This is a genomic window from Ferrimonas kyonanensis DSM 18153, assembly GCF_000425405.1.
GTDB classification, from domain to species: domain Bacteria; phylum Pseudomonadota; class Gammaproteobacteria; order Enterobacterales; family Shewanellaceae; genus Ferrimonas; species Ferrimonas kyonanensis.
Genome location: NZ_KE384371.1, coordinates 8,224 through 55,000 on the forward strand (window position 1 = coordinate 8,224; position 46,777 = coordinate 55,000).

Here is a 46,777-nt window from a genome sequence, read left to right on the forward strand (position 1 = left end):
CTGGTTTCAATCCACGCCCCCGCGAAGGGAGCGACCGCTATCTGTAGAAAGCAGTTACAGCTTACAAAATTCGACTTATATCCACTAACTATCCGCATAGCCTGTGGACAAAAACCTTCATCAGAAGGAAAGAGCGTATAACCGCCTGATTAAAAATGACAATACTGTTACGCTAATCCCTTAGGTTTCAAATGTGAACAACAGGTTAGCGGCCAGTTCGACAAGTTTCAATAACCGGCAGTCCACGCCTATTGTGGCGCGACAGGAGGTCAGAAAATAATCAAACTATATTGTCCGCGGACACGAAAGGGATAAGACGTTCTTGTTCTCTTTCAAGCAAGGGAATCCCAGCTGGGATCTCTTTGATTACCCCGCAGCAGCTGATCTTCCAGCCACGCGTTGGAAATTGCGAAATATCCAGCACCTTAGCAGAGATTCTAAAACCATCGTGCTGAGATTAACGCTCTGGAAACGGTGTTAAACCAATGGCTGGCTAAGGAGAGCCTTGGCCCAGATTAGCAGCAATTACTGACTTTACTAGCCAATTTAACATGACGTTTCAATCCACGCTCCCACGAAGGGAGCGACATGGCCGGATTTAATGATGCGAAGAGAGGTGGTGACTTTACCACCTTAAGCGGTGTCCGGGAGCATTTGGCCATATATAGACGCTCCGGCAGCATCACAGTACTGGAGGCCCCGCCCTCGGCCACCATGGTGCTCTGTGCAATGCCAACTCTTCACCGCCTAGTCATCCACCCTGAAGGGGATGGAGCCGCGTTGAACCGATGCTCTGTGATGTTTCGGCCAATTGATGATTTTGCCTTTGCACTTGCCCATGAGCTGCCTCCAACAGTAGTAACGGGGGATCAGATCGCGGCTTTTCAAAAAGGTTCCATTTATTTAGGAAACAACGCCGTAAACCTGAACACTATAGCTATGTCAGTTTTCAGATAGGTCAAGTGAAGCGGTGACAGAAACTGAGCGGTCTTTACCGGTATGAAAATTGCTGTCTGAGCAGAATAAAACTTCTTTGTGTGGCACCCGATTAATTGGGTGCGCCATTATACCCCTGCAGTCATACTTCCCGCCGACAAGCAAAACAGTTGTCATTACCCTGGCCATAATTCCTTTCCCTAGAGTTAACGGGATTGGCCATTTTTATCACCCAGGTTGATGATGAAGTAAACAGACAGGGAAGGCCTATCTTAAACGTACTGTCCGCGCTCGATCTCCGCTTCGCGAACGTCAAAAGCGCGGCACACCTCACCTTCCTCGGTGCTGTTGGCGGCTTCGCGCTCCAGTCTGTCGGTCATGATCTCTAAGGTGTCAATGGTCTTGGCCTTTCTCAGGGTGATGAGCAGGTCCATTTCGCGCTCATTTAACGCGGTCATTTGTGTTCTCAAATTACTACCCCAAAATACAGTTGGCGAGACGATTAGTCGAATAAACGATCAAATTCAACCAGATTAATAACGACTAGTGAACTCATTATTAATGAATAGAATTTGCTGTTCTTATAGCTGAGCTTATAAATCAATATAACCAATTAACTGCAAAAGGCATATACCCAATCACCTCTAATTTTGTATATTTATCCTCTCAGATTATAAATACAGCCACAGCAGTATTTCCAGCAATGAATCACTCCCTCAAGCAGACACTGTTGAGCTTTATGTGGCTGACGGCCATGGAGAGCCGCCTAGCCTACAGGATGGGACTGTTCGACTAACTCAACCCTTACCGCAATTGCTCAAAGTCTCCCAGCTAGACTCAGCTTGTATCCAGTGCAACAGTTCCAACACAACTCGACTTACGGCTTAATGTTAGCGTCCGACTTAGCCAATCTCTCCAGTCGGTTTATGGCCTGAGAGTGCGCTTGAATTGCGGCTTTTCGATACCAGCTAATCGCCAGTTCTTGATCCTGATTAACGCCCCGGCCGGACTGGTACATCATACCCAGATTAGCTTGTGCTGAGGCGTTTCCTTGCTCCGCCGACTTACGGTACCAATTTACTGCTTGTCTGTCGTCCTGAGCAACACCTCGGCCAGCCTTATACAGATAACCCAAGGCGTACTGGGCCAAGGGATCGCCCTGCTCGGCCGCCTTGAGGAACCAGATCGCCGCCTGGGGCTCATCCTTATCAACGCCCCTTCCAATCATATAGCACTGAGCCAGGTTAGCCTGGGCACCGCCATGGCCCAGTTCAGCCGCCTTGCGATACCAGCTTACTGCCAACTCGTCGTCCTGCTCGACTTCATCAGCGCTGCCATAGTGCATGCCGAGACTGAACTGGGCTTCCGGATCGCCGCGATCAGCGTTTTGTTGCAGTTTACGCACTCGTTCCACATCGGGATCCCGCTCGGAGGTAAAGTCAAACCCCAGATCTTCCAAAGGTGTTCTAACCGCTCGCTCAAAAAACTCGTAGTCGTCAAACGCCACCGCATCAGCCTGCTTCAGTTCCTCCAGGCTGTCGTAACACTTCATGCCACCACACTGCAGCTCTGATGTAAGCAGACCGCTCTCCCAGTCCCGTCGATTACCCAACACAAACAAATGATGCTTGGCCCGGGTTACGGCGACATTAAGCAGGTTAGGCTTGCTGTTGACCCAGCTGATCCCACCAGCTTTCTTCCGGATTAATGACCCTGCGGTGCACAACAGCACCGTTGAGGCTTCCTTACCCTGAAAGGTGTGGACGGTACCGATGTTATCTCTCGGGAAGTTCTCCAGTTCAACGTCCGCCTTGCTGGCACCGAATGCGGACCGCATCCAGCCACGATTATTACTGTCCTTAGCATGGCTTTTCCAAACCGCCTGCAGTGTCCGGCGCATCTCGGAGAAGGGCGTGATCATATACAGCCCCTCCTTAACCATCTGTGGGTGCTGCTCACACAGATAGCGGGCTAAGTCCACTGCAGCCAATGCCTCTGTCTTGTTGTCGTAGCCACTGCCAGAGAGCTCAATGTCACTCTCTTCGATATTGATCCAGCCGCTTTGTGGCGCCTTCCAGTCATAGGGCAGGCTTGCCGGCACCATCTTGTCATCGTAGGCGATCTTGTTGGCGATGCTGAACATGGGTTCGGTACAGCGACGGTGGACCAGCAAGGGAATCCCTACCCGACGAGCACCGATTCGGGCAAAGTAATTACCCGCCTGATCTGCCAAGGTCTGGGCTGAGGAGGAGCTGATCAACAAACGATCGCCCCAGCTCTCCTCGCCATCACTCTGAGACAGCTCCATAAAGTCCCGGGCAATATAGTGATCCAGCGGCGCCGGTATGGTCACCACCGGCTCCAATTGTATGGGATCACCGACAAAGATCGCCTGACGGCAGCGCTGCAGTAGTCCTGCGACATGGTAGTTCACCGCCTGCCCTGCCTCGTCGAACATCGCCAAACCAAACCCGCCTGGCTTTTGCATCAGCCGGAACTGGCTCTCCACAGAGGAGAGAGAGGTGCTGATCACGGGGAAGAACAGATACAACATGGACCACAACTGAAGATGCTCCGGCCGCTGCTCCTGGGTCTCCAGTTGGCCGTTGATTAGAGCCGTCAGATCGTCCCATCGGTCCTTCACTGAGCTGGCAGCCTGTTCGGCCATCGCTTGGTTCAACGCCATCGCAGTCAAGAAGAGCTCCGTGCGACAACGATTCACCGCCTCGCTGCCAAAGGGCGAACTCATCTGCAGTCGAGCTTCGGTCTCGTGAGGCTCCTCTTGATCGCGCCCTTGATAGGTTTGAGGGCCGAGCAAGTGCGTATCCGGATCAAGCTGCCACTTTTTGCTCTCTCCGCCATTGAGATCCTTGATCATGCAATTGTACTGAGCCACAGCCTTGCTGAATGCTGCCTTCGCCAACTCCAGCTTATGCTTCAAGCGTTGCTTACCCAGTTTCTGGGCAAACCACTGACGCTTGATCCGATCGAGGGCCCTTACCGCCTCATCCCACTTTTCCTTTTCCTGCTTGTCCCAAGCAGCTGCGAACTCATCGACTGTCAGCATCTGACTCTGGATCTGCTCCAGTGCCGTACACCAGGCTTTAAAGAATCCCTGGTGCTGGCCGTATGCTTTGCTATTGCGAATTTCCTCGGTCAGTTCGAGCAGCTCGTCGTTAGCCTGCCAACGTCGAACAAAGCGTGCTATCACCTCACCTGGCTTCTTGTTATTGTCTTGTTTTAGAGAGTTAAACAGGTATTGAATCTGGAAGTGATCCTCCACACTGTTCATATGGTTACGTAATCGCTTGAGCAGTTTACCGAATGCCTTGCGGTTGTCGCTATTGCCCAACACGGCGCAAAGCAGGCCCCAGTCACCGCTTTTGGCAACGGAACGAAAATGTCTAAGATCGTGAAACTCCGCAGACAGCTTGCCTAGAGAGGGAAGCTCCTTAGAGATGTTCTCTACCGCCTTGTTGTTGCTAGAGGCCACCACCATGGAGCTCTCAAGAATCACTTCTACCGCCTCATCGGACCGCAGCCAGTCCTCCTTGTCACACAGAGCCAGCAAGCGGTTGGTACGAAGTACGAGGCGCTGGGCGATCACATCTTTGAGCAGCGTGGTCTTACCGGTCCCCGGCGGTCCATTGACCGCCACCACGGGATTGCTGGCCTGTTGCCCAGCAATATTGACCGCCATCGACTGCAGCAGACTCAAGCCATACTTGGGGTTTTCTGGCCAGCGGCCGGCAGGTACCGACCGGGTCAGGTCAAAAAACTGCTGGCCAGAGCTGCACGCCTCCCCGATCTCCTCTTGCTGTTCACTGCCCAGCAGATAGCGATAAAGAGGCGCAGAGAGACCGTGCTGTGCCCCCAGTTTCGACAGTCGCAAAATGGCGCTTTCCAGATCTTTAACAAAGAAAGGACCTAGCTGGGCACTATCATTGCCTCTGGGGTAATAGCAAAAGCGCCAACGGAAGGTGAGAGAGCCCTGGGTTACTTGGGGCACATCTTCTTCCTGCAGCTGGCTTTCGATGGGCTGGCTGCGATCCAGCATGAACTCTCGAGACGCCTCGTTGGGCCAGAACTCGTCGGCCAGTTGCTGGTTAATCTTGTCCAGTTGCTGCTTGAGCCCGTCGCCCTCCAATGGGCCATCCAACTCGTGAGCCAACCTATTGTTGACGGTTTCGATGCGCGCTTTGATCCACTCTGACAGCGCCATATTGTCAGGAATGGCATCAGGACAGTTACGATAAAGGGTACGCATAGTGGCCAGGTTCAGGACTAGATCGCAAGACTCCTCTGAGCGCAGCCACTTCAGTGTTTGGGCCTGCTCGTCCCACTTGGGCAGCATCGCCTGAGCCACCAGGAATGTACGAGGAGTTTCATAGTTGGGATGTGGCAGCTTATCCGGGTGCAGATAACCTGCCCGGTGGCACTGAAGCATGATCACCAATCTGGCGTCTTTATGAAACGCCCTTTGGCCGCTGTTTAGCCCCTTTTGCTTGGACTCGGCGCAAAACTCTGCAAAGCGGGATACCTGCTGGCTAAACACCTCATTCTTGGGATCCATGGGGCACTCAGGGAGATCAAACAACTCCGCATCGCACCAATAGTTCAGGATCTGAGCACAGCGGCGATCCTCGGCACTGATCCCAGTTTCGCGACGCTGCCGGCTAAACAGGGCTTGCAGCGAACCCAGCAGGTTACCCTTCATAAGCGAAGTCTTTCCGTTTTTTTCTAAATATTTTAATAAGTTGCTAGTCTCGCATTTCACTTTGCCGCTAGCAACCAAACGGTGCGCAACATTCCAACTAACATCTCAGCCAGAATGTAACGGGCTGCGATAAGGATTCAGTGAGCACTCAACTCACCACCATCGACGCGTCAAATCCAAGTGAACAGTATGTGGGACATACCATCTCTGACCACCCAATATAATCGCCTCTCACCACACAATCGCAAACAGTCCACGACTGCATCGCTTAGGTGGACGGCTCCTATCGGAACTCCTATTAGGAGCAAAAAGTCCAGAGTGAATGGGTCTTGTTTTGCGGCCGACGTGTGGATCTCAAGAGCCTTCCGGCGGAGCCTCCTGCTGTTCCAGCATCAACTCACATACCAAACTAGCAAAGGGCATCGCATCTCCGTAGACCGATGCCTGATCTAACGCCTTCAGGTACTCGGCCCGACGTGACATTGTGATGACTGTCCAGGAAAAACCACCTAGCACCAACATCAGATTCATGATGAAACGCGCAGTGCGACCGTTTCCGTCCGGATAGGGGTGAATGTACCCTAGGAGCAGATGGCCAAGCACAGCTTTGACTGAATAATCAGGTTCAGACGCCATCAACTCCTTCAGGGAGTCCATGCAATCCATCAGGCAGTCACTTTGCGGTGGCATGTGCCTAGAACCTCGGATAATAATTGGCCCTTTTCGATGACCCGCAAGAGTCTCGGGCGTCACAATCCCCGCTGCCACGCAAGGCTTAAACAGGCTCGCGTACACCTCAGTAAGCGCCACGTCTATAAGGTAATCGAGGTCTAGTGATTCTTGTCCCGCCGAATGGGCCTCTGTCAGCAACGCCTTTACGCCTTGAAACGCCTCATAGTAACCCCGGGCCGCTAACGCGTCCTTCTGTCGCCGATCCTCCTGAAGTGTCTCAGGCGACCAGTCTCCATTAGCCACCTTCTCGATTAGTTCCGAGGTCACCACGTAGCCCTCTATAGAGAGCGAATGATAAGCATCAGCAACGTATATCGATTCCATCCCTTCAAGAATCTGCTTCAAATCTCGAGCGAAAAAATCGCTTTTGGGCACCGCTTCAAAGACAGAGGCCACCTGCTTTCGAAGGTCTCGCCACAACATCCTGACCCGCAATGACGCTGGCGACTCACCTCGTGCAGCCCCTATGCTGGAAACCGCCACTTCGAAAGGATTTTCAGTACGAATGCCAGAAAAGCCAGCTACCTTCATTAGCGACGTGAGCTTGCGAACCTGAGCCTTGAGACCCAGCTCCTGATATGCCCCGATTAAGCGATTCGCGGAAGCTACGTTGGCACTGCGAAGCAGCTCCTCACCAATACGTTCAACCTGCGCCCTCTCCAGACCCACTTGGACAGCAAAGGGATTCTGCCGGTACATGCTGGGTGAAATAGACGCTAGAGCCAGCTCGAGCGGCAGTACCCGCACCCCGCCCTCCACCACCAGACCTGACGGAGCCTCTGACTTGGGCAACACTAGCAAGCTCATCTCGTTAGGCAGTTCTACCTGACGCTTTCCCCCATCGGAGTTAAATACAATGAGTTGTTGGGGGAGCCGGTTGCTTTGAGTGTGAATGTCCAGGGATGCCTCTGGGTTAAGCCAGTAAGCATCGCCGTAGGCTTCCTCAAGATACAGTCCCAAGAAGTGCCAAATGGATTCAAACCACAGCGCTGACTCACCTGCTTTAGAAACGGCCACATCAGCGTCCAGAAGATACCAGCCACGAATGATGGACTTCATGTACCCATTCTTCACCAGTAGCGCTCGGTGTCTCTCGGAGACCCAATTTCCACGAACAATGTTGCCATCACTGACCTCTTTCGCCGCGGTAAGCGCTTCGGCCAGTCTTTGGTGCCCTGTCTTCGCCATGTCTCCCCCAATGGTCAGATTTTGATGACCTCGCGGCCATGACCCAGTATTTCGTGAATTAGTAACCTTAATACTACATCCATTTGTCACTTTTACGCTACCGGCATTTGTCACTTTAAAGCTACCGGCATTTGTCACTTTTAATCAACCGGCTTTAGTCGCTTTTACGGCACCAACATCTATCACTTTTACGCCGTCAGAATCTTTCACCTGATTGCCAAGTTCATCCGACAAACTTCGTCTGTCTACTCTTGGACGCAAGTAGGCTTGTCACCTTGATGGTTCCTAGGCCACTGCAGTCGTTGCTTCCCACCTAATGATTCCGAACCTTTATTACTCCCTTGCACCAGCAGTGATATAGGCCTGGAGGCCAGCTTCTACCAGCTGGCACACCATTAACCTACACATTGGCGATTTGCAACGAAACCCCCTCCATCACCCAGTTAATTGATCAGTTCCAGGGCCCCGAAACCCCGACCACCAAAGAGTTCGACTCTGCCCTCAATGCCCAGGCATTTGGGGCGCCAGAAGTCAGCTCAGCAGAATTGACCGAGGGCTTGCTGACCGCGCTGGGCATCTTGCTCGCCGGGACAGTCGATCTGAGCGACCGCCTCTACGACCTAACGGAAGGTTGTTGCAGCATCGCCGCCACAGAGGTCGGGGCCCTTGAAAATGACGGCTTCATCGTTCTGCACTGGTGAATCCGTGAGCGGGTTGATTGAGTGGAGTCCCCCCTGTAACGTAATCAAGTCTGGTTCAATGGCTCAAGGATGTGGCCAACCAAAACCAGAGCGTACCGCACACTACGCCAGAAAATGCCTAATCTGCAGGTTTTGGCGCTGAGCCGGGTCGCTCTGCAGACAATACCACCTAAAACAGTAAGGTACTTAAGGATGAGAACAATACTGGCATCATTGGCGCTGGCTGGAGTCGCCTTCAGTTCAAGCGCGACCTCTTTCTACCCCGGCGTCACCCCGTTTAGAGGGGCCCCTGAAGCTGTCACTGGCGGTAACTACCTAGAGACCCTTAGGGCGAGAGCTGTCGAGCGACAGTCGGCGGCACTGTCCATGCAAAAAGCCCATGCCGTGGATTCCGTGTCGACGCAAATGCCCGATGAGCCGTTGCGGTTTTTGGTTTACGTCAGGCCTGAACGCTATAAAGCAGAGGGTTATGAGCAGGTTCGGGAAAATGTGCACAGCTATTTGGACATGGTAAATCAAGCCCTCAGTCAGACTCTGCGTCAAGAGGGAGAGTGGGTCGAGCTGGCTGGCATTACTGTCGCACCAGGTCTGGATTACACGCTGCCGCCCAATCCGCGCATGAATGCGACGGGCGACGGTCTGATCAAAGGTACCGACGGCCTTATCCAGGACGCTTATCGCGGGGCCGGAGATCCCGAGAGTCTGCAGTACGACCCAAATTTGAAGACCATTTGGGAGCAGGTCCATGAATGGGCCGCCGATAGCATCATGGTCTACCGCTACAATGACCCGGGCGAACCCGGCTCAGAGCCTGGGGAGGATGGTAATGACACAGCAGTAGCGGGTTATTCCGGCATTGGTGATTTCATGGGGATCATGTATTCAGGTGACACCCATATCACCGGCGGGACTGTGCTACACGAACTCGGCCATAACATGGCACTCCATCACACCTATGAGGACGATTACGATCCCCAGTATTACCAGACATACGCCTTCTCTTGGACCTGTGCTGACGGCAACCCCACAGTGATGCATAGGCGTGCTGGCACTAACGTTTACAAGTGGTTTTCTGATGTTGACCATCAGGTTGGTGGAGAGGCGTGTGGTGATGCTCAGTTTGGTAACTCGGCCCGTCAAATTCGAGAAATCCTGCCGGTGCAAGTGCATTTTCGCCCCGCCATGAAGATCCACGGCCCTGTCAATGTTTCGGTCTCTTCCACTAACGTGGCCGAGGATGCCGGTGATCTCGCCGTTGTGGTCGAACGAGAGGGCGACCTTGGTCAACGCATGGGTGTGCGGGTTCAGGCGCTGCAGGGCAGCGGCACTGCCGTTCTGGCTGAGGATTTTGGCGCCCTGGATACCCTGGTCATGTTTGAGGAGGGGCAGTCCTCAGTGACTCTGACCGTCCCGGTGCTTGCTACCGATACGGCTAAGGCAGCCCGTAGCTTCGAGGTGGCGCTGGCAGACCCTTACCAGGCCAGCTTACTGGGTGGTAGTCAGAGTGTGCTTGTCACCATCAATGAGGATGAGGGCTATTCCGCGGATAATCCTGAGGGCGGTACTGGAGGCTCTGGTGAAAACACCGACGGAGGGAACAACTCAAGCGATTCTGGCAGCTCCAGCGGTAGCCTGGGCTGGTGGGTGATCCTGGCAGCCTGCCTTCTTGGCCGCCGCCTGATTGCGACGCGCCAGCCCAGTAATATCAATGCGCATGGAGTAGCGCCGATAAACGTAGCTGCTACCTTAACCTTGTACCCAATCAAGGAGTGATGATTATGAAAAACGGACTTTTCATGACCGGCATGATGACTCTGCTGCTACTGGAAGGCTGTGCCAGTGGCCCTGAATCCATGCGCTACGCCACCTATGACGATTATGAGTGGGATGACGACAAAAGCTATGCGCTGAACGTGGTTAACCATGCACTGCCCGACCTGGAAGCGCGTGACGCAAACTCGCTAGATGATTGGGTTGGGCAGAAGAAGTCATTCATGGAGTCCGATGGCTACAAGGTTGCCAACACCATTATCAATACTGCCGCCTTTGGCCTTGGCGGCTTGGCCTCCTCCTCCTATCTGGCAGTGTGGGACTCAAAGGACGGTATAGATAAGGCCGCGAATAGCTTTAGCATCCACTACGTCGAAGTTCCGAGTGGCGAGCCAAACGTGGCACAAATCGAAGATACGGTGCGCCAAGAATTGCTCATGGCCGCCACTAAGACCTTTGGCAGTGCGGTGCAGCTTACGTACTCTGAGCAACAACGCAGCGAAGCTCTCCAGATCCCGGTGAGTGAATCCAACTTCTGCTCCTCACTGGCAGGGGCTTCTGAGAAGTTCCATGATGATCGCTGTCGGCTCCTCGTTGGCGGCTACCAATTGCGTATTCGTCGCATCGGCATGGCCCTCCCTGAAGTGGGTCTAGATCCGAACAAACGTTACGCGACCGTTACCGTTGCTCACTCGTGGCCTAAGCTCGCATTGGCGATGTGGGAGCATGTAGATCCTAGCACCGTCCTACTGGTCAAGAAAAAAACCTTACGCTTTGCATCCACGGTACCGTTCGTGCTTAAGGACAGCACCTTTCATGGCTTTGTTCGCCCGGGGACCGAAAGCAACGACCAATCACTGAAGCCTGAGGCCATCAACCTCTACAGTGACAGCCAATACGGCAGGTTCTACACCAGTGCATCGCTGCAGGACACAGCAATCACCACCTTCTAGCCGCCCCCGCCCTCGCCTATCACGATCCCAAATTCGCACACTGGTGGTCGTGGTAGGTAGGAACAATCCACGTTGTCAATGCTCATCGTCTCGCGATGCTCAATCGCACGGTCCGCCAGCGAGTGATCATCGCCAATCCGCTCCGCGGTGCGCTCTTTAGTGGTTTGGCGATTCTCTGCATTCATGGTGCGCCCGTCGCGGGTTAACGCTTCCTCTGACAGCTCCGGCGGAATCACCTCGGACTCCATCAACAGCCCAAGCCACTCGGAGAAATCGATCTGGTCGAAATCGAGCTGCGCTAACTGGTCGGCGGTCAGCCCTTCACAGCTGCGCAGGGTGCTGCCGTCGATGGAGGTGGAGCTGTAGGTCGCCATGTTAACGCCCAATTGGTCCACGGCGGCCTCATTGATGATGCGAGACAGGATGGAGGAGTAGCAGCAGTAGTCCTGGCGCTTGATAAGGCCCAGGCTGTCCTTTTTGTAGGATCCCCCCACCTTCACGCACTGCTTCTGAGCAATCTTGATCCCCATATCCATCTCGTACTCATGACACTGCGAGTAGAGGTTGATCAGCAACTTGGCGTAGTTGTAGATGGTGTAGGCCAACATCACGTAGCCAAAGACATCCGCTACCAGCTGGGCCTCAGGAGTAAACTGCACATCCACAGCTTCATCACTCGGAACGGTAAACACCGCGCTGGACAGATCAGCAGGCAGATTCTCTGCCAGCCAGTTCATCGCCTCCTGTTTCATCTCATCGACAAAGCCTTCAGCTACCGCCTCACCGGCTTGCTCGCCACCACTGGCCGCAGCCTCAGCGGCCTGGGCAGTCACATCCGCCACACTGGTCACGCCGCCGGCGGCATCGCTCACCACCGTACTACCGGCGGTGTTGCTGAACACGCTGGTCATCTCGGTAGTAATGCTGTCCCAGGCATTCGACACGGCTTTGCCGACCGCATCACCAGCCTGGCTTAAGGGCTCGGTCATCTTGTCGATGCCATCCTTCACCACCGGGATCTCAGCCTTGGCGTAGTTGGTCACCTGCATCATTGCGTTCGCCAGCGCCACGTACTGGGCCAGGTTGACCCCCTCCGGCGCTTCACAGCAGTCGTTACCCAGGCCACTGCGCTCCCAGGAGCAAAACTTGCCCTCGCCGGCAAAGATTTTGCAGGTACTGGGGTCGGAGGGATCGTCGCAGGCATAATCACCCTGAGCGTGTTGCAGGATGGAGGCATGCACCATGGCGTTGATGAAGTCCGGGTTGGTTTCCTCGGCGCCAAAGTTGCACTCGCCATTGGCGCAGGGCAGCAGGCCAGAGCACTCGTTGTCCACCACCTCATGCTCATATTCCCAGTCGCCATTGTCGGTGCACTCGTAGATCACCTCGTTCATGTAACACTCGTCATTGGCCCGGTCGTAGAAGCGATCATCACAGGACGAAGTTAGCTCCTTGCACTCCGGCCTATCCTCAAGCACCTGACAGTTGTCATGGCCCTCCCGCATCTGGAAATAGTCGAAGCACTCCATACTGGGATCCACGGCGCCGTCGTCGTTGGTGTCGACGCACCAGGGTTGACCCTGGAGTGGATCGCACAGGTACCCCTCAGCATTGATCTTCCAACTGACCTGATGGCCATCGCCGTCATACATTGGCGCCATGGTCTCAAGAATGCTCTCATCAAAACTGTTGCCACCACTGACGACAGTGACCCATCGGTCTGCTTTGCAAAAGCTGTCCGGCTTGGTCAACGGACTAGCGCATCCTCCGGTGGGACATATTTTGTTGTTGGACTCTGGAGACCAGCCTATTTTGTCGGCGCAGCCCTCAGGTGTTTGTTCATAAGTAACTACAGGGCTCACTGGCTTGTTGAAGCGGATATCATAGGCCAGGTCAATATCCCCAGCGCCTCCAAGCCCTAGTGCATATTCAAACAGCAAGTGTCCATTAGAATTTGTCCGGCTCACGATGTGACTGATGTCTGCGCTACCCACAGATCCATTTTTGTGCTCACAGGTATTCCATCCACCATCAACTCCTGCGAACAGTTGCCCTGCCCGGGCATCGTATGGAAAGTCGTAAAGGTAGTGTTTAGGCAGCACCATTAACGATTCCGGAACTTTGTCCCAAACAGACTGGGAGCTGTATGGGCGCTGTCGAAAATAGCCATCTAATGCGCCATTCACCCACACTTTCAGAGTGTCATCAACACGACCGCTGACCACGCTGGACCCACTTCCATGCCGGTAACCCGACACCACCTCGAAGCCCTCTTCAAGCTTAAATAAAAAGCGTTGTTGAGTAACACGACACGCATACTTACCGTAACTGCTTTCCCCGCTCTTAAGGTCACTGTTATAGATCCGCGCATCGGGAATTCCGTTATCGTTATAGGGGCCAAGACGGATGCGAAGCGTGTACTCATCTGCGATCTCGATGGTGTACTTCTGCAAATCCCCTTCCATTGTGACCAACCGAATGGGCAGCTTGGCGGTTCGCTCCACCTGGCAGCTCTGCAGGTTTGTGTAGTTCGGCCGCTGGCAGGTCTGCTCATGAGATGATCCGTACTCACCCGAATGAGTCACGCGGCGCGTTGTTTGCTGGCAGTTGGCAAACCAGTCATCCTGGCCGCTGTTGGCACGGTTCACCTCGTCAAAGCCGTAATCAAACAAGCTGCTGCGGGGGTCGATCACCGGCGGCGGGTTGCTCTGCTGGCTTTGCAAGATGGTGCGAAAGGCGATGCCCTCACCGGTGGTGGCCGTAGAGAGGTTGCCATAGGCCGAGCGCCCGGACTCCAGTACCCCGTCTGCATCACCGTACTGCTGATCGCCATCAAACACGGTTTCGCTGTGCCCCTGCTGCGCCCCCACCATCTCAGAGTTGTGGACCTGGGTTGTGTTGGTGACGGTGTCACCATAATTCACCACCAGGTTGCCATTGGCGTCTCGACTGACCGCGGTTTCCTTGTACTGGGTTTGCAACGACAGATTGGAGCCGCTCACGCTGTGGTTGAAATTGGTGGTGTTCTGGGTCAGCTGATCATGATCCCCCCGCACTTCGTCGATTTTGCTCTGCATGGCACCCGAGATGATGCCGTAGCGAGAATAGTCACTGCTGGTGCTCGCTGGGGGCGTGGTAAAATGCCGTTCAATCAGGTCGGCCTCAAGGTTAGGGTTGGAAGCGGGGGTGGAGTTCAGGGCACGGTTCAACCGGCTTTCATCACCGGATGTCTGGTTGTACGGGTCCTTGGTGTCGTACTTTTCCTGCAGCTTCTCCAGATACTCGGTTTCCGCAGCGTTCACCGCCAGCGATGCAGTCAGGGGCGTGAGCGCCACCGAAGCCGATACCCAATAAGCAATCCATGCCTTATACCCCATCGCTCCTCCCCTTAGTCCAGTGGCACATTGCGCACGCAGCAGTCTCGATAGCGCCAAACCATGTGCACGTAATCCTCCATGCCCGGGCGACTGCGGCCGCCGGCGGCGGTAGACCACAGGTGCACAGACTCACCAGGGGAGTGGCAGCAATCCCGGCCGGGGGATACAGCGGCCTCGGGTACCGGATACAACATCGAGAATTTGTATTGGCTGCGCGGTAAGGTCGGCCAGAACTCGGCTTCACACATGGCATCGTCGCCGATGGTCTTATGCGCGACGCCGCGCCGGTGCAGCCCGGCAATGGCACGTTGCGCAATCAGGCTCGATACGCGGACAGGATCATCGGACTCATTCACATTGCCGGTCATCGGGTAGAGGTGGCCGTCACAGCCGGCACAGCCATAGGTCTCCTCTGTACCATTGCCCGTGGACACCATCAGACAGTCCCCGATGCACCACAGGCGGGTTAGCGGCGAGCTGAAGATGATCGCTTCGGGGTTGAGCAGGATAGCGGTGAGATCGTTATTCCATAGCGGATCGACTTCGCTCAGGTACATCAGATCAAAGTCGGTGTAGCCATCACTGCACTCGGACAGGTACAAGATCTCCAGCATGGCGAACAACGGCATGGCGAAGTAGTGATACTGCATCCGTGCCAGGGTAGCGGCGGTATCCTGGTCACTGTCCTTGGTGTCCATCGGCAACCCGAGGCTAAACAGATCATCCTGCAGCTTGATCCCCCCCAGGGAAGGGCTGCACCAGGGTATCGACGGGGTCTCGATCAAGCGCACCGGCGCCCAGTAACCAGCTTGAAACCCGTACTCGGGCACGCCCAGCGCATCTCGACAGGCACAAAAGGGCTGGGAGCTGGCTGCGCCTGCCGGCCTGTCGCCACCGATCCCCATGAACTGCACGGGCAGGAAACAGCTCCAGCAGATCTGATTGAACAGACGGCTGAAGATATCGGCGTCGTTACATTGGAACGAGGTCTGGTCTTCCGCCAGAGCGTTCCCTACCACCGAGACAGCGGCCGCCAGCACTAAGGCTTGCCCCCACTTAAGCATTTTGCGCCCCCGTCAGTGCCGCCGTCACGTAGTGCCAGATCCCCTCGGCGCTGGACCAGATCTGAGCGGCGACTTCCGGGTTGTTGGCTGCCAGGTAGACTCCCAGCACCAGTCCTGCGTAGACGTAGATCATCTTCATAACTCATCCTTGAGTTGATACTGGTTGACTTGGAGGTAGCCACTTTCCGTGGTGGCCACCTTGGCCGGTACTGCGGTCAACTGGAATCGCTGCTTTGCCAGTGCCGGCATCACAAACACAGGGACCTTCAGGCGCTGCCTGATCTCGGTGTAGCCATCCCAGCCTCGACTGCGGTTGAGGCCGGTGATCATCAGCTGGAACTGGCCGGTGATCTCCGCCAGCTGCGCCTGGGCCCACCGGATCTGAGCCTCACTACTGGCATCGATGATCAGGTAGGTGATGTGCAGTACATACTTGGCAATGGGATTAAAGGTTTCTCCGGCACGCGCCAATAAGTCGCCCTGTGCGTTGAGCACATCTTTGGTGACACGGACCGTTGGATCGATCCAAAACTGCTCATCCTTGGTAGCCCTGGGAAGCGAGGGGATCGCCTTCCTCTGCCAGTAGCTGGCCACCGTCTCCTTCTGCTTAGCCTTCCAGTCGATGTTGGCAGCCCGGGCCTTCATTTCCGCCACCAAGTGGCGCTCTTTGATGTCGTAGACGGTACCGCGGCTACCCAGGTCCACATCGGTGTCGGCGGGGGCCGCGACCAGTTGCTCCTGCAAGTAGTCCAGATTGAACAGGCCAGAGACCATGGCCTGTTGGCCATCTCTGCTGATCACCAGCGTTGGGACCACTGTGATGTCGTGGTCATCAAAGGCGATGGGGTCGATGCCGATTTTAGGCTCACTCTTGAGGTTGAGTGACGCTACCTGCTTACGCACCCTGGCGATGGACTGGGGGATGTTTTTGGTACCTGGCAACAGGCCTCGGTAGTACACGACTATCCCCCGTTGCTCGGCGTACTTATAGGCGGCCTTGAGTTGCGACTCTGGCATGGAGCTCGACACGAACAGCACCGCCTCAGGCTTGGGCTTATTCTCATAGGGCTCAGGGCCCTGCCCGGCCAGCGCATCAACCTGGTTCTGCTGCATGCCCTCTTGGAGCAGCTTCTCCCGCATCGACTCCTGAACCTGCTTGGCCAGTTCGGCTGCTTGCTCCAGCCTGGCGGGGTCAATGGCCTGGTACTGATCGATGTTGCTCAGCCGCCCTTCGGCGATCACCTTGTCCGCCAGCTCCTTGGCCTGCTTGGCAAAGTCTTCCATGGGGGCGTTGGGCGCAATGGGCCGCTGGCCCAAGCGGGGCAACTTCACGCTCGGTACGGAGTCGATCAGCTGTTTCAGCTCCTCATTGGCCACCTGGGCGTTTAGCGGTGCGCCTGTCACCATGCAAAGGGCGGCGATGGTGGTGGTCACTCTAGAAAAGCGCATACGCCCTCCCAATCACGTTTGCGTGGGGGACCTGGCCCCAAAACCGACTGTCGTAGCTCTGGGGCAGCTCGCCCATCGCGAACCAATGGCTTTCCTTGACTTCCAGGACCCGCACATACGCTTGGGGATCATCCCCCAGCGCTTTGGCTGCGAAGCGCAGGGGCAGCTCAATCCGGCCGAAGGTGGTGACGGTGACCTCAAGGCCGATGTTCACGATCTCACCCTCGTTGGCCACCGCTCGCTTGATGAAGCGGCGCCCTTTGTCGAAGAAGGGGGTGTGCACCGGAAGATGGAAGGCATACAGGTTGCCCACGGCAATGTCCTTTTCGGACCTATCCACCAGAAACCAGGTGCCGCGGAGACAGCTGTTCACGTCACCTTGCGGGCTGTATCCCAGGGTGAAGCGCGAATAGAAGAGTTGGAACAGCACGAAGACTGAGCCGAGCAGCAGTGCCGTTATCGAAAAGGATTTGAGCGTCACAATCACCTCCGTGCATTCACTGGAGGTCATTATGCGTGGGGGGCAGAGCCTGTTTGTGCAGCAAACAACCCTAAACCAGGTCGTTAGCTGCAAAATTTTGTTAGGGGGAGAGCGTTTTTAACCAATGGCCCGCAAACAAAGGATAAAGAAGAAACTGCTGCTTACCTGATGGAGCGATATCAGACAGGCGGCAGAATTTATCAAACGGAGTTACTAGATACGACCTTGCTCTTCCAACCACCATCTGGGCGCCCAGGATGTCACATTCCTCGGCAGTGTTTGTGAAACATCGATGGGATACTCCTCCATAAGCATATTCGCAATCTCATCCTTAGTATCTTCAGAGTACATAGAACGTAACCAAACACTGAAGTATTGCTTAAAATTGATATGTTCAGCAATCTTGTGAGCACAGTTGTCCATCAATGAACGGTAATAGTGACCTAGAGAGACAAAGATGATACCAATAACCTTCTTATCACCACTCTCATCATTCCTCAGTTGATAGCCATACTGTTTCATGGCTTCCTTATCAATAGCTCTGCGAGTAAGCCATTCTATCCAGTGTAAGTCCGCACTGGAATCTATCTCACTATCTAGAAGCTTCAAATAAATTTCTGTTAACTCACCTCTTGAGTAGGTGCGGCCTTCACCATTATCTTGTATCACTTTTCTTCCAAGATAGTCGAACCCCAATACTTCCAGACTGCTTTCGTCTTTATAAGTCAGGGTGTCTTCGGCAATGCAATGCCAGATACATTTTTCCATCATCGCATGATGCTTGTCGATACTGGCAGCACTAGGCTTCTTCTTGGTTGGCTGGGATCGCTTCTGTTGCAGATCATGAAAATCAGCAAACCCAAGCTCTTTAGCCACAGAGTCCAAGCATTGCATATAAGGCTGAGCTGAAATTTTGCTTAATTTTTTTGCACGCTTCTTTGCGTGAGAAACGATATTCAGGTGAGATTGTTTCATAACGCTTTCCTCTGGCCTGTAGGTTAGCAGTGCACCCCTCACCGCACCCTGTTGGCGCGAAAAACGTTAGATTCGATTATAAGGTTCTCATGCAGAGATTTACCTTGGGGTGGGCAGGCATCCTTAAATTCCGACGACCAGTTTGCACCAAATAAATGATGCTAGTCAACTGATTCATAGTAAATATTCAGTCTTGCACGCCTGAGTGCCCCGCTGACTGGCGGCGAGAATAAAGGAACTCCTTTCAGCAGAATATGACCGCAAATGCGAAACTGCTTCCGGATGGAGCTAAACGCAACGGTCAGACCTTCGCCGCTTGAAAACCTCTCTGCCATTGAATCTGGAATGACTGAAGTAAATGGCCTTAGGGTTAAGCGCTTGCCGAGGGCGATATCAAAAATACTGCTTGCGGAGACCAATGTCGAAAGAGAGGTGGGAAACTATTTGGTTTATTCACAAATCGACCAATCAACGTGTCATACCTGGGTTAAAAATCAACTCTGCATAGGTTTGAAGTCAGAATGGTCTAAGACATTGTAATCTTGCTGATTTTTGAAGCTACGATGGTTTTTTCTATCCTATCCAATTGGCCGAGGGTTTACGCGGAGGGGTAACGATGAAACAAAGAACGATTGACTCAGGAGAAGCTACCCAATCAAGCGAAGACAACCCAGAACAAGCCTTCGAAACAGAAACTAGATAACACACCAAAGAAACACCATCGCAACCAAATCTCAACGCGCGATGTCTTTCTGTTGCTCACCGTCTCAAAGCCAGATCACAAATCTGGCTTTAATGCGATGTTCCCGTATCATTCATTGAGAAATTTACTGGCTATTGAACACGTTACCGAATGACTGACGCCTTGAATCAGCTCAAAGTCAACCTATTAGGCCGGCTGCTTGGGCATAAAGATCTGTATTTAGCAAAAACATCTTTATCAACACGCTCTAATGGACTGACTATTCACAGTGAGTCCATTATCGGCACCACTTCCTTCGCCACTTTAAGAAAGAGTTGGCTTGGTAGCGAAATAGCCCTTTACTCAAGAAAACGAACAACCACGTTCAAGTTCCTCAAGAACGATGACGCTGAGGCTTTCGTTCACAATCTGAATGTCGCTATTGCTAAGCAGATTGCGCTTTACCTGACTAAAGTATTGGGCGAGTTTAATGTTTACGTCGTGAAACACTACCCTAGAGATAGCTGGATTGAACAGATCGCCTCTCTGTGTAAAGACTTACATGATGTATATACTCCCCAAGCGGCTCTATGGGCGAAGTACCTTGATACACCTGCCTTCAACAAGGTGAAGGAAATTGCTGGTTTCCACCCTGTCACACCAGATAAACTCAGAAACGCCCACGAGGCGTATCAGTTAAAGCAACGCCAGGCATTCTTCGATAAAGTTGAATCCAACCCACTTACCCTTGAACAGCGCCTCGGTGTGCTTCGCTCTAACGACCGCAATATGGTTCTGGCTGCCGCAGGAACCGGTAAGACTTCTGTGATGGTAGCTAAGGCGTTAGACCTGATAGATAGAGGTCTCGCAAAGCCATCGGAAATTCTAATTTTAGCGTATAACCGAGCAGCCGCAGAAGAGTTGAAGGAACGTCTCACTGAAAAAGCAAACAAAGGCAACATCGCACTGGAGTCTTCCCCGCAGATCTCTACCTTTCACGCTTTAGGAAGGCAGCTCCTGCGCGAGGCTGGCATCCCAACTCATATGAGTGTCTTCACCGAGGATGATTATCGACTTGAGCAGTGGGTGACACAGTGGATTCATGGCTATATTGCTGTCGATCCGAGCCGCGTGTATGACCTTATTGAACTGAGCTCTCCCCCGGTCGATCCTTTCAACTTCAAAACTCAAGCCGAGTACGAGCGGTACCTGCGCGACAACGATTTTCGCACCCTCAATAATGAGCGTGTCAAAGGCTATCAAGAGCTGCTGATTGCAAACTTCTTATACCTAAATCAGATCGCGTACGAATACGAACCCGCATACGTCAGCAAACGACGTATTGATGTGGGGTTTGATTATAAGCCCGACTTCTTTATCACCGAGCAAGAGATCTATCTTGAGCATTTCGGGGTTGACCGGCAGGGCAACACCCGTCCCGATATCAATGCTCGACAGTACAACGAGTCCATCCGTTCAAAACGCGCTCTACACAAAGAGTGCGGCACCACTTTGATCGAGTCCTATCACTATGAGTGGAAAGAGAACACGCTGCTAACCGGCCTAAAGCAGAAATTGGAGCAACATGGTGTACGTTGTAACCCAATGCACCCGCATGATGTTTTCCAGAAACTCAACCAAGAAAAACGGCTTTCTAGCTGGAGTGGGTTGATGAAAAAGGCCCTGCAGGCAATCCGTGTTGAGCGACTATCGCAAGAGCAAATCCTGGCACGACTCATCGAATCAAAGATTCATCAAGCGACCAAGTACGCAGCGTTACTCAGTGCGCTACACGATGGCTATGTCGCTGAGCTTCAGGACCAAAATGCCATTGATTTCGATGACATGATCATCAGAGCTATCCAAGTCATCAGAGACCAAGAAGTACAGTCAACATGGAAGTACGTACTGGTGGATGAATTCCAAGACATCTCCGCAGCCCGCATGGAGTTTATCAGAGAGATCATTAGCAACGGTCCGAATCCATCACTAACCGTTGTTGGGGACGATTGGCAATCTATTTATCGCTTCTCTGGCGGTAAACTGGAACTGACAACCCGCTTTGGTGATTTGGTGGGGGCTTACACATCAACAAAGCTTCAAAAGACCTTCAGATACAATAACAGCATCGCCAACACTGCTGGTCAGTTCATCATGGAGAACCCCGAGCAATATAAAAAGCACATCGATACTCATACTAAAGTCAGTACACCCCAGGTCTATCTGCTTGATGATGGACGGGATCGCAATATTGGCTTGTACAAGCGAGTCGAGGAAGTTGTTCGCAAGATTAGGGCAAACGACTCTAAAGGCGTCATTGCCGTGATTGCTCGCTACAACTATCTGCTTAAAGACACCAAAGCGATGCTCTGGAAAGCAGAACTGAAAGACAATATCGAATTTTGGAGTTTCCACAAATCAAAAGGGCTAGAGGCCGATTACTGTGTATTAATCGGCTTTTTTCAGGGAAAAAGCGGCTTCCCTAATGAAAACCGCGATGAAGCCATCGTTGAAGCGTTGCTGCCTTCGTTAGATCAGTTTCCACACTCCGAAGAGCGTCGCCTGATGTACGTGGGTATCACACGCGCCAAAAAGAAGTCATACATCATCGCGGACCCAACATCACCTTCTGAATTTATTACTGAATTGCTAGCTCCTAAATATGAGCTAAACATTGCTTCCAACTCATTTCAGGAAAAGTATCAAAAGACCTTTAAATGCCCTCACTGTACAGACGGATTTTTGCGTCGAGTTAACGGCAAGTATGAGGATTTTTACACCTGTAGCACTGGCCATGGATGCAGGGTCGGTAAGGCACGCGTATGTCCGAAGTGTGGCTCGCCGTCAGTAGATACCCGCAAAGCGTCCATCTGTAATAACAGTGCCTGTGGGGCTTCAATCAAACTCTGTCCGATATGCGGCCGTCCAATGAAACTGAAAGAAGGCCCCTATAGCAAATTCTGGGGATGCTCTGGCTACGGCATTAAAGATGATCGGTGTGATCACAAAGAAAAGATTGTCGCGCCGGCGAAGATGCAGGCCGAATCAATGCCTCTGTAGGAGAGAAGTAAAGTCTCATGTCGGACAGTTTTACAGTTCCCGCTCACATGGCCTAAGAGCTGGGCCTTCCCAAAATAAAGTATCATACTCAACAGCCTCCTCTGTCCCCACGAAGCCCGATTTCGAGTAATAGAGAGTCATACTGTAGCCAGTTGACCATTGAGGGCTTCAGCACTGTAAATTCTATTAGCGATTTGCAGATTGATCTGAAGCCCTCATTTCAGAGGAGGTGTTGCTCCGGCTGCTCAGCAGCCAAGGATAGAAGCGCAGTTCTGGGCGTCTGGCAGCAAAAACTAAACGGCGCTCTCAAAGGCAAAAACACGAGCCGCCTTGTCTTGTTGATCGCGTCGGATCTTGGAAGTGGAGCCATAGCAAAAAGGCCCTGACGAGGGCCTCTTGTGATTAGTGTGCTGCAATCGCCCGATAGACTGTTGGGTCATCCTGGATGGTAGCCAGCACCTTAGCTGCTAGGCCCGTAGGGTTACGGCGCTTTCGCTCCCAGCTCTTGATTGTGTCTACACTAGTGCCCAGCGCATCAGCAAATTCTTGTTGTGAGGCACCCAGATATGTGCGAATAGCTTTTACGTCTGCAACATCATAACGGGTTACACGAGCCGCCTCTTGTCGGCCCTGCTTGATTTCAACTGCTTCCTCGAGGGAGGCTTTCAACTCGTTAAAGATACTCATCTTAGTTCTCGCCTTTCAGTAGCTTGGTAACTTTCTTAAGGTCATTCTTTTCTTTCTTGGTGAGGCTGTCTTTCTCACCTTTTGCGTACGCCAACACCAGGTAGATTACTTCTGATGTTGCCAGGAAATAGATAACTCGCGCTCCGCCACTTTTACCCTCATCACCCATTGCCATGCGTACCTTACGGAGGCCACCGGTGCCTTCGATGATTTTACCTTTTTCTGGCTGAGCAATGAGATCAACCTGTAACTCTTTTAACTCATCATCAGTTGCGATCTCTTTGATCTTTTTCTCAAAGATTTTCGTCTCGATGAACTCAATAGCATGATTCACTCAACGCGTTTCCCTGCTTCATCATCTTAGGTGTACATGGTACACCTTGTCAACACTGCGAACAACACTGGATTATACACTCCCCTATACCCCCGCTTATAGATGTGAGGTACGTCACTTTGGTTCCGCATTTAAAATTTCGCAGGCAACTGAATCATGCTTATCCTGATGCTGCCGCCGCTGAGGTGCAACGCAGTAATCATTTCCAAATTGAACACATCCCGCTGCCCTAGTTTTTAGAAAAAGATATGCACTGACCTTATAAGCGCTATACCCTGACGATGACGCTTACGGTGGCCCAGGTGCAGCAAGGCGGCAGCTCCCCACTGTTTAACGACAATGGGGTCTCCGTAATCGTTGGCAGCCGCAACGCCCTTAATCAGCAATGAAAGAAGCCGGGTTTAATACCCGACTTCTTTGTGTCGGCAGGAGCTGTTGGGCTCCTGCCTGACAAGTATGAACCTTTATTACTCGGTATGAGACTTTATTCCTCACCTACAGTCCCACCAACCATCGGTAGGGCTGTGGTTCTGTCCTAAAACTGCAGCGTAAAGGTCTCGGAAACCTGGTCGCCAGAGTCATCCATAGCGGTAGCCATCACCTGGATGTCATCCTCAGGCAGGGACATGGAGATCGCCCGGGAGGTGTTCCCTATCCTCTCACCGTTGATGTGCCACTCGTAAGCCACCATCTTGCCATCTGGATCCGTGCAGCGATACTCCAGCGTCAAATTGCTGGAGCGGCGCTCCCTCAAGGTACAGACAGGCTTGATGTTTGGGATCACCTCCACCTGGTGTGCTTCCGTATGCTGTTGGCCGAACTCGGTGGTCACCGTCACCTCGATGGTGTGGGTGCCAACCGACAGTTCATTAAACAACTGGCGGTATTGATCACCCTCGACAGCCTCACCGTTCAGGCGCCAGGCGTAGCTGCTTACCCGATCCTCATCGTGGCCCGGTACCGCGCTCACGCGCATCAGCACGTCCAGAGGCGCTCGCTTGAACTGGTTGGTGTAGCTCGGGCTCACCACCATCATCAATGGCTCCGGCTCCAACAGCTCGACAAACTGCGTGATCACGCGGGAATTACCCCGATTGTCGCTGTAGGTCAACTGCACTTCGTGGATGCCGGCCTCATTCATGGTCAGGTAGGCCACGTTCGGTTCGGCCTCGATCTTGGAAGCAGCGCTGGACCGCCAGGTACTGCTGAACTCTACCCCAGGGGCATAGAGCCGCGGCTTTCGCAGATAGGCAATGACCCGCGTCGGGGCATAAGAGAGGTCGTTGCGGATCTCAATGGTTGGGGGCACGAACTGGTACTGCCACACTTCCATCTCTACGGATCTCACGATCTCGGTGTGCTCGCGCAGGCCATCGATCCAGGCCACCCGCTCCACCACCATCTCGTTGTCGACAACCAGCGAATCGGTGATTGTGATGACGGTGTCCAGGTCTTCAATTTCTCGACCGTCAGATAGGCGCCAGAAGCCACGCAGACGCGGCTCATACCCTTGGTATGGAGGCTGAACCGTGGCGCTCAACTCCAAATCGGTATCCAGCTCTGCCTTGGAGGGCAGCGCCATTCTCACGTACGGGGCCTTGTAACGATGCCAGCGGGTCTTGGCGTAGCTTCGGCGCCAAGAATTGTCTGCCTCTACGGTTACCGCAAGGCCGTCGTACTTGGCCCGGCCAAAGATGTACTGCTGGGCCGGGTCATAGGGCACGGTTAACTCGCGACCGCCATCGACCCAGGTTACCCCACGATCCAGTGACCACTGGTACTGGCTGCGTTCATCCAGCAGCTGGTGCTCGTCTTCAATTCTGAATGTGATGGCCTCACCTTGAAATTTCGGCGCCACCTGCTGTATCAGCAGCTCAGGCGCATCATAGGCCAACAACTTGACGGTCTCGGTGTAGCCCTTCACACCGCTATAGCGGTTGACGGTTTCAGCACGAACCCACGCGGTGGACTCCTCCTGCATCTGCACCACCATTCGGCTTCGATCTTCGTATCTCTCAACCCCCTGCCAAGTGCCGCCCTCATCATAACTGATCTCCCAGTTCACTCCGCCCAACACTCGAGCATCGGCCCTGGTGCTAGCATCAAACCCGATCCGAGCAGAAAATGGCACCTGTCCGGTGACGGTGCGCGAGTCCAGAGAGCCGAGCACCTCGGAGCCTTTAAACACGCGCAAGTATCGACGATTGGAGGTCACCTGGTGTTCATACCCCTCCAGCTCCGCCTGCAGGCTGGCACTGAGCAGCAGCATGCCCCCCTCAGGTGGCAGCGCGTTGGGGTCCAACTCAAACTCAACCCTGCCGCCGGCATCGACGGGCTTAGTTTCCAGTGGCAGGTCGTTACCTTCCAAGTCCCGCGTCAGCAGAGTCACTTGCCAGTGACCCATGGTGTCGTAGTCAAAATCCCAGCTGCGCGTGCGGGAGTTGTAAATCCCCACCTGTCCTTCGACCAGAGATTTCTCGGTAGTCAGGCCATAGCTGTCCTGCACGATCATTTGCGCGCGGATCGACTGGCTTGGGACATATACAGCGGTCACGCTGGCCTCGGTGCGGATCTCCGGTGCCAGGGCGTAGTAGCTGGCTGCGGGGATGCTCTCCTGCTGCCACAGCCGCCCCTGAGCTGCTCGCATACGGTTGTTGATATCAACTTTCTTGACGTTAGGACGTTGACGCGTGCTGATCTGAGCAAACATGTCGTCTTTGCCAGTCTCTAGCACCAATTCCGCCGACAAGGCCTGCGAATAGGCTCGGGAGACATTACCACCATAGAGGGGCACCGGCAGCAGACCACCACTGATGGCCTTGGCCATATCGAAGTTCAACTCCGGCACCGTCGGCTCAAGAGGGGAAATGGTGAGGCTTTCACGCTGCAAAGGCTTTTCGGTGCCCGAGCGGTTGACGATTGTCAGACCGAACTCAAAATTGGCGTCGCCTGCTCCTTTAAGTGTGCCGGTAACACTTGGACGACGCAGGTTGGCTCGAGTCTCCATACCCTCGGGCACCTGGTGCCACTGGAGGTAGCAGCTGTAACCATTGCCCTTAGCAGCAATCTGCGCATACTCTCGCAATGGATACATGGCGCATTCGGCACCGGGCTGCTTATCCAGGGTAATATCCACTTTCTGAATCTTGCGGTAGATGCCACTGTCGGCGTTATGCACCGTCATCTGGTAGTCCACCGGCAGGTAGCTGACAGGAAACCGCTTAGTAATCCGGTTGCCGGCGCTGTCATGAGCGGTTACCGCCAACTCCACCTCTTGGTTGTTTGCCAGGTTGAGCCCAGCGTCACTCAACCGAACAAAACCGTTGCCACGCTCCCGAATGGTAAGCGGGGTGCCTCCCAGGGACACGCTTTCGATCACCACATCGTCCGCAAAGCCGTTATAGCCAGCCACAATTACATCCTCGGCGAACATCACCTGCGGGTTATCGGTAACATCACGATAGTGGTGGAAGGCCCTTACGATAGGCTCCTCTCTAAACAGACTGCGGTCCTCATAGTGACCTGAGGCGGAATTACCCATCCTGTCTTGAGTGCTGACGCGCACGTTGTAGATGCCATCAGGGAGATCTGATAAGGCGCCCTCATAAACCAACTGATCGCCGAGTTGCTCGCTTAGATGCGCTCTAACTACTTCGCTGTCTTGCAAAGAGCGATAAGGAGCCGAAATCAGTGTGCGCCCGTCAACAGTCAAAGCCGGTGAGAATCGCTTTTCATCGGTCGGACTAAACTCAAGCTCTACAAACAGGGGCTGCCACCACAAATCGCCGTCCTCGGAATGCGGGCTGGTGAGCACCACCTTGGCAGTATTGTTCCTCACCACGATTTGGCCGGCATCCAACCTGATCTCTTTCTCAGCTACGCCATTCCTTTGAGCGTGCGTGTACAGTTCATGTAACTTGGGTGGTCGATAATCCCACTGGACTAACAATACCGAGGGATTTTTAAAATGACTGTTTCTAAAATAAGAATTAATCGAATCTGCCATTACTGTGTAATGGCGCTGTCCTGAGATCTCCTCTGCTGTCGCAGACCCAAGTGCGTGTGATTGCGAAAAGTGGATTGTGCACGAATTGCCATTAGCTGCAACTTGGCAAGTTCCAATAGTAACTGGGCGGTTGTGGAGCAACCCGTTTACCACCTGAATCTTCTGAGGCCAATTTCGCTCCTCAACCTCAATCTGCACAGCCTGGACTTTTCCAAAACGCTTATGAGTTACGATTTGCTGACCTTCATGCCACTTATCATTGATCAGTGTGCTATAGGTAAGAAGTTTCGGTACTTCTGGCTGGTGACTAGTAATTACCTCTTCACCTTCGGACAATGTCACCCACTCTGCCCCAAAGGGCCCATGACTGTGAAACTTGACTGCATAGGTAATCACCGCCCCATCACTCATGGGACTAAGGTAGCCCGTTAGACTCATCTGCTCTTTTGTGATTTTGGTGAATTCACCGCTAACAGACCAATCTAGCCAACATTTTGGTCGTCCATTAACCACCCCAACAGCAGCCTCGGTCTGATTGGTGGTCACATCGCACAGGGTGGTTTCTGATGTAAGGCTGACCTTGAGCTCCTGAACATACACCGCCACCGTGTCTGGTTTGTCTACGTTAATCGACGGCTGGTGAGTCTTTACCGTGCCAGTAATCGTGAGCGACGAAGCGAAGGCAACGCTACTGCAGATTAATAACACCAACACTCCCACTAATCGATACATAACCCAATCTCCTTTTGATGGCTATCTACCACAGTTAAACACCGACCCTGAGCACAAGGTTGCAGCTTGCGACCACAAACGGAGCCGTTAGCTGCATTTTTACAACCAGGAGGGAGGTCCAGCTCTGGTAGGGAGGGCTGTTCGGGTTCCGCCAGTAGCGCCGATAGTGCCAGCTCATAGGATGGAGTTAACCCAAAAACTCGCCAGGGAGTGACGCATGTTAGTTGACATCCTCCCCGTCGTGACGGGGATTCCTCGTTAAAGGCGCTAACCCGATTGCTCGGAAAGCGGGTTCCTGTTTCACAGCCCGATGCCTCAGCCGATACTCGGCTTTGGTCTTACTCAGGCTCCGCAGGCCAACACGGCAAGCCCTGCCGCTTTAATGTTTTGGGCAGCGTTGATGTCTCTGTCGTGCTCGATTGAGCACTCAGGGCAACGCCACGACCGAACAGAAAGACTGAGATGGTCAAGGGTATGGCCACAGCACGAACAACGCTTACTGGATGGGTACCAACGGTCAATCTTCACCACTGTACGCCCCGCCCATAGGGCTTTGTATTGGAGCTGGCGACCAAGTTCGCCCCAGTTGGCGTCGGCAATATGCTTCGCCAACTTAGGGTTCTTAACCATGTTTTTCACCGTGAGATTTTCAAGGCACACAACTTGGTTCTCGTTGATGAGTGTGCGGGACGCCTTGTGGGTGGCGTCCATCCGGCAGTCGGCAATCTTGGCGTGGAGCTTGGCGACTTTCAGCTTGGCCTTGGCACGATTTGCACTACCCTTTTTCTTTTTGGACAGGCGGCGCTGCAGCAGCGCCAAACGCTGCTCATAGCGCTTGAGGTGCTGAGGGTTGCTGGATTTGAATCCATCAGAGGTGATAAACAGGTCTTTCAATCCCAAATCGATACCCACTGTTTTAGCGACAACAGGCATCGGTTTGGGTTCGAACTCACACAAGCAACTAACAAAGTAGCGACCAGAGCAGTCTTTGGAGATGGTGATTGTACTGGGGTCGCCCGGAAGCTCACGGCTCCAGCGAATCCTCAGCGGCTCTTTGCTCTTGGCCATGAACAGCTGGCCATCACGGTATTTGAACGCAGATCGGGTGAACTCCGCCGATTGGCGGTGGGTTTTCTTCTTGAACGTTGGGTGGCTTGCACGGCCCTCAAAGAAGTTCTTAAAGGCGGTTTGCTGGTGCCGAAGGCTCTGCTGCAGCGGCACGCAGGATACGTCGCTAAGCCAGTCCAACTCTGGTTCTTTCTTCATGGAAGAGAGCATGGCATTGGCTTTGGTGTACCCCACCTTCAACCCTTGGTTGCTGAAGGCGTCAGTACGCCACGCCAATATTGAGTTGTAGACAAAGCGAACACAGCCGAAAGTCCGAGCCAAGAGAGACTCTTGTTGCGGTGTTGGGATGAATCGGTATCGGTAAGCACGCTTCATAATCCTCAGAATAGGGGCGTAATTGGTAACAGGCTAACCATCTAGAGGAGGAAGCGAGGCACAGGCGACTGCTCCGCAGTCGGCCTATCCCTCCCCGCACTGAAGTACGGGGTTTCTCGCGCAAGTAAGATGAACTACCTTCTGGGCCATTTGCCCACTATGGGTTGTACGACCTGAGCATCCAGCCGGAGTCGGAGCCCGATACCAGCAATGGCTGGAAGATCAGCGTGCAAGGCCGCACGGTTAACCACAGCCGCGAACTGATAGAGAAACTGGTGCCGCTGCTACACGATAGGCAGGTGCCCTTTAAACTGGCCACGGCCAAACGCTTTGCGCTGCAAACCAGTGACAAGCCAGATTTTAAGGAACAGAGCACTAAGGCCATAACCCTATATTGCCCAAACGGCATAGAGTTTGATGTACTGTGTCAGCGAGTGCAGGAAGCACTGGCTGGCTATCAAGGCGGTGATGGCATCGACAGCCAAACCTCCTATCAACGGCACAGCCCTGGCCTGTTCATCCGTTGTGACCGGGATGCCAACGGCAACTACATTACCGCCCATTAGCAAGGAGGCACTATGAGGTACCTGACCCACGGTTTAGTCGTCGCCGCACTGGCCCTGCCAGTGCTGGCTGCACAGCCGGTGAAGCTCAGCAGTAGCGGGATCTGCCATGACTCGCAGTCCCCCTACTACCCCCGCGTAAAACACTATCAACCCTACTCCACCCTTGAACAGTGTTTGAGTGACGGAGGCCGACTGCCCAAGACCAGTCGCGGTGCGGGCGCCACAACCAATGCCGCCTCCACGCAAAAAAAACCAGGGTACCGGAGAGAGCTGTTTGGGGATGGGTGGGCCGATCAGGATGGAGACTGCCAGACTACCCGCCATGAGCTCCTGGCTGCACTCTCCACCGTACCGGTGCAGTACAAGAGTCATCGTCAGTGCAAAGTGGTGAGGGGGCGCTGGGTTAGCAGCTTCACCGGTGACATCCATGTGCAGGCCTCAGCCATGGACATTGACCATGTGGTGCCGCTGGCGTGGGCATACCACCATGGCGCTGACGCCTGGCCCTACTCTACGCGGGTTGAGTTCGGCAACGACCCCGCCAACCTGCTGCCCGTGGAGCGTTCACTGAACCGGGCTAAGGGAGCAAAGGGGCTCAACGAGTGGCTGCCGCCAACTAACGAGTGCCAGTACATAACCCGGTTTGAGCGGGTCCGGATCAGTTACGGGTTACCCCTGTCCAGTACCGAGCAGCGCCACTACGCAGCGGTCAAACGGCAGCACTGTAACCTTTAATCAGCACAGAGCTAGTCGGCAAAAAATCACAAAATCACTTAGTGATAGATCTTCACTAAGTGATTTATCGCTAATGAATCTTGATAGTAGGCCGTGTTTCCTTAAGGTCTGATGACCACTTTGGCGCCAGAAGCGGTCATTCTCATAGCGCCGTGCCCTCCAAGTTATTCCACGATGAATCACGATTGGGTGAAGACACTGGAGTTACACTTATCGAGCAATAAGGTTCGCTGAACGGCCAGCCGCCACTCAGGTACCAACATGTCTGTTCAATACGAGTTCGCCTTGAGCTTAAAGGCAATACTCTAGATCTTGCTTTATTCAATCTTCCAGTCGATAGTAAGCTACGGTCGTTTTGTAAACATCCCCTTTTTACCCCCAGTAAAGGAAGCAGTCATCTGCGATGGCCCACCCGTCATTGACTTTTTGTGGTCGCTCATACCGAAAAAAACTTTCGAACAGCCTAAATAGGGAAGTAAAGATTTCAGAAGTAAAGTCGTGAAGGGGAGTATCAAGAGCTTGGCCGAGCAAACTAAAAAATCCGAGTTCCTATGAGGAACTCGGATTTTGTCATGTAAAGGACATCAGTCAACTGATTTTCCGCTGTCCAGCACTGCCGCAGGTACGACGCTTTAAAAGCAGCAAGTCAACTAGATTACCCCTTTATCTAAGCATCGACATTATCGATGTTCTCATCCATGAGGCTTTTACTAATGACTATTTATGACAGGTAACACACGCATACGGTTCAGGGAACGTTCGACTAAAGCTGTAGTCGTTGTTCACATTCTGACTTAGTTCTTCGAAAAATCGAGGGCTAAAATCATCGTTGGGTTGTGTCGAGAAAATAGTGCGGCGATTGGTCACCAATTCATCTCCTGGGATAATGATATTGGTTGAAATGTCTCCGTGGTTAGGAACACTCATTTCACCTTCATTATTATGGCACCAGAAGCAACGTGCACCGCGCTTATGATTATCAGATGCGCCATTATTGCCGTGGCAAGTGGAACAATAGTATGGCTGCGGATAATCGAAACCATCGGCGTAGTTGATAGGCCAAGATTGGCCGCCATGACCAAGTGGATTCTTTTGTTCGTTATGACATTGATTACAATCCGCAATCTTCCAGCCGAAATGACTCTCATCCAATATCTTTGAGTTACCAACCGGTTCCGTTGCTGAGTGCAATAATCGCAGCTTGGCGCGCGGTTTATCGCCAGCGTCGAAGCCAGCGATAATGTTGGCATTTTCTAATTTTATATCAGTAATATAAACGTCGGACTGGGTTCCAGGATCGTTTATCACATCGATCTCTTCTACACCGACCACGCCGTGATAAATGACAGGGCCTTGAAGCTGCACGACCTCAGGAGCGTACATCATTACATGAGCTCCATCCGGGGTGTTCAACTGTGGACCACCTAGACTGTTTGAGGCCCACTCAGCGATGCACTCTTCTTCAGATAAACGACCTTGGCCCTCTGGGGTGCCATCTAACCCAAAGTTACACGCGGGTTTTGCGTAAGAAAAGTCGCTAAATGTTGCTAACTCGCCACGCACTGGGACGTCGGCTCGAAAACCACCGTAAGATCCGCTAAATGGATTGTGGGACATAGCAAAGGTATTGACGACTGCGCCACTTGACATAATTGGCCAATAGGTGAAGCTAAAATCCATACCTTGTTCGTGGGCCAAGGTTAAGAATACGTCGAGAGGCTGTATAACTCCCTCTTGGAATACCCCAGGAAGCATGTTGAACGATTTAACTTCAACGTCTGTAGCATATACCATTGTCTGCCCAGTCATAACGTTAAAGTATTGAACTTTGGGAACGATATATTTGCCGTCATTAGCTTCTTTGCGTGCGATCTCTTGGCTCCATACCCAATGACGGCGTCCAGTCATGGTGTCTGAGAACGGGCGGAAGCGCACCTCCATGGATGGCCTTAGCCAATAATTGTCCATGCGACCATAGGGTCTGTGGCCGATGTAAGCGGTTTCGTTACCACCGTCGTGTTCTCGGCCACCGGAGGCATTCGTTGCAAAGTGCCAGTTCTTAGAGGCGCTATAAACACCGTCGTTGGTGAAGTCACCATCACCGTTTCTATCCCAAGAGAACGAAAACTCAAAGGTGTCGTAGTCTGAGTCGGTGTAATGAACGATGCTGCCTGGATCGAACTGCATGTCAGCTCTCGTTACTGCCATGTAGCGCAACAGATCAAAAACGGAGAAGTTACCCTCTTTAAAGATATCAGGCCTTGCAGTGCCCGCTCCCAGCCCATCAGGGTTGGTTTCCAGAACATCAATAATATCTTGAGCCGCTATAGGCGTAAGCTTCGGCAACGGAGAACCGTCATCCATCACATTTAAGTGTTCTTTAGGAACATCGTGATAGTTGATGACACCATCGCCATTAAGATCCGAAGGCGTACTACCGTCAAGCCCTTTCAGCCACTTGTGGGCACGATTATCTACGATACCAAACGTCACCAGAACCTCACCCTCCAGCTGATTCTTGGACAGGTCCATAAAGGGGGTTTCGACATAATCCCAGCCCACACTTCTCTCAGGCTGAGTGGGATCTGGCTGGCTAGGATCTGTGGGGGCATCAACCTGATTATTTGAGTCACTACCACAAGCTGTCAAGCTCAACGCAGTGGCAAGCACAAGGCTTAACTTTGTATATTTCATCATCTTCCTCACCGATTATTCGGCTGTTATTACACCGGTGTAATTTGAAAGATTTAGAGGTTGACTGCACTCGCAAAGTTGCTAGTGAATTTGTTGACACCTGAGTAGCGTGATTATTATCACGAACTTATTTTATCAAACAAAGGCTCTTCGCAATATTTACCAATTCGGCCTTGTTGGCTGCGCCGAGCTGCGACTTTGCTTTTTCAATATGGTAGTCCACACCTCTCGTTGTAATATTCAGCATTTCAGAGATTTCGCGACTGTTCAGGCCTAATGCAGTCAACCTTAAAACACTTAACGCCTTCTTTTTAATTGTGCCATCGATAATTAAAGGGCTTAGATATTCAGGGTAATTGTGTATAAAGTAAAAACTTAAAAGGTCAAGAAACTCCGAAGCGCTAGAGGTGCTTAATTTTTCTCTTAGCTCTTCTTTACACATCTTAGAGTATATAAGGAAATGACTGTTTGGCTCATTATTTTCATTAACGCAATAGTACTCACAGAAGCTGTTGTAACCAGCCTCATTTACCAAGTGGTATATTTTTCGCTCTAGATCTTGCCCGCCTTTATGAATAGGTCCGAATCGAAAACCAGATGGCCACTTACCCTCAAGTTGGAAGTCGAGCAAGTTATTTGACAACAAAATAGCATTCTTTTTTTTAATTAATAATGACTTTAGATTTGGCTTACTAAATAAACTACCTTCGTCAATGCTCTTGCTAATATTATCTCTGATCTTTTCTGGGCGTAAACGTTTTCTGCCAAAATTATAGCCTGCTCCTTCATCAGAAATTGGACTAAATATTATATCGCAAAAATTTAGTACTGATGACTTTTTAATAAAATCCTCTTTGATTCCCATTTATAACTACTCCAAATTAAGGCATGCATAAAAACATGTTAACAATATACACTATTTTATTAAGAATAGGCAAAATGTTATTTTTACCTTAGATAGGCTCATTTTCACTAGCAAAGATGCTAGGGAAAAATAGGCGCATAGAACTTTTGTGAGGCTTGTTACCCACCCAGAGCAAGATCATGAACGTTTTTCTCTCAATCTAGGGTAATGATTAACCTACGGATCAGATGTGTGATCTTATGTTCTCTTTTTGAGGGCATAACAATAGATATTGAGACTATTAATCACCACTTCAGCATCATTTCATTTAGACTAGTGTGGCTTATTGATGCGTTCATATGATTCACCTGGTAATAGGCACAATACTGTCCAAGCTGGGCCAGTCTGATGAGCAAACTTTTGCAAGTCAACGTGCGCTGCTTGACCATTCTGATATTCGTGGGTTTGGTTATGCGTATTACTTATTTTCGCCGCTGGGTTGCTACATTGATAGCCATGTTAAAGGTGGCATCATGGAATGTTGATGTCTGAATGACCGCAATGTGGCGTTTGGAGACACTCTGGCGTGAAGCGCACTGGAAAAGTGATCAAACTATATTGACTTCGGACAGCAATGACGTTTGGCCTCGGTGCGCCCCAGATAGCCGCTCTCTTGATGCACGAAGCTGGCCTAGCGAGCAAACAGCCGGACTCCCATCGTTACAGTGTGGCTAAGACAGAGCGACCCGATATTCCAAATCTCCTCAAGCGGGAATTTTCAGTGGCTGCGCCAAATCAGGTTTGGTGTGGCGATATTACTTACATTTGGTCAGGCAACAAATGGTGCTACTTGGCTGTTGTGATTGATTTGTACAGTCGTCGAGTTGTGGGCTGGGCATTGTCAGATAAACCTGATGCCGAGCTTGCTGCAAAGGCGCTAGATATGGCGTGGGAACAGCGTGGACGACCGGCTGACGTTATGTTCCACTCAGACCAAGGCTGCCAATATGGCAGTCGTAAGTTCCGACAGAGACTGTGGCGTTATCGAATGACAGAGTATGAGCCGCCACGGCAACTGCTGGGACAATGCTCCAATGGAAAGACTATTTAGAAGCCTGAAGACAGAGTGGGTACCGGCAACGGGTTACTTAACGATGAATCAGGCAAGAAAGGACATCAGCTATTACCTGATGGAGTACTACAACCGGCATCGGCCACCTCAAACAAATGGTGGGCTGTCGCCGGTAACTGCCGAAAATCGGCTTAAAGCAGTGTCCGGAATTTGTTGACCACTACACTTCCGCTCCATGGGGTATCAAGTCACACTTGTTCCTGCTCAGTTAGTGAAACCATTTGCACGAAGACAGAAGAATGCTGCCAATGATGCACTGGCGATTTACGAAGCTGCCGAGCGTCCAGAGATCCATCTTGTCGAGGTCAAAACGGTTGAGCAGCAGGACATCAAGACACTGAGGTGTGTACGACGTCGAATCGTCGAGCATTGTACAGCAATAGTGAATCAAATCCGCCTTTGTCTGCAGAGTAGGGAGTCATCTTCCCACAAGGCGTAAAGCGGCTCAGAGAAAACTTCCTGATGCATTAGCTGATGCTGAGAATGAATTTTCCAGTGTTCTTCTAAAGCTGCTCAGTGACTTAGCGGATGACCCTCGCCTTATAGATATTGATGTCTCAACTATGGATGACCAAATCAATCAGCTTTGCAAACAACAACCTGGCTACGCAGAGCTAATGTCAGTACCCGCGTTTGGCTCTGTTATTGCGTCTGCGCTTCTCAGCGAAATCCGCTCGGGAAGCCAGTTTGCAAACGGTAGACAACTGGCAGCTTGGTGCCCTAGCAACATACCAAAGTCCACAGTAGTTTGAGAAACTGGCGGCATAGCAAAGCCGTGTCCACTTTTTCGGGTCAAGATCATCTCACAATCGGTTCTAAAGCAACACTCCTTAGACAAGAGAACCCTACAATGCTTAGACTAGAAAAATGGAGCAAGACGAGTACGTTGATCACACAAAGTTCTCATCAACCGCAAAATGTTATCTAGGCTATAGCTGATGTTTTCCTCGTTCCAATGATATTGGGACAAAAAATTGTTCATTAATGCTGCATTTTTTTTAATGTATTCTGATTGCGAATCCACAGATATACCTTGAGACACTAGCGCCATAGCACCTGAACAAATAGTAGAAACACCAAGAAACATGTCACTTGCGCAAATATCTTCTAACTCTCCTTTTTCTATGCAACTATTAATAAAGTTAGTAACGTCGCTAAAGGTAACAAGATTTATCTCATGCCACTTCTGTTGAGCGTTGGAAGAACAATGATTAATCAATTGCCGATTAATCATGAAATAGTTTTCAGTAAAGTTAAACTTTGAAGTGAAGCTTTGGTATGCCGGAAGTACGATAAGGGAGACGAGTTTTTCTCTAGAGTTCAGTTTCGAAGAGAATATCTCAGACTGAACTTGCCTCATTACTGTATATTGCCTTGTTAAGATAATAAGTAAAATATCTTCTTTGTTTTTTACTTTACGATAAACACTGTTAGAAGATAATCCAGCTTCAGAAATTATTTGACGCATGCTAACATTAAGCACCCCATGCTCTCTAAATAAGTCATTGGCAGTAGCTATTAATTTATCTTCAATGCTCACGATTTATACCTCAATTGCCTATGCCTACAAAAAAACGCGCCTTGTTAGACGCGTTTATATTAACATGCTAGCTCCGATACCGGTACTTATTTATGACATGTCAAGCATGAGTAGGGAGCAGGGAAAGTGCGACTAAAGTTATAATCGCTATTGATATTATGGCTAATATCTTTATGCTCGATTGGCCTACCGTCGATGCCTACGCCACTTGGGTTGTAAGTAAATTTGCGCTTGCCAACCAAAAGCTCATCTTCCGGGATAATCCAGTTTGTTCCGATATCGCCATGGTTGTGTACGGTCATGTCACCTTCGTTATTGTGGCACCAATAGCAGCGGGTACCACGATTGTGATTGTCAGTCGCCCCGTTGTTGCCGTGGCAGGTGGCACAATAGTGGGGTTGCGTGAAGTCAAAGCCATCAGCGTAGTTGGTTGGCCAAGAGTGGCCACCGTGACCTAATGGGTTTTTCTCTTCATTATGGCACTGGTTGCAATCCGCGATCTTCCAGCCAAAGTGATTCTCATCGAGGATAGGCGCATTTCCGACTGGCTCCTCCGCAGCGTATTGTCTGCGCAATACCGCCGCTTCCTTATCGCCCTGGTCGTACCCCTGAATGATATCGGCCGATTGCAAATTATGGTCGGTAATGTACACATTGGTGGTTTTGCCAGGTGACGCCAGCAAATCGATTTCATCCACCACTTTCATGTAGGTGGTATCCATCGGCCCTACTTGCGAAATCATTTGTTTTGGGTAAGGGAGCAACAACGAACCGGCAAGTTCATTCTGTCCGTTGGAAAAAAGTAGCCACTCACTGATGCACTCCTGCTCTGTCAACCGGCCTTCGCCATCTGGGGTGCCATCAAGGCCGAAGTTACATTGAGGGTGCTGGTCGAAGTCGCCTTGATGCGCCAGTTCGCCCCATAATGGAGCCCCGGCAACATAGCCGCCGTAGGTGCCGGTAATTGGATCTGTGGACAGGGCAAAAGAATTAACTTTAGCGCCGCTGCTCATCGTTGGCCAATAGCTAAGTCTAAAATCCATACCATGCTCATGGGCCAGAGTCAGCCATACGTCCATTATGGTGATCTGCCCTTTCTGGAAGACGTCACTTCGGATATCAAATGCCTTCACTTTTAGGTTTTCAGCAAATACCTCCACTTGGCCAGTTGCAAGATTTTGGTATTGTACATATGGGATAACAAACTCGCCGTCAGATTCCTCAAAACGCTTCACTTCCTGTTGATATACCCATTGTCTGCGCTTGGTCATGGTATCAGAAAATGGCATAAAACGGATTTCGGCCGATGGTCTTAACCAATAGGTGTCCATTCTCTCATAGTTATAGGCGCCGGTGCTTCGGCTAGGCCAAACATCGTATTTGCCACCTGACTGATTGTTCGTAAAGTGCCAATTGGCGCTGTTGCTGTAGATGCCGTCATTGGTGAAGTCGCCGTCGCCGTTATAATCCCAGGAGAACGAGAACTCGAAGGTGCCGAACTTGGAATCAGAGTAATGAATAATCGAGCCTTCATCAAACTGCATATCGTCACGGGTGGCGGCAAAATAGCGAAGCAAGTCGAAGACCGAGTAGTTGCCGTCTATAAAGACATCAGGACGTGAAGTACCTGCGCCCAACCCATCCGGATTGCTTGCCAACACCCGCCGCATCTCCGCGACATCGACGCTGTCATACGGTGTGACAGGAGAGCCGTCCACTAAGGTATTGAAAACGTCCACAGGGAGGTCATGGAGATTAACCGCACCGTCGCCATTGGTATCGGTACCGGCATCCGGCCTGTCGCTGTAGCCGTACACCCATTTCAGGGCTTTGTCGTCAACCTTGCCGAAGGCAGAAAACACCACACCTTTAAGTCCTTCGTCAGAAAACTCCATGTATGGTGTTTCAATATAATCCCAACCCACACTTCTATCTGGTACTTCAGGCAAAGGGGGGGGTGGTGTATCCTTAGAATCACTCCCACAACCAGACAATAGCGATCCAATAATCAACGTACTTATCAGCTTTAGTTTCATCATATCCTCTTTTTAATTATATTAACCCTTGGTTAGTTGCCAGATAAATTAAGTTAGCTTTATTCTTGGCGCCGAGAATTTCTTTAGCGATCTCCAAATGGTAATCAACACCCCGAGAACTTAAAAACATCTCTTTAGCAATTTCAGCAGAAGTGAGGCCTAATGCTGTAAGCTTTAAGATATTAATCGTTTTATTCTTCATGGGTGCCTCCTTTTATAGAACCTCATTAGACAAAGGTTGAGGAAATACAACATCGAAAGATTATTCATAACCAAGCCCATCAAAAATTCAAAATCCTTTTGGTCTCTCATCCCTTAATTAAATTTTGCCTAATGTCTGATTTGAAGTCTGTGAATGCCATCCAACAAACAACCAATTTGAAACTTGTGCGACTCCATTTGACGAAGTTCAAAAAAACACCACTAATCAAGAGCGTTAACGAGACCCGGATCACAGTTCTCTTGGGCAAAAATTTATCTACCTTGTTTCGCGGAAACACCGTTTCCATTAATTAGAGTTGTATAAGGTAATCAGTGATGAAGATCTTCTAAGAAAAGTGTGCCCATACAATATGAGTCTGGTTCGGTCTAGATGAGTGCAACAATGCATAACAGCTTACGAATTGTTGCAGTAATAACTTTATTTGGTTTCCAAATATTGGTAAGTCCAGAGAGAGCAAATCACTTCTGATGGCGACTTAACCACCACGTTTAACTCAGGTTTAAAGGGGAGGCTGAAGTTGACCCGCTTTAGTGGACACAAATGACCGGAGTGTGGCGGCAGGAGCCGTTGGGCTCTTGCCAGTCGAGTATGATTCTTTATTACTTGGTATGAATCTCTATTAATCAGTATGAGACTTTATTTCTCACCCACAGTCATTGAGGCCGATGGCACCGTCATATTTGAGTGTAAAAAGTCCGCTGGCAGCATTCAAACCTCCAGGCTGTGCATCAAGCACCACAAGCCCGTACTGAAAATTCACCCGTTCGACGACCAGCTGCATAACCTAACCCTGCTTAGTCAGTTTGTCCTCGACAACAACATCCGGGTGTTGAACCTCGCCGGACATCGAGAGTCTGTTGCCCCCGGGATAGCAAAAGAGGTCGCCACCCAAATACATTTGCTGTGCTCACAGCAACAACAGTCTCCCTTTCTGTGCCAACACGCCCTACGGCGCTAAGTCACCTCGCCAAGTAATGCCCACCCACCGGTCCTCGGAAAAAATAATGCCGTTAATGGCCCTCTGGTTGGCCGATGTTAACGATCTGCCAGTTTTTGCCCCCTTACACTGTGATGGAACAACGGATGTTTGGAATTTCCCACACAACACAAGGAGTGCGTTATGTCCCGACTACTGATAGCCACCTACATCTCCATTGCAGCGGCAGACAACTACTCCGGGGCCATTGATATCAACCAGTATCTCTGGACTCTGGGTGAGATGCTGCTTTAGGGGTTCTGATGAACATCGCCCCAAGTGCAATTTCCACCATGGTCATCATGGCTACCCTCCAGGTAGCCATGGTGATGCCCGCCCCGGACAGCCTGATTCCCGATGTCTCCCCTGGCCGGCACACGATCTCGGTCCACAAGTTGAGCAGCTCCCCCATCCCCACCCTGGCGCAGGCAGCGCAACCGCTAAGCACATCACTGCAGAAGGCTTACCATCTCGACCAATATGAAGCGAACCGCTACGCCGGTTACCTGATTGAGGCCGCCGACTACACCGGCATCAATCCCCTGGTAATGGCGGCACTGGTACACACCGAAAGCCGCTACCAGGACCATGCCGTATCGTCGGTTGGCGCAATGGGCCCGGCGCAGATCATGATGCGTTATTGGCAGGAGGAATGCCCCAAAGCGGCGGTAGATCCTCGGGAGAACGTCATCTGCGGCGCCAGCATCCTGGCACAATACCATCAGCAATACTGCCTCGATGTGGCCGACGACATCGCCTGTGCCCTGCACCTGTATAACGTCGGCCCAGGGCGGATGGACCGTCAGCCGCTCCAGGCAATGCAGGAGGCGCTGAGCTACAGCCGCTTGGTGGTGCGCTCACTCGAAGACCTCCTCCCCCACGCCGGCCTTTTCGCCAGCCGCTATCAGCCTCTTACCGAGCTGAGATTTTAATGGTCATAGCGTCACAAGCTTTTGCGGATCGCGCAGTAGCGGGGATTCGGCCAGTTGATACAAAAGTGGTCTCTGACTAACTGGAGGCCACCTCATGAGCTACCGAGCAGACTATCTGGGACACTACCTGGACCGGCTTCGAGGCAAGCCTGCAGCCCTGTGCAGGAAGGTTGTCTACGAGGAGCTTGACGCCGCGCCCATTCGTCAGGCCCCACTCCCCTCCCCCAAGCGCAGCAATGGAAAGCCAGGCCGTAAGGCGACCCTGCCCGATGCGGTCATTCTGGCCTTGCTGAGGGAGCGTTTCGGCAGTGATCTGTCCAGCAGGGAGCTCTCAGCCAAATTCAATGTGCCGGCCACGACTGTTCGCGCCATCTGCAGCGGCAGCAAGCCCCGGTACCGGAAGCTGAAGGATCGGTTTCTCCAAGGCCAGGCAACCGACAAGGAATGAAGCTATGCAACAGCAACCGTTTTGATTTACAAACACTGTGTGTTATTGAATGCGGAAGGCCATGTGCTGTCGGTGGCTTCCTTGGGCGCCAGTAGCAGGTGCTAGGGTTGCTGCACGGCTAAGGCCTAGGAAGAGCAAAAACGAAGGGTGGCTTTGGCGCCAGCAGCGGTCATTGACATTTTCGGTCACTTTGACCCTTTGAACCGAATTGGCCAGGGTAAAAATAAGGCTATAAATCCGAGTTTTGGCTTGATTTTCAACCTCTGTGCCCCAATGAAACTATTTGAACCCCTTTGGGCATACTGAGATGAGGTTATCTGATGGCATTAGAAAACTGTGTGTTGCACTTCCCCGTAGGCAATGGCGATATGACCCTGCTCCAGATTGGTCGGCAAGGCTTTGGTAAAACAGTGCTGGTGGATGTAAAGATCACTGACTCGTCTCAGGGAGAGCAAGCAAAGTGTGACGTTCTTGCTGAGCTGCATAGCGTCCTACCCAAAAGGGACGGAGTACCGTACATCGATTGTTTTGTAGCGACCCACCCTGATGATGATCATGTCAAAGGCTTAAAGAAGCACTTCTACCTCGGTCCCCCTGAGGAATATCAGAAGCGGGAGGAAGGGATACCACTTATCAAGGTCGATGAGATCTGGTTCTCAGAGGTGTGCACTAAGCGAATTTCTGAGGATCGACGATTAGGAGAGGACGCGGTAGCCCTAAGGACAGAAGTTAAGAGGCGCAGGAAATGCTTTGAGTCAAAAGTAGGAGCCGCATTGAATGGTAATCGCCTTCTTGTGCTTGGCAGTGTCGAAGATGGAGAAGGTAAGGTGGAAAGGTGGGACTTGCCCGGGTTGGTTGCTGAGTGCGGGTCGACAATCACCATTGGAGAAGCAGAAGCCCTCGTTCTAGCTCCTCTGGGAGACGAAATCTTCGATGACGAAAATCAGTCCTCCAAGAATGATTCGTCTGTGGTGATCCGCTGGACGATAAAGGGCTCAAGGATTTTGTTGGGGGGCGATGCAACGGTCCATATCTGGAAGAGCATTGGCGACAAATATACTGCAGCAGATTTGAGCTATGACTTGCTCCTAGCTCCGCACCATTGTTCTTGGAGGACAATCAGCTATGACTCTGCCAGCAAAACTGAGAACCCCAAAGTTAACGAAGGGGCAATAGCTGCTTTAAGCCATGCAGAACCTGGAGCGCTAATTGTCTCCAGCAGTAAGGAAATATCCAGTGTGACCCAGGACCCGCCAAGCCACCTTGCGAAAGCAGAGTATGAGAAAGTAGTTGGTGCAAAGAAGTTCCTATGCCTTGCTGATACAGGTAATAGTCAAAATCCCCCCAAAGTTAGACAAGTCAATCTTGGGTACATGGGGGTGTCACTTGTTGCTGTAAGTGCTCCATCAATAGCAATACCTAAAAAGAGTCAGCCAATCCGACATGGTTGAGTCACACATCGAGCACCTCATTCACCTCATTGGGTCGCATGGACGAGTCGTTGAAGTCTTGTCATGTAAATCACACCAGGACAACTTTGTGGTTGAGGTAGTATGGAAGGTTATGCTACCTAGTCGGTGTGAGGAAGACGGATGTACGCCAGTAGGAATCCGAGAAATGGAGCCAGTTACTTTCCAGATTCCCAGAAACTACCAGGCCATAGGATTTCTCCCATTTTTGAGGAGCGACTTTCCAAGGGATAAACTACCCCATATCAATCCAACGGGGTATGGGACTCTAGTCTCTCCGTGTATCTATGAGGGTAGCCTCTCTGATCTCATTCATCAGAGAGGAGTTTTAGGAGTGCTGGATGCACTTCAAGAGTGGCTTGATAGCGCCGCACAGATGAGGTTAATGGATAGAGAGCAAGGCTGGGAGCCTGTGCTATTCCCGAATGCAAAAGGAACTTTCTCTGAATCACCTGAGGTACTCAACTCGGCCATTCAAGAACATCATTGTAAAGCTGGTTTTAGTGCGGGCTTATGCTCATATATAAGGTACTGTTTTGAACCAACGCCTGGATTTTTCCGAGTTGGTAGGGAAAAGTATTCTGACAGTAAGGAGGTTGATGTTCACCTTCTAATAATGCCGGAGAGCGAATCATCTTCTCATTATCAGAATGGCGCTATTAGTGACCGTGAGAGCCTGGAAGAGTTCGTCTCCCGCCTCGATGGCAATGTCCCCGATAACGAGTTTGGATTGATTGTCGACAGACGCGACGCACTGAGTAAATTGGTTTGTGCGTACAGCAAAGGAGATCGATCAGGCGTAGGTATTTCTGTTTTGGTCATTGCTGTGAAGCGCCCATTCAATCTACTCGGTCAAAGTACTCCTTTTGAAATCATCCCATTCATCCTCAGGCACTCCAGAGAGCCGTCCAAAAGGTTAGAGGTGATCCCGCTAGATTTTCGGTCTCCAGTTAGCTATGAAATGCTGAAGAAAACTTCCTTCGGTGGCTTAGAACATCCGAATTTCAAGGTGGCGGTGCTTGGTTGTGGCAGCGTAGGGTCTAAAATAGCCATGACGCTAGGAAAGACTGGCGCGTATAGTTTTTCCCTATGTGACAAGGAGGGGTTAGCTCCTCACAATCTAGCGAGGCACGCCCTTTGTGATGTTTTCACTTCGGGTGGTTTTTGGAAAGCGGAGGCACTTTCGCTGACCCTCAGTCATACACTGGGAGTAGATGTACAAAGCTACTGCCGAAATCTAACTAGTGATCCGCTGCCATTTGCTTCGGCAGATACAAAGCTCGATGCTGTCATCGAGACAACTGGTTCTGCATCAGTATCTTCGACCATTAACACACTGGATAAACTGCCTGGGCGGTTAATCCAAACAGGGCTCTATGGTAAAGGTCAGGTCGGTTATTTGGCCTTTGAACCAATGGGTGACGAGCGAAATCCGAACATTGGTGACCTCGAGGCCCTGTTTTTTCAGTTTAGTTACTCTATACCCAGAGTTCGTAGCCTCGTATTTAATCAGGCCAATTTCAGCAAGCAAGTTGTTGGACCCGGTTGTTCCTCCCTAACTACTGTCGCACCAGATTACCTCGTATCACTCCAGTCCAGCTCAATTGCAGCAAAGATTGATTCAGGTCTTACTGCAGAAGTGCCAGAAGCTAAGGTCATGCTTTCACACTGCGATAGGGAATCTTGGAGCCTTCAGTGGCATGAACTTACAGTTCCAAGAACAAGGTTGTTTACTGTTGCTGAGTCGGAGCGAACTTGGAGTGTTCGGGTTTTGGGTGGTTTGGCCGATGAACTGAGCGAGCAAAGAAGGACTTGCCTTCCGTTTGAGACTGGAGGCGTATTAGTCGGTCATATCGATCTGCTAAATCTGACTATCTATGTATGTTCTGCTCAATCATTAGCTCCATCGGAGCAACCTACTCCAACGAGTTTCGTATTGGATCAGGCAGCGTTATCAGGCGTGAATGAGGAACTTCTACAAGGTTCGGAAGGTTACTTGCAGGTTCTAGGAACCTGGCATAGTCACCCTCATTCATCTCGGCCTTCGTCAACAGACTTAACAACGATGCGCGAGCTATCTGATTCTTGGGGCTTGGAAGTTGTACTGATGCTGATAGTTGGTGAGGAAGGAATGGAGTTTATAAATGAAAGATAAGACCGAGAGGCCGCCATTAGACAATGAGAATCGGCTAAGTGTAGTCGGCTTGTTTGCAGCAATCATCTTACATACTGTGTATGCATACTTTATATGGAAGGTATCTGTAAGCATTGGTGGTTTTGAACCTGAAAGAACAGTAGATGAGTTAGGTTTGTACATGGTGACGGGGGCTTTAGGCGGGATGTTATATTGCCTCAGAGCGATTTATCACCAATGGTGTGTGGTATCCTCTTGGTCGAATCGATGGCTTGTTTGGCATGCTTTGCGTCCAATCTGCTCTGCACTTATGGGAGGTGTAGCTTTCCTAATGATTAAGTCTGGTATGCAGCTATTCAACTTTGAACAGACAGGCGAGCAAGTTCAATGGGCCAACCTATTACTAGCACTTGTTGCCGGATACAATGTCTCTCAAATGCAGAAATGGATGGAAGGCCAGTTCCGCAAGTCAGTCGGAGTAGAGCCAACTAATCAAGCAAATAATAGTAAGCATAACATTTAATTAGTTGGGGAATGCCTAACTGATTTTTACTATAGCTTGTTGGGTGAAACTGATAATCTCTACTGTTCTGATATGGGTGGTTTACTGGAATGCACTGGACGGACTGCAGGTGGCTACTGGCCAGTTCTCAGCGGAATACTGGCCAATTTGTTTCGGAAATGTGGCCATCTCTAACAAGAATGGTGGTCGATAAGGTGTGGAATATACACACAATGACTATGACGCCAAAGTCACTTCGCTATTAGCAGGCTATTTAAGGACAATGTCAAAGGGAGGGATACAACCGTTACCTAAGACACAGCCCAAAAACACCTGCCAAGTGCGAGCCTTTGGCTTTTTGAAACCAGTTGAACACTCGAGTTTTTAGTTTTTTGTCTCATACCACTGACTGAGCAGAACCGTTATTTGAGCTGAGTCTTTCAAATTGGCGGCTGGATGGTTCAGTTGAAGCTGACCTTGCTCAATGGCATCGATGACGTTGCGAACCAGATACAGGAACCCATCACCGTCCGCGGAAACATCGATAACTCGTTCAGGTTGTTCGTATTCTGCAATCACCAGCCTGCTGTTGTTGCCCGGTAACCAAGGGTTGCTATCACAACGCAGATACCCTTTACTTCCGAGTAACTCAAACTGGTGCCTCAGTCCGTAGTCTTCTGCGGTGTGTAATTGAACCTGTACTGTAAACATCCCCTAAACTCAGGGCATTCCACATTAGAGTTCTCCGGCTTACACTGAGCCAAAGGGAGAACGCATGATGAAGAAGTCACGCTATACAGAATCTCAGATCGTTAAGATCCTGAAGGAAGTTGAAGGTGGCCGCCTGGTCAAAGAGGTCTGCCGTGAATACGGCATCTCCGATGCGACCTATTACAACTGGAAATCCAAGTACGGCGGCATGGAAGCCTCGGACGTAAAACGCCTGAAGGTGCTGGAAGATGAGAATCGGCGCATGAAGCAGATGTTCGCCGAACTCAGCCTGGACCATAAGATCCCCAAGGACATCATCGAAAAAAAGCTGTAATGCCTGCAATACGACGACAGTTGGTTGATTACGCAAAGCAGTCTTATGGCGTCAGCCTTCGCAGAGCTTGTCGGATTGTTGGCATCAGTGATTCGGTCTATCGCTATCGACCCAATAGCAGTCGGAACGACGCCGTCATTCAGGCGCTTCAGCAGGCTGTAGAGCGCTATCCGGCCTATGGCTTCAGTAAGCTGTTTAAGATACTGCGCCGCTG

The 46,777-nt window shown here is 51.3% G+C and carries 33 protein-coding genes and 2 pseudogenes; 16 read left to right on the plus strand and 19 right to left on the minus strand.

From position 1 onward, the window contains the following. Positions 1 to 1,208: 1,208 nt before the first annotated feature. The 3 genes from H598_RS26690 to H598_RS0122255 all read right to left on the minus strand — a co-directional run bounded on the left by H598_RS26690 (position 1,209) and on the right by H598_RS0122255 (position 7,444). Complete coding sequence (locus tag H598_RS26690; RefSeq protein ID WP_169629345.1) at positions 1,209 to 1,370, minus strand: hypothetical protein; 162 nt, start codon at positions 1,368 to 1,370, stop codon at positions 1,209 to 1,211. Positions 1,371 to 1,813: 443 nt separating this feature from the next. Then, a complete protein-coding gene (locus tag H598_RS0122250; protein WP_028114982.1) occupies positions 1,814 to 5,653 on the minus strand; it encodes an AAA domain-containing protein in 3,840 nt (1,279 codons plus the stop codon). 354 nt (positions 5,654 to 6,007) lie between these two features. Further along, on the minus strand, positions 6,008 to 7,444 hold the full coding sequence (locus H598_RS0122255; RefSeq protein WP_169629346.1) for a Fic family protein: 1,437 nt from the start codon (positions 7,442 to 7,444) through the stop codon (positions 6,008 to 6,010). A gap of 536 nt (positions 7,445 to 7,980) precedes the next feature. On the opposite strand from H598_RS0122255, the gene H598_RS0122260 reads away from it, so the two are divergent. The 3 genes from H598_RS0122260 to H598_RS0122270 all read left to right on the plus strand — a co-directional run bounded on the left by H598_RS0122260 (position 7,981) and on the right by H598_RS0122270 (position 10,997). Continuing rightward, positions 7,981 to 8,274 (plus strand): hypothetical protein, encoded by a 294-nt coding sequence (locus tag H598_RS0122260; RefSeq protein ID WP_028114984.1) that lies wholly within the window; start codon positions 7,981 to 7,983, stop codon positions 8,272 to 8,274. 192 nt (positions 8,275 to 8,466) lie between these two features. Then, positions 8,467 to 10,047, plus strand: a complete 1,581-nt coding sequence (locus H598_RS0122265; RefSeq protein WP_028114985.1) for a Calx-beta domain-containing protein — start codon at positions 8,467 to 8,469, stop codon at positions 10,045 to 10,047. Between the two features lie 5 nt (positions 10,048 to 10,052). Continuing rightward, entirely contained in the window at positions 10,053 to 10,997 is a 945-nt protein-coding gene (locus tag H598_RS0122270; RefSeq protein ID WP_156897153.1) for a hypothetical protein, read from the plus strand. Here the strand turns inward: H598_RS0122270 and traN are convergent. From traN to H598_RS0122300, 6 genes are all read right to left on the minus strand, one after another. Next, complete coding sequence (traN, locus tag H598_RS0122275) at positions 10,994 to 14,374, minus strand: conjugal transfer protein TraN (RefSeq protein ID WP_028114987.1); 3,381 nt, start codon at positions 14,372 to 14,374, stop codon at positions 10,994 to 10,996. The two genes, H598_RS0122270 and traN, sit on opposite strands and share 4 nt — an antisense overlap. 11 nt (positions 14,375 to 14,385) lie before the next feature. Then, complete coding sequence (locus H598_RS0122280; RefSeq protein ID WP_028114988.1) at positions 14,386 to 15,438, minus strand: TraU family protein; 1,053 nt, start codon at positions 15,436 to 15,438, stop codon at positions 14,386 to 14,388. Beyond that, the gene (locus tag H598_RS26695) at positions 15,431 to 15,577 is read right to left on the minus strand and encodes a hypothetical protein (RefSeq protein WP_156897154.1); all 147 of its coding nucleotides are present in this window, start codon (positions 15,575 to 15,577) and stop codon (positions 15,431 to 15,433) included. The genes H598_RS0122280 and H598_RS26695 overlap by 8 nt, the downstream gene beginning before the upstream one ends. Next, positions 15,574 to 16,887, minus strand: a complete 1,314-nt coding sequence (locus H598_RS0122290) for a TrbC family F-type conjugative pilus assembly protein (RefSeq protein WP_028114989.1) — start codon at positions 16,885 to 16,887, stop codon at positions 15,574 to 15,576. The genes H598_RS26695 and H598_RS0122290 overlap by 4 nt, the downstream gene beginning before the upstream one ends. Beyond that, the gene (locus H598_RS0122295; protein WP_028114990.1) at positions 16,874 to 17,368 is read right to left on the minus strand and encodes a S26 family signal peptidase; all 495 of its coding nucleotides are present in this window, start codon (positions 17,366 to 17,368) and stop codon (positions 16,874 to 16,876) included. The genes H598_RS0122290 and H598_RS0122295 overlap by 14 nt, the downstream gene beginning before the upstream one ends. A gap of 213 nt (positions 17,369 to 17,581) precedes the next feature. Beyond that, on the minus strand, positions 17,582 to 18,343 hold the full coding sequence (locus H598_RS0122300; RefSeq protein WP_028114991.1) for a hypothetical protein: 762 nt from the start codon (positions 18,341 to 18,343) through the stop codon (positions 17,582 to 17,584). Positions 18,344 to 19,196: 853 nt separating this feature from the next. Here H598_RS0122300 and H598_RS25285 point away from each other — a divergent pair. Continuing rightward, positions 19,197 to 22,085 carry a UvrD-helicase domain-containing protein gene (locus H598_RS25285; RefSeq protein WP_051252962.1) on the plus strand — a complete coding sequence of 963 codons (2,889 nt, stop codon included), beginning with the start codon at positions 19,197 to 19,199 and terminating at the stop codon, positions 22,083 to 22,085. Positions 22,086 to 22,487: 402 nt separating this feature from the next. Here H598_RS25285 and nadS read toward each other — a convergent pair whose 3' ends face one another. The 4 genes from nadS to H598_RS0122335 all read right to left on the minus strand — a co-directional run bounded on the left by nadS (position 22,488) and on the right by H598_RS0122335 (position 29,287). Next, positions 22,488 to 22,772, minus strand: coding sequence for a NadS family protein (nadS, locus tag H598_RS0122310; protein WP_028114992.1), 285 nt, complete (start codon positions 22,770 to 22,772; stop codon positions 22,488 to 22,490). A gap of 1 nt (position 22,773) precedes the next feature. After that, positions 22,774 to 23,106: a type II toxin-antitoxin system RelE/ParE family toxin gene (locus tag H598_RS0122315; RefSeq protein ID WP_028114993.1), complete on the minus strand. Its 333-nt coding sequence runs from the start codon at positions 23,104 to 23,106 to the stop codon at positions 22,774 to 22,776. A 535-nt stretch (positions 23,107 to 23,641) separates the two neighbouring features. Then, positions 23,642 to 26,518 (minus strand): hypothetical protein, encoded by a 2,877-nt coding sequence (locus H598_RS0122325; protein WP_156897155.1) that lies wholly within the window; start codon positions 26,516 to 26,518, stop codon positions 23,642 to 23,644. 1,668 nt (positions 26,519 to 28,186) lie between these two features. Further along, the gene (locus tag H598_RS0122335; RefSeq protein ID WP_028114996.1) at positions 28,187 to 29,287 is read right to left on the minus strand and encodes an RNA-guided endonuclease InsQ/TnpB family protein; all 1,101 of its coding nucleotides are present in this window, start codon (positions 29,285 to 29,287) and stop codon (positions 28,187 to 28,189) included. Between the two features lie 164 nt (positions 29,288 to 29,451). Here H598_RS0122335 and H598_RS0122340 point away from each other — a divergent pair, with 164 nt between their 5' ends. Both H598_RS0122340 and H598_RS25290 read left to right on the plus strand, forming a co-directional pair. After that, positions 29,452 to 29,853, plus strand: a complete 402-nt coding sequence (locus H598_RS0122340; RefSeq protein WP_028114997.1) for a class III lanthionine synthetase LanKC N-terminal domain-containing protein — start codon at positions 29,452 to 29,454, stop codon at positions 29,851 to 29,853. A 12-nt stretch (positions 29,854 to 29,865) separates the two neighbouring features. Then, positions 29,866 to 30,588 (plus strand): HNH endonuclease family protein, encoded by a 723-nt coding sequence (locus tag H598_RS25290; protein ID WP_035416470.1) that lies wholly within the window; start codon positions 29,866 to 29,868, stop codon positions 30,586 to 30,588. A gap of 717 nt (positions 30,589 to 31,305) precedes the next feature. Here H598_RS25290 and H598_RS0122350 read toward each other — a convergent pair. After that, positions 31,306 to 33,285 carry a hypothetical protein gene (locus tag H598_RS0122350; RefSeq protein ID WP_156897156.1) on the minus strand — a complete coding sequence of 660 codons (1,980 nt, stop codon included), beginning with the start codon at positions 33,283 to 33,285 and terminating at the stop codon, positions 31,306 to 31,308. A 124-nt stretch (positions 33,286 to 33,409) separates the two neighbouring features. Continuing rightward, positions 33,410 to 34,147, minus strand: a complete 738-nt coding sequence (locus H598_RS0122355; RefSeq protein ID WP_028114999.1) for a helix-turn-helix transcriptional regulator — start codon at positions 34,145 to 34,147, stop codon at positions 33,410 to 33,412. Between the two features lie 652 nt (positions 34,148 to 34,799). Between H598_RS0122355 and H598_RS26700 the strand changes: the two are divergent. The 3 genes and pseudogenes from H598_RS26700 to H598_RS27205 form a co-directional block, all read left to right on the plus strand. Further along, a pseudogene (locus H598_RS26700) lies at positions 34,800 to 35,415 on the plus strand (IS3 family transposase); the annotation flags it as partial. A gap of 18 nt (positions 35,416 to 35,433) precedes the next feature. Further along, positions 35,434 to 35,697, plus strand: coding sequence for a hypothetical protein (locus H598_RS27200; protein WP_425402380.1), 264 nt, complete (start codon positions 35,434 to 35,436; stop codon positions 35,695 to 35,697). A 178-nt stretch (positions 35,698 to 35,875) separates the two neighbouring features. After that, on the plus strand, positions 35,876 to 36,010 hold the full coding sequence (locus H598_RS27205; protein ID WP_425402381.1) for a transposase: 135 nt from the start codon (positions 35,876 to 35,878) through the stop codon (positions 36,008 to 36,010). A gap of 107 nt (positions 36,011 to 36,117) precedes the next feature. Here H598_RS27205 and H598_RS0122370 read toward each other — a convergent pair whose 3' ends face one another. The 3 genes from H598_RS0122370 to H598_RS0122380 all read right to left on the minus strand — a co-directional run bounded on the left by H598_RS0122370 (position 36,118) and on the right by H598_RS0122380 (position 39,036). Continuing rightward, positions 36,118 to 36,798, minus strand: a complete 681-nt coding sequence (locus H598_RS0122370) for a TetR/AcrR family transcriptional regulator (protein ID WP_028115000.1) — start codon at positions 36,796 to 36,798, stop codon at positions 36,118 to 36,120. An 86-nt stretch (positions 36,799 to 36,884) separates the two neighbouring features. Then, entirely contained in the window at positions 36,885 to 38,837 is a 1,953-nt protein-coding gene (locus H598_RS0122375) for a hypothetical protein (protein WP_169629347.1), read from the minus strand. A 13-nt stretch (positions 38,838 to 38,850) separates the two neighbouring features. After that, the gene (locus H598_RS0122380) at positions 38,851 to 39,036 is read right to left on the minus strand and encodes a helix-turn-helix transcriptional regulator (protein ID WP_028115002.1); all 186 of its coding nucleotides are present in this window, start codon (positions 39,034 to 39,036) and stop codon (positions 38,851 to 38,853) included. A gap of 649 nt (positions 39,037 to 39,685) precedes the next feature. Between H598_RS0122380 and H598_RS27210 the strand changes: the two genes are divergently transcribed. The 6 genes from H598_RS27210 to H598_RS25855 all read left to right on the plus strand — a co-directional run bounded on the left by H598_RS27210 (position 39,686) and on the right by H598_RS25855 (position 45,539). Continuing rightward, complete coding sequence (locus H598_RS27210) at positions 39,686 to 40,015, plus strand: YpsA SLOG family protein (protein ID WP_028115003.1); 330 nt, start codon at positions 39,686 to 39,688, stop codon at positions 40,013 to 40,015. Positions 40,016 to 40,296: 281 nt separating this feature from the next. Continuing rightward, positions 40,297 to 40,965, plus strand: coding sequence for a lytic transglycosylase domain-containing protein (locus H598_RS25850; protein WP_051252963.1), 669 nt, complete (start codon positions 40,297 to 40,299; stop codon positions 40,963 to 40,965). A gap of 94 nt (positions 40,966 to 41,059) precedes the next feature. Further along, positions 41,060 to 41,413 (plus strand): hypothetical protein, encoded by a 354-nt coding sequence (locus tag H598_RS0122400; protein ID WP_028115004.1) that lies wholly within the window; start codon positions 41,060 to 41,062, stop codon positions 41,411 to 41,413. Positions 41,414 to 41,733: 320 nt separating this feature from the next. After that, the gene (locus tag H598_RS0122405; protein ID WP_028115005.1) at positions 41,734 to 42,864 is read left to right on the plus strand and encodes an anti-phage 6A-MBL system MBL-fold protein; all 1,131 of its coding nucleotides are present in this window, start codon (positions 41,734 to 41,736) and stop codon (positions 42,862 to 42,864) included. Then, a complete protein-coding gene (locus tag H598_RS0122410) occupies positions 42,857 to 45,037 on the plus strand; it encodes an anti-phage 6A-MBL system cap2_3 protein (RefSeq protein ID WP_084144606.1) in 2,181 nt (726 codons plus the stop codon). The genes H598_RS0122405 and H598_RS0122410 overlap by 8 nt, the downstream gene beginning before the upstream one ends. Beyond that, positions 45,027 to 45,539 (plus strand): hypothetical protein, encoded by a 513-nt coding sequence (locus H598_RS25855; RefSeq protein WP_051252964.1) that lies wholly within the window; start codon positions 45,027 to 45,029, stop codon positions 45,537 to 45,539. Before H598_RS0122410 ends, H598_RS25855 begins: the two co-directional genes overlap by 11 nt. Positions 45,540 to 45,902: 363 nt before the next feature. On the opposite strand, the gene H598_RS0122420 is transcribed toward H598_RS25855, so the two are convergent. Then, entirely contained in the window at positions 45,903 to 46,229 is a 327-nt protein-coding gene (locus H598_RS0122420) for a hypothetical protein (protein ID WP_028115007.1), read from the minus strand. 67 nt (positions 46,230 to 46,296) lie between these two features. On the opposite strand from H598_RS0122420, the pseudogene H598_RS26250 reads away from it, so the two are divergent. Beyond that, a pseudogene (locus H598_RS26250) lies at positions 46,297 to 46,777 on the plus strand (transposase); the annotation flags it as partial.

Excerpts from the sequence above, each read along its gene's own strand:
- H598_RS26690 (WP_169629345.1), bottom strand. The coding sequence starts at position 1,370 with ATGGACCTGCTCATCACCCTGAGAAAGGCCAAGACCATTGACACCTTA.
- H598_RS0122250 (WP_028114982.1), bottom strand. The coding sequence starts at position 5,653 with ATGAAGGGTAACCTGCTGGGTTCGCTGCAAGCCCTGTTTAGCCGGCAG.
- H598_RS0122255 (WP_169629346.1), bottom strand. The coding sequence starts at position 7,444 with ATGAAGTCCATCATTCGTGGCTGGTATCTTCTGGACGCTGATGTGGCC.
- H598_RS0122265 (WP_028114985.1), top strand. The coding sequence starts at position 8,467 with ATGAGAACAATACTGGCATCATTGGCGCTGGCTGGAGTCGCCTTCAGT.
- H598_RS0122270 (WP_156897153.1), top strand. The coding sequence starts at position 10,053 with ATGAAAAACGGACTTTTCATGACCGGCATGATGACTCTGCTGCTACTG.
- traN (WP_028114987.1), bottom strand. The coding sequence starts at position 14,374 with ATGGGGTATAAGGCATGGATTGCTTATTGGGTATCGGCTTCGGTGGCG.
- H598_RS0122280 (WP_028114988.1), bottom strand. The coding sequence starts at position 15,438 with ATGCTTAAGTGGGGGCAAGCCTTAGTGCTGGCGGCCGCTGTCTCGGTG.
- H598_RS26695 (WP_156897154.1), bottom strand. The coding sequence starts at position 15,577 with ATGAAGATGATCTACGTCTACGCAGGACTGGTGCTGGGAGTCTACCTG.
- H598_RS0122290 (WP_028114989.1), bottom strand. The coding sequence starts at position 16,887 with ATGCGCTTTTCTAGAGTGACCACCACCATCGCCGCCCTTTGCATGGTG.
- H598_RS0122300 (WP_028114991.1), bottom strand. The coding sequence starts at position 18,343 with ATGAAACAATCTCACCTGAATATCGTTTCTCACGCAAAGAAGCGTGCA.
- H598_RS25285 (WP_051252962.1), top strand. The coding sequence starts at position 19,197 with ATGACTGACGCCTTGAATCAGCTCAAAGTCAACCTATTAGGCCGGCTG.
- nadS (WP_028114992.1), bottom strand. The coding sequence starts at position 22,772 with ATGAGTATCTTTAACGAGTTGAAAGCCTCCCTCGAGGAAGCAGTTGAA.
- H598_RS0122335 (WP_028114996.1), bottom strand. The coding sequence starts at position 29,287 with ATGAAGCGTGCTTACCGATACCGATTCATCCCAACACCGCAACAAGAG.
- H598_RS25290 (WP_035416470.1), top strand. The coding sequence starts at position 29,866 with ATGAGGTACCTGACCCACGGTTTAGTCGTCGCCGCACTGGCCCTGCCA.
- H598_RS0122350 (WP_156897156.1), bottom strand. The coding sequence starts at position 33,285 with ATGATGAAATATACAAAGTTAAGCCTTGTGCTTGCCACTGCGTTGAGC.
- H598_RS0122355 (WP_028114999.1), bottom strand. The coding sequence starts at position 34,147 with ATGGGAATCAAAGAGGATTTTATTAAAAAGTCATCAGTACTAAATTTT.
- H598_RS27200 (WP_425402380.1), top strand. The coding sequence starts at position 35,434 with ATGGGGTATCAAGTCACACTTGTTCCTGCTCAGTTAGTGAAACCATTT.
- H598_RS27205 (WP_425402381.1), top strand. The coding sequence starts at position 35,876 with ATGTCAGTACCCGCGTTTGGCTCTGTTATTGCGTCTGCGCTTCTCAGC.
- H598_RS0122375 (WP_169629347.1), bottom strand. The coding sequence starts at position 38,837 with ATGATGAAACTAAAGCTGATAAGTACGTTGATTATTGGATCGCTATTG.
- H598_RS0122380 (WP_028115002.1), bottom strand. The coding sequence starts at position 39,036 with ATGAAGAATAAAACGATTAATATCTTAAAGCTTACAGCATTAGGCCTC.
- H598_RS27210 (WP_028115003.1), top strand. The coding sequence starts at position 39,686 with ATGAGACTTTATTTCTCACCCACAGTCATTGAGGCCGATGGCACCGTC.
- H598_RS25850 (WP_051252963.1), top strand. The coding sequence starts at position 40,297 with ATGAACATCGCCCCAAGTGCAATTTCCACCATGGTCATCATGGCTACC.
- H598_RS0122400 (WP_028115004.1), top strand. The coding sequence starts at position 41,060 with ATGAGCTACCGAGCAGACTATCTGGGACACTACCTGGACCGGCTTCGA.
- H598_RS0122405 (WP_028115005.1), top strand. The coding sequence starts at position 41,734 with ATGGCATTAGAAAACTGTGTGTTGCACTTCCCCGTAGGCAATGGCGAT.
- H598_RS0122410 (WP_084144606.1), top strand. The coding sequence starts at position 42,857 with ATGGTTGAGTCACACATCGAGCACCTCATTCACCTCATTGGGTCGCAT.
- H598_RS25855 (WP_051252964.1), top strand. The coding sequence starts at position 45,027 with ATGAAAGATAAGACCGAGAGGCCGCCATTAGACAATGAGAATCGGCTA.
- H598_RS0122420 (WP_028115007.1), bottom strand. The coding sequence starts at position 46,229 with ATGTTTACAGTACAGGTTCAATTACACACCGCAGAAGACTACGGACTG.